A 57,671-nucleotide genomic window follows, 5' to 3' on the forward strand; every position below is an offset into this window, starting at 1 on the left:
GTTATCTGAGCTGAACAACTAAAAATATACAGTTATATTGTCCATAGACCCAGTATAAAAAAAGCCAGAATGAATCTGGCTTTTTTGTCTTATTTAAAATTAATCATCTTTAGTCGATGTATAAGCATAAGCATAATTATAGCCATAATTACCGCCAGCTGTGGCTTGAACATCGTTGAGAATAATCCCGTTCACTTTACTTCCAGCCTGTTCAAAGCGATTCACAGTCAGCTCTAACTCTTTCATCTGAGTTTTGGCATAGCGTGCAACCACCAAGTTGACACCTGCAAATTGTGAAATGATGATACCGTCTGTCACCGCCAAGATTGGTGGTGTATCAATAATAATATGATCATATTGTTGAGACAGTTGAGACAGCAATTCACTAAAACGTGGTGAACTGAGCATTTCAGCTGCATTGCCTTGATTTTTCCCACGAGGCAGAAAATCTAAGTGGTTTACACTGCTTGAATGCACAATACATTGCTCTAATGTACTTTGGTTGGTTAAATATTCAGTTAAACCTGGCGCTGTATCGTGATCAAAATATTTATGCAAATAGCCACGACGAATATCGGCATCAATCAAAAGGACTTTTTTATTACCCTGCGCAAAAATTGCAGCAAGGTTGGTTGAGATAAAGGATTTACCAATTTCTGGTGCAGGTCCTGAAATCGCAATGATATTATTTTTTGCATTGTTCAAGGCAAAATGAATTGTTGTGCGGATACTGCGTAAACTTTCAATCGCAATATCTTCGCCATTTTTAACCGCAAGAATAGGAATCGACTTTTTCTTTTTCAGTAACTGTACACGACTTTCCTGGATTGGAGAGCGCGGAACAGTTGCGTAAACAGGCAAGTCGAGCTCATTTTCAATACGGCTTGCATCTTTAATGCCCGATGAAAACATATTACGAAGTAGAGCAATCAGAACACCAATAAATCCACCAACAAAAATGGAAAGAATCAATACAATCAATTTTTTCGGTTTAATCGGTTTTACAGGTTCAACAGCAGTATCAATGATGCGCACATTACCAATTTCGCCGGCTTTTACAATTTTTAATTGCTGGTAGCTGTTTAATAATGAGGTGTAAAGCTCGGTATTGACTTTAACATCACGATACAGTTGTAAGTACAGACGTTGCGTTTCAGGTAAACGTTTAATCGCCTGATTGAGATCAGTCATTTTTTTCTGAATTGCGGCAAGTTGCGCATTGATCTCGGTCATTAGCGGATGATCAGGCGTATATTTGGCCGAATATTCCGCTTGCTTTTGCTTTAACTCGATCCGCATTTTTTCCAATTCAACATTTTGTTTTAACATCAACTCTGATTCTTGAGTGACATCAACGGTATTGTATTGTTCGCGGAATTTATTAAATTTAATTTCGGATGCTTCAAGCTGCTGCTTTAGTTCAGGCAATTGCTGATCAAGGAAACTTAAGGTCTGCTTAGATTCTAAGGTTTTACGTGCAATATTTTGTTCATGATAAACACCTAAGATATGATTCAGTACCTGAGTGATATGTTGTTGATCGTTCCCGTTGTAATTAAGCCCAATCACTCCTGTCATTTTACCTTTCTCGGCAACAGAATAGTTTTCTTGCAAAAATTTTACTGCAGTGGGAAGTGCAAGTTTAGTGATAGTAAAGTCTTGTTGAAACGGAGTGGAGCTATTGATTTGAACAGACCATAGACCTTTATTGTCTTGAGTTTGATTAAGCTGGTTAAGATTACCTTTAAATACAATTTGATCTTGATAAATTAGACTAAATTGATTCTTATCTAAAAATTTTAAAACAAGTTGTTTATCATCATAATATTGTGGAATATTAAACTTTAAAATAGAAAAACTAGATTGATTTTTCTGAAAATCAACAGTTTGAGCAGTATAAGTGAATTTTGTTTTGCCTTTAGAGATTAATCGATGTAAGAAAGTATCAGCATTGTCTTGGATTTGAATATCTAAATTTAAGTCTTTAATGACTTTTCCGAGTACCAGACGTGAATTTAAGATCTCAATTTCAGCATCGGCAGGAGATTTTTGTCCTAACCCCCCCGCAACATCTTTAAGTTCTCCCATTAAGGCTGCTGATGCGGCACTTTTACCATCTTCCACTTGCACCATTGCATCTGTGGAATAGACTGGGGAGGTGACGCGTAAATACAGTAATGCACAGATCAAACTTAAAATGACACAAAGTGCAATCACTTTCCATTGGGCGATTAAAGAGAAAAACAACTCTTTTAAATCAATCGTATCATCATTAGTTTTTGAATTTTGATTCATAGGTAAACAACTAATTAAAATTTATAGATGTGATTGCCAGTCTTTGGCATAGGCTTGGATATTTTTACATGTTTCATCAAAAAAAGCTTGATTATGTTGATAAGGATCAGGCACATTTTGACCTTGCCAGTGCCCTAAACGAAACACTTTACCTTTGGCAAAAGGCCATTTCTGTTCAATATGTTGAGACTGATTTTTACTCATCACCAAGATTAGATCTGCTTTTTTGATTAGTTCCGCATTAATTTGTCGTGCAATATGACTACGCATATCAATACTTAAAGTATCCATACAAGCAATCGCTTTATCATCTGCACTATGTCCAACCATGGCTGAAAGACCAGCAGACTCAATACTTAAATTGGGATGACTTTGTTTTAAAAAAAATTCTGCCATTGGGCTTCGACAAATATTTCCGACACAGACCACCAGTATATTTTGGATTTGCATCTTATTTACCCAGTTGGTCAAAGCTATATAAAGCACTTGAGAATGGAATAATTTGATTCATGATACGTTGCCAACGTGTTAAACCTGTAGCATCAATATAAACGATATCATTTTTTTGCATGGCAAATTGATTGGCTAAAGCCAAATTACCTAGACTACTTAAGTTCAGATGATAAATTGTCGATTGCTTGGTATTTAAATCGGTACGCATCACATAAATTCGTGCAGCACTTGCTGAATAAGGACTAATGCCTTCACTTTCACCAAGTACATCACTTAAAGTCATCCCTTGATCACGTAAAGTCAGTGCTTGGCTTCGACTGGACTCACCCATCACATAAAGTTTTTGATCTTGTTTGGTATGGACGAAAATGGTGTCATTCGGTTGAATCAATAGCTGATGTAGAGACAGTCCTTGTTTCTCTAACTGAATGGTATTTAAATTATAGGTTTGACCATTTCGAATCAGCTGAATGTTTGTGGTATCCCCTGTTTTGGTATCTATACCACCTGCTTGACCTAAAGCAGTATAAATACTGATCGGTTGATCATTTAAAGTATATTGACCACTTTTCATCACTTGACCATTGACAAAATAACGATGCCCTTCATAAGACAATACACGAACAACCACATCCGGATGTTTTAAATATTTTGCAAACTGACTGTGTAAAAAGCGATTGGTTTCAGCTAAGGTCTTCCCTGCAATACGAACTGAGCCAACCAAAGGTAATTGAACATTGCCGTTTGAATCAATTGGATAGCCTACAGCTTTGATGTTGGTCGCATCTTGAATGGGAGGTGTAATTTCAGGATATGCCCAAAGCTGGATGGAGAGCACATCACCTGAACTTAAACGATAAGTACCTTGTTGATGATGAAACAATGAAGCAAGGTCGCTAGATTGGGCTTGACTGGAAATATTTAGACTTGGAATAGTCGTTTGGGTTAATTGAACAACCGAGAGTTCTGCACCTTGATCCGTTTTATATTGCCCTTGCTCAGGTAAATCATAGGTTTGAAGTCCTGAAGTGATCGCACAACCAGAAAATGAAATTGAAATGGCTAAAATTGTCAACAGTGATGTGTACGGATACTTCACATTCAAAACCCTTATTTTATACTGCGTTGTTACTTTAGAATTTAATCTTGATGGTGGATTGTAAGCTAAAAAACATAGGTTGGGTATCTTCTTGTTGCGCTGTATTTGTATTAAAACCGAAAAAGAACTGTGTTGAGTTGTATCTTTGCAATGATTTTTGAATATAGAAAGAATAAAGTGTCCCATACTAATCTTGAATGGCATGATATAGCGGCTAAATTACTTTGGATGAAAGCTTTTCATATATGATTTTAACTTGAGTTTAGATATAATCTTTACAGTTGTAAATGTGAGTAAAAACACGCTTTGTGATCAAAGTTAGATTACATTGGTGGGTAATATTGAAATATTTTAACGATATATTTATTAAAAACGATTTGCAGGGTTTGGTATGAGAGTTTTGGTGACTGGTGGTGCGGGTTTTATTGGATCAGCAGTGGTGCGACATATTATAAAAAACACCCAAAGTGAAGTGCTTAATATAGACAAATTAACCTATGCGGGTAATCTTGAGTCATTAAAAGAAATAGATACAGAACGTCGTTATCAGTTTCAACAAATTGATATTTGCGATACAGAAAAATTAACGCAAGCTTTTGAAGCGTTTAAGCCTGATGTAGTCATGCATTTAGCGGCTGAGTCACATGTGGATCGTTCGATTGATGGACCAGCAGAGTTTATTAGTACGAATATCGTTGGTACTTATACACTTTTAGAAGTCGCACGTAAATATTGGTTAACATTGTCCCAGGAGCAAAAACAGACCTTTAGATTTCACCATATTTCAACGGATGAAGTATATGGTGATTTGGAAAATACAAGTGATCTTTTTACAGAGACAACCTCATATGCACCAAGCTCGCCGTACTCTGCAAGTAAAGCCAGTTCAGATCATTTAGTCCGAGCATGGCAAAGGACTTATGGTTTACCCACAATCGTCACCAATTGCTCTAATAATTATGGTCCTTTTCATTTTCCTGAAAAATTAATTCCTTTAGTGATTTTAAATGCTTTAGATGGCAAAGCTTTACCAATCTATGGTAAGGGTGACCAAATTCGTGATTGGTTGTTTGTTGAAGATCATGCACGCGCACTCTATAAAGTTGTGACAGAAGGTGCAGTAGGTGAGACTTATAATATTGGTGGACACAATGAAAAGCAAAATATTGAAGTGGTCAAAACCATTTGTAAAATTTTGGATGAGTTAAAACCGCAGGTCAACAATCAACCATACGAAACATTGATTACCTTTGTAAAAGATCGCCCTGGGCATGACTTACGCTATGCAATCGATGCAAGTAAAATTAAGAAAGATTTGGGCTGGGTTCCTGAGGAAAGTTTTGAAACAGGCATTCATAAAACAGTTGAATGGTATTTAAATAATTTAGAATGGTGCCGTCGAGTACAAGATGGTAGCTATCAACGTGAACGATTAGGTGTAAGCGCATAATGACAACAAAAGGTATTATTTTAGCGGGTGGCTCAGGTACTCGTTTATATCCCATTACTAAGGGCGTATCTAAGCAATTACTCCCCATTTATGATAAGCCAATGGTGTATTATCCTTTGTCTGTACTCATGCTTGCGGGAGTTCGAGAAGTATTGATCATCAGTACGCCTGACGATATTGACGGTTTTAAACGTTTGTTAGGTAATGGTTCACAGTTCGGTGTGGAGCTGAGTTATGCTGTACAAGCAAGCCCAGATGGTTTGGCACAAGCTTTTATTATTGGCGAAGATTTTATTGGTGACAGTAATATTTGTTTGGTGCTGGGTGATAATATTTTTTATGGTCAAGGTTTTACACCAATGCTACGTCAAGCAGTGGCACGCCAAAAAGGTGCAACTGTATTTGGTTATCAGGTTAAAGATCCTGAGCGTTTTGGTGTGGTTGAGTTTGATGAACAGAAACGCGCTGTCTCTTTAGAAGAAAAACCAAGGCAACCTAAATCAAATTTTGCTGTGACGGGTTTGTACTTTTATGACAATGATGTTATTCAAATTGCTAAAAATGTGAAGCCTTCTGAGCGTGGCGAGTTGGAAATTACAACAGTTAACCAGATGTATCTAGAGCGTGGTGATTTAAACGTAGAGTTATTAGGTCGCGGTTTCGCCTGGTTGGACACAGGAACGCATGCGAGTCTCTTGGAAGCGGCTCAGTTTGTTGAAACCATTGAAAAACGTCAGGGCTACAAGGTTGCCTGCTTAGAAGAAATTGCTTTAAATAACGGTTGGTTGTCTAAAGAACAAGTTTTACAAATTGGCCAAAGTATGAGTAAGAATGACTATGGTCAATATTTAATTTCTCTGGTAAATGACTAAAATGAGTCTAGTTAAATTAATCGATTTGCCAAATTTTGGCGATGAAAGAGGTGGGTTGGTTGCAATTGAATCAAATCATTCCATTCCTTTTGAAGTAAAGCGTTTATATTATATTTTTAATACCACTAATAAACCTCGTGGATTTCATGCCCATATAGATTTGAAACAGGTTGCAATTTGCCTTAAAGGAAGTTGTCGTTTCATTCTAGATAATGGTTATAAGAAAGAAGAAGTTATTTTGGACTCAGCTACTCAAGGCTTGGTAATAGAAAGTTTAATATGGCGTGAAATGCATGATTTTTCAGAAGATTGTGTTTTACTTGTTCTTGCAAGTGAGCATTTTTCAGAACAAGATTATATTCGAAGCTATGATGAGTTTCTCAAGGTGGTGAATAAACCTTATATTCATCCCTTGTCTGATGTAAAGTCTAAAAATATTGGTCAAAAAACAAAAGTTTGGCAATATAGTGTGATTTTTTCACAAGCAGTCATTGGTGAAAATTGTAATATTTGTGCACATACCATGATTGAAAATGACGTACAGATTGGTGATAACGTCACAATTAAATCGGGTGTTTATGTATGGGATGGCATTACATTAGAAGATAATGTTTTTATTGGTCCATGCGTTACTTTTACTAATGACAAAAAACCACGTTCAAAGCAATATCCTGGTGAGTTTCCAAAAACTATTGTAGAGAAAGGAGCAAGTATCGGAGCAAACGCGACAATATTACCTGGTATACGAATAGGTGAAAAGGCACTCATTGGTGCTGGCGCAGTTGTAACCAAAGATGTTCCTGCTAATGCAATCGTAGTTGGAAATCCAGCAATAATCAAAGGATATATAGAAGAATGATTCCTTTTTTAGATTTAAAAAATATTAATCAACAATATAGAACAGAGCTAATAGAGGCTTGTACACGAGTAATTGACTCTGGTTGGTATATTGGTGGGAATGAGCTGGATAAATTCGAACAAAATTTTGCTGAATATTGTGGAACAAAATTTGCAATTGGGGTTGCAAATGGTCTAGATGCGCTTATCTTAACACTGCGTGCGTGGAAAGAGCTTGGTTGGTTAAAAGATGGTGATGAGGTAATTGTTCCTTCAAATACTTATATCGCAAGTATTTTAGCAATTACAGCAAATAATTTAGAGCCAGTCTTAGTTGAGCCAGACATTAAAACATATAATCTCGATATTTCAAAAATTGAAGAAGCAATTACTTCGCGAACAAAAGTTATTTTACCTGTTCATTTATATGGTCAATTAGCTGAAATGCCTGCAATTATAAAAATTGCAAATAAGCATAATCTACTTGTTTTAGAAGATTCAGCGCAGTCGCATGGTGCTACAATAAATGGAAAAAAAGCAGGAAATTGGGGGGATGCCTCAGGCTTCAGTTTTTATCCTGGGAAAAATTTAGGTGCCCTCGGTGATGCAGGTGCTGTAACTACCAATAATGAAGAGCTTGCTCAAATGTTACGTGCGCTTCGTAATTACGGATCCCATGAAAAATATAAGAACTTGGTACCAGGAGTAAATAGTAGACTGGATGAAATTCAAGCTGCAATGTTAGATGTTAAATTAAAATTCTTGGATCAAGAGATTGAACATCGTCGTAAAATTGCCAGTTTATATCTTGAGAAGATTAATAACCCTCTAATTGAATTGCCATTAAGTAATATAAATGCTGAAAAATACCAACAGCATGTTTGGCACTTATTTGTAATTAGAACAAAAAATCGTGATGCTCTTCAGAAGTATTTGGAAAAAAAAGGGATTCAGACATTGATTCACTATCCAATCCCGCCCCATCAACAGCAAGCTTATAAAGAATGGAATAATTTGAGCTATCCTATATCTGAACATATCCATACTGAAGTATTAAGTTTGCCGATAGGTCCAACTATTACTATCGAACAAGCAAATAAGATTGCAATGGAAATCAATCAAATGGTGAAAGAGTGATACAGCTTGCAAAGGATATATTAAGTATCTTAAGTGAAGAACAAAGAAAAAAGTTTTACTCGTTGCAGCTATTGGTTGTATTTTCTGCTATAGCTGAAGTCGTCAGTGTTGCTGTGGTTGGGCCATTTATGGCTTTAGCTAGTAATATCAGTATTATTGAAACTAATAGATTAATTAATAAAGTTTATGTAATATCTAATGCTGATACGCCGACACAGTTTATAATTATAATAGGTATACTTGTATTTATTTTTTTATGTATTTCAACAATACTTTCTGTTATTACCATAAGGAGTCTATCTTTTTTTGCTGCACGAACAGGTGCTGAAATTGGTGATACTTTATATTCTTCATATTTGAAAAAAGACTATTTATTTTATACTAAAATAAATAGTTCTGAATTAGTTAAGCAAATAGCAACTGAAGTTAGCCGAGTCACTGATAATATTCTTCAGCCATTTGTTCAGATTAATGCAAGGCTTCTAGCTGTTTCTTTTATATCAATATTAATTTTTCTGTATGACCCTATAATTTCTTTATCAGGATTGTTAGTATTTGTTTTTGTGTATTGTATTCTATTTATTTTTGTTAGAAAAAAATTACTTATAAATGGTGTCAATATTTCAAAAGTTTCAAAAAAACGTTTTGTCTTAATGAATGAAGGGTTTGGGTCTATCAAGGATGTAATAATTTTAAATAGACAAGAGGACTTTGTTAAGCAGTTTAAGGAAAGTGGTGTTGTGTTTTCAGAAGCATATGGTTCAAGTAATACATTATATAATGTTCCACGCTATATAATGGAATTTATTATGTATAGTGGCATGGTTGTTTTGATAATATCACTTTTATACTTCTCTAATGGTGATATGACTAAAACGATATCAACTTTAGCTGTATTTGGTGTTGCTGCATTCAAACTACTTCCATCTTTTCAACAAATATATAGTAGTCTAGCTCAAATAAGAAGTAATTTGTCAGCATTAAGCGAAATTAAAAGAGATGTGATTGAAGCCAGAAAGCAAAATAGGCATATTGATTCCAAGAATAGTCGTGTCGAATATGGTAATAATGACTTGTTTTTAGAAAATATAAGTTTTAAATATCCAGGGAAAAAAACAAATACAATTAATGAAATAAATATAAATATACCCAGACAAGGAATAGTTGGTCTTGTTGGATCATCAGGTGCGGGTAAGTCAACTTTGCTTGATATACTATTAGGTTTATTAAAGCCGAGTAGTGGAAGCTTCATATGTGGAAATAATGAAGTTGATTTTGATAATATCAAGCAATGGCAAAAAAGAATAGGGTATGTTCCACAGAGTATTTTTCTTAAAGATGGAAATATTATTGAAAATATTGCTTTTGGTCTTCCAGAAAACCAGATTGATATGGAGAAAATAAATAGAGCAATTGATTTAGCTCAGCTCAATGATTGGATCCAAGGCCTTCCTAATGGGGTGCATACAGAAATTGGGGAAAAGGGAGTGCAAATTTCTGGTGGACAAAAACAGCGGATAGGTATTGCTAGAGCACTTTATAGTGATATTGACTATTTATTCTTTGATGAGGCGACTAGTGCATTAGATGGTAAAACTGAAGCATTGATTATGAATGCAATAGAAAAATTAAGTGAATCTAAAACTATTGTCATGATTGCACATAGATTAAATACAGTCAAAAATTGTGACATAATATATATGCTTGATCATGGAAGTGTGATTGATAGTGGTAATTTTAACTATTTGATTCAAAATAACTCAAAGTTCAGAGAAATGGCTGGAGAAGATTAATATGAACCCATTAGATAATAAAGTCACTATCTTAGTTAATAGCTGCGATGCATATAGTGATATATGGCCATTATTTTTCTCTGCAATTGAAGATTATTGGCCAAATCACCTAAATATAGTTTTAAATTCGGAAACAATTAAATGTGAAGACAGGGTAGGAGTTGATACTCATTTATTGGATATCTCCAGAAATAATGACTCATGGGGGTTTCGTTTAAGAGAAACTTTAAAAGATATTAAAACAGAATATGTTTTAGTATTGTTTGATGATTTTATAATGGAGGATTATATTGATGAGGATGAGCTGTTAAGAATAGTGAATGCTATGGAAAAAGATAGTAGTATTTCGGTGGTTTATTTAACTAAGATGGCTGTTAGTAAAAAGAATGAATGTAATCTATTTTATGAAGAGAATAAAAATAAATATGTAGAGTTGAAAAACAATGTAGACTTTCGGTTGAATTCAGCTCCAGCAATATGGAGAGTTCAAGAATTAATTAAATATACTGGTGTAATTGAAAATCCTTGGGCTTGGGAAGTCTTTGGGACATATAAGACTTTTAATATTCGGGAAAAATTTTATTGTGTAGGTGATAGTGATATTGATGTATTTAAATATAATTATAATAAAGGTGGAGCAATTTATAGAGGGAAGTGGGTTGGTGATGTTGTATTAGATAAAAATGAAAAATATCAGTTAAACATTGATTTTAATAAAAGAGGATTTTCTAATCCTAATGAATATGAGAAAAGAAGTTTTTTGTGGAAAATTGCTTTTCTGAAACTTGGATACAAAATGGTTGGTTTAAAATTTATTTATTTTATTGTTAGTGCATTAAAAAGAAAAATTATGAGAGTTGGTTGATTATTATGAAATCATTTTCGTTTTTAGTATTAGCCTTTAATCATGAAAAATATATTATTGAGCATTTGGAAAGCATAAAATTTTTAGTGGAAATGCACGCTGAAAATATTGAGGTTGATTTAATAATAAATGATGATAAGTCAACTGATGATACTGTTTTTTTAATTAATCAGTGGTTACAGTTAAATGGTATTTTATTTAGAAATGTAGTTAAATTATTTAATAATAAAAATTTAGGAACTTGTACAAGCTTGGTTAACATGATCAAGCATGTTAAAACTGAAGGTATAAAAATAACTGCTGGTGATGATGTTTATTCCTTTGAAAATATATTTATTTATGGTGATTTAGCTAGAAATGGAAATATGGTTTCTGGATTTCCTTTGGATTTGACTAATCTGATAATTAGTGAAAAAAAATCCGATAGTATGATGATTATTGCTTCTTACTATATATATAAGAATAAAAAACCTATTGAGCGTTTTAAGTGGCCATCTAACAATAATGCCCCTAATATGTTTTATGATCTTGAGTTGTTGAAAAATAATGATGTAATATCATATTTGAATAAGTTCGATGTCGTTGAAGACTTGCCTTTACAAATAGTAATGTCTAGCCTGTTTAATAGTCAGTTTATTTTGCTTGATAAGGTTTTTACATATTATAGAAGAACTCTTGGTTCAACATATATTGTTGCAGGCAGTCGTTTTTATAAAGATCAAATTAATATTTTTAATGATTTAATTTTAAATGAAGATAATAATTTTTCTACCATGTTATTAAAGAATAGAAAGTTTTGCTTTAAATTGAAAAATAAATATTTAAGAAAAATTTTGAATTTGTCCATTTATAGATTCTTTTTTTTAGCATTTCTAAAATTGTTTAATATAATTGGAATGAGGAAAAAGATTGATTTAAAAGTTGAACTTCATCGTTCTCATTATCATTTAATTAGGATCAAAGCAAACGAAACTTTATTGAAGTTAAAAGATTTAGACGCTTGATTTTTTAGATATAGGTTTAAAATGAACTTTTCAATGGCTCTAGCTGGTATTTTATTTGCATTATCGCCAGTGCTTTCGAATTATATTTTTTTAGGGCCATTAAGCATTGGTGATGTAAGTCTGCTAGCATCATTATTGTTTTTTGTCAAGCAAATAGAGCCGACTAAGTTTTTTGTTATCAGTCTTTTGATGTGCTTAGGTGTTATTCTGTTATCTATTTTTCCATTTATAGATGGAGGAATAATACCCAAAAGTTTTTCTAGAGCTTCCTTTTTTTTACTGATATTACCTTTTTTTCTTTCACTCTCAAAAAAAGGTTATTACTGTATTTTGGCTGTTTATTTAAAAGTGGCTTTATTATTATCAATTTTATTAATTATTCAGCTGTTTTTTTATTATATATTAAATATTAATTTTACAATGCAATTGCCTATACCTGTATTTGAAGTGGATACTTTGGATGTGATTGATCCGCGTTATGCAGGGTTTAGAGCGGCGGGCGTATTTAAAGAACCTAGTTATTTTGCAATTTTTATTTCACCTGCACTATTATATTATGCTAAAGTAAATGTGTTAAAGAAATATATATTTTATTTTGTTGTGTTAATTGCTTCCACCTCCTCATTTGGTATAGCATTTGCTATATTGAGCTTGTTTATTTTTGTTTCAAGAGGTGTTCATAATAAAAATAATTTAATGATAATTATGACTATGTTTCCTTTGTTTCTTATTGGGTTTGTTGGCTTCATGCTCTTTACACAAAACATTGCTATTTTAAGATTTTTTGAGTTATCGCAAGGGGGCGGGTCACTTCAAGAAAGACTTTTTAATATGTTTAATGTTGTTAGTGATTTTTCTTTTTTTGTTAATTATGATCTTTCCAGAGATGTATTAATATTTAATTCAAAAGATATTTGGTATAATTCTTTTGTTTATTTGGTAGCAAATTTTGGTTTGATTTTTTTGATACCTTTTTTGTTGTTTGGGATAAGAGTAGGTTGGTTTACTTCTTGCTGTGTAATAATTTTATTACTTTTTACACATTCATTTTCGAATTCATTCTTTACTGTGTTTCTGGTATTATGTTATTGCATAGATAATTTGGATTTTTTCAATAAAGATCCTAAAATAAATTTAATTTGAGATTTTAAGATGAGCTTTAAAGGAAAAACATTATTAATTACTGGTGGTACAGGATCATTTGGTAATGCTGTGCTGAAGCGCTTTTTAGATAGTGATTTTAAAGAGATTCGTATCTTTAGTCGTGATGAAAAAAAACAAGATGATATGCGTAAGAAGTATCAGTCATCTAAGCTAAAATTTTACATTGGCGATGTTCGTGATTTCAATTCAGTATTAAATGTAACACGTGGTGTTGATTATGTATTCCATGCAGCTGCTCTTAAACAAGTTCCTTCTTGTGAGTTTTATCCTCTAGAAGCTGTTAAAACAAATGTATTAGGTACTGAAAACTTACTTGAGGCTGCTATTCAAAATAAAGTTACTCGAGTTGTTTGTTTAAGTACTGACAAAGCTGTATATCCAATTAATGCAATGGGCATTTCCAAGGCTATGATGGAAAAAGTGATGGTTGCAAAATCACGAAATCTTGAAGGTACTAGTACCGTAATTTGCGGCACACGTTATGGCAATGTTATGGCTTCTCGTGGCTCTGTTATTCCTTTATTTGTTGACCAAATTCGAGCTAACAAACCAATTACAATTACTGATCCCCACATGACACGTTTCATGATGACACTTGAAGATGCAGTCGATCTTGTACTTTATGCATTTAATCACGGGAAAAATGGCGATATCTTTGTGCAAAAAGCACCTGCAGCAACCATTGATATACTAGCTCGTGCAATCACACAAATGTTAGAAAAAGAAGATCATCAAATCAATGTGATAGGGACTCGTCATGGTGAAAAAGCGTTTGAAGCATTGCTCAGTCGAGAGGAAAAGGCTTGCGCTGAAGATTTAGGCGATTACTTTCGGGTACCAGCAGACCAACGTGATTTGAATTATGAAAAATATATCGAAGATGGTAATACTAAAATCGTTGAATATGAAGATTATAATTCACATAATACAACACGATTAGATATTGATGGTATGAAAAAACTTTTGCTTAAGCTTGAGTTTATTCGTGATTTAACAAATGGTATTTACAAATCCCCAGAGGTTTAAGATGAAAGTTTTAATCACTGGTGCAAATGGTTTTGTTGCCAAAAATTTGATTCAATATTTGTCTGAAAAAGAAAATATTGAAATTTTGAAATTATATCGTGATTCAAATGAGCAAGACTTAGAACAATTAGTTTTAGATGCTGAATGGATCGTGCACTTAGCTGGTGTAAATCGACCTAAAAACGATGACGAATTTATAGAAGGGAACGTCTCTCTTACTGAAAAAATTTGCGACATTCTACGGGTAAACAAGAAAAAAACACCAATTATATTATCTTCGTCGATTCAAGCAGAAAAAGATAATGTCTATGGCCAAAGTAAACTTGGTGGAGAACAAGCATTAACAAAATTAAATCAAGAAAATGAGAATCCAATTTACATTTCTAGAATGGTCAATATTTTTGGTAAATGGTCAAAGCCGAACTATAACTCAGCAGTTGCAACTTTTTGTTATAACATTGCAAATGATTTACCTATACAAATCAATGATCCAAATGCATTGATTCGATTGGTATATATTGATGATGTCGTTGAAACGATTTGGGATATTTTAAACCAAAAATATCCAGCAAATAAGCCATTTGAAATTAAACCTGAATATCAAATTGCAGTAGGACGACTTGCTGAAACAATCTATGGATTCAAAGGTTCAAGAGAGTCTCTGATTACGGATCGAGTAGGTGTCGGTTTAGCTCGTGCTTTGTATTCAACATACTTAAGTTTTTTTAGTCCTAAGCAGTTTGATTATGCCGTAACGAAATATGGAGATAATCGTGGTGTATTTGTTGAAATGTTGAAAACTCCTGATGCAGGGCAGTTTTCATATTTTACAGCTCATCCAGGCATTACACGTGGAGGACACTATCACCATACAAAGACTGAAAAATTTTTAGTGATTAAAGGGAAGGCTTTATTTAAGTTTAAACATGTGATTACTGGTGAGTTTTATCAATTAGAAACTTCTGGTGAAGAGCCTAGGATAGTTGAAACAGTACCTGGTTGGACGCATGACATTACTAATATTGGTGATGATGAAATGGTGGTGATGTTATGGGCAAATGAAATATTTGACCGTTCAAAACCAGATACATATGCAATGCCATTATCTAATTAAAGAGTTATTTTTTGTGAAAAAATTAAAATTAATGACAGTCGTAGGGACTCGCCCTGAAATTATTCGTTTATCTCGTGTGATGGCAGTTTGTGATAAATATTTTGATCATATTATTGTGCATACTGGTCAAAATTATGATTATGAATTAAATGAAATTTTCTTTACGGACTTAGGTATACGCAAACCTGATCGCTTTTTAAATGCAGCAGGTACTACTGGTGCGGAAACTATTGGTAATGTAATTATTTCTGTTGATAACGTTTTAGAAGAGGTTAAACCTGATGCATTATTAGTTTTAGGTGATACCAATAGTTGTACAGCAGTAATTCCAGCCAAACGTCGAAAAATTCCAACTTTCCATATGGAAGCAGGGAACCGTTGTTTTGATATGCGAGTGCCTGAAGAGATTAATAGACGTATTGTTGATCATACAGCTGATATAAATTTGACATATAGCACGATTGCTCGTGATTATTTACTTGCAGAAGGCTTGCCCGCTGATCTTGTGATCAAAACAGGTAGTCCAATGTTCGAAGTATTAAATTATTATAAAGAGAAAATTCTAGCTTCAAATGTATTAGAACAACTAAAGTTGAAAGAGAATGAATATTTTATTGTGAGTGCACATCGTGAAGAAAATATTAACTCGGATCAAAATTTTTTAGATTTGGTTGAAATGTTAAATGCAGTGGCTGAAAAATATAATTATCCTGTGATTGTTTCAACTCATCCTAGAACACGTAAGCGTATTGAACAAATGGGTGTGTCATTTCATCCCTTAGTACAATTGTTAAAACCGCTAGGATTTAGCGACTATAATAAATTGCAACTTTCTGCCAAAGCAGCTTTATCTGATAGCGGGACGATTAATGAAGAGTCTTCTATTCTAAACTTTCCAGCTCTGAATTTACGTCAAGCACATGAGCGTCCAGAAGGAATGGAAGAAGCCTCAGTCATGATGGTTGGTCTAACAGCAGAGCGTGTTTTACAAGGTCTTGAAGTTGTCAACTTCCAGACAAGAGGCAATGATAGAATGTTCCGCTTAGTTGAAGACTATAGTATGCCAAATGTTTCAGAAAAAGTTGCACGAATAGTTTTAAGTTACACTGATTATGTTAATCGCGTGATTTGGAAAAAATATTAAGGCCCTTTAGAATGAAAAAAATATACTTAGTAACGGAATACTATCACTCAAATCAAAATACGACAGGATATTTATTTCACAAATTGTATATCCATTTGAAGAAAGTGTATGGTTCTGAACTAAGTATGATTGTCAAAGAAGATAAAAATAATGATGTTATCGATCTTGATAGCATCATTGTTAAAGATTCAAATTTAGATAAGAAGAATCTTATTCAAAGATTGTTTTTTGAGTTACTTATCTCTTTTCGTTTTTTTATAAAAATATTGAAAAACGTTAAAAAACACGATCTAGTTTTTTCGGGAACGACACCCATATTTTTGTTAATTGTTATGTATTTGGCAAAAAAAATGATAGGTTTTAAATGGATTTTACTTGTACATGATGTATTTCCTGAAAATTTGGTAGCTGCTAAGGTATTGAAAAAACAAAATTTTATTTATAAAATGCTAAAAAAGATATTTGATGTTTTTTATGCAGCTCCTGAAAAGTTGATCGTGATTGGGCAAGATATGAAAGATCTTGTTGATCGGAAAACTAAAAAGAAAAATAGTATTGTGATCCAAAACTGGATTGATGAAAATGATATACAAGTCGAATCAAAACAAGATAATGAGATTCTAAGAAAATTAAATTGGCAAAATGAAAGTCCCATATTTCAATTTTTTGGTAATATTGGTCGTGTGCAAGGTGTGGATAATCTGGTTGAAGCGATTAAACTAATAGATCCTTCTAAGAGACCTAAATTTTTATTTATGGGAGATGGGGCATATGTTAAACAACTTAATCACGCGATAGAAACATTAAATGATCCAAACTTAAAATATATTGGACCTGTGCAACAAAATAAGAAATCAAAAGGATTGAATGCTGGAGATATTGCAATTGTAACTTTAGCGGAAGAAATGCTAGGCTTAGGTGTACCAAGTAAGGCATATTTTTCAATGGCGGCTGACAAACCTTTATTGGCAATAATGGACGAAAATTCAGAAATTGCTTGTATGATAAAAGATCATAGATTGGGCTGGGTGGTTCAGCCAGGAAATCCTGAAAATTTGGCAAAAAAATTAATTGAAATAACTGATAAATTCCATACGACTGAATTAATATCATCAAGGCAAGTTCTTATAAATAATTTCTCTGAACTTGTTGCAATGAAAAAAATAGTAGGGGTCCTTCAAGATATTTCTAATATTAAATAAGAAGTTGAGGTTTGATTGTAATGAAAAGACTAGTTGATATTTTTATTGCTTCTATAGCGCTGATTTTACTTTCGCCTATTTTTTTATTTGTTGCCTACAAAGTGCGCAAAAACCTAGGCTCTCCGATCTTTTTCTATCAAGAACGCCCAGGTAAGAATGGTAAACTTTTTAAAATGATGAAGTTTCGTTCGATGAAAGATGCAAATGATGCTCATGGTAACCCATTACCTGATGAGCAACGTATCACGCCTTTTGGACAAAAACTACGCTCAACCAGTTTAGATGAAATGCCTCAACTGATTAATGTGCTCAAAGGGGATATGAGCGTCGTTGGTCCTAGACCAATGCTGAAAGAGTTTGTTGAACTTTACTCACCTGAACAAGCACGTCGTTTAGAAGTTCGTCCTGGTATGACAGGACTTGCTCAAATTAGTGGTCGTAATGAATTGGACTATGAAGAACGTTTTAAATGCGATGTTTGGTATGTCGACAACCAAAGCTTATTAGTCGATTTTAAAATTATGTTTAAAACCGTTTCTGTTATGACCAATCGTGAGGGGATTAATGCCCCTGGTCATGTTGGTCCTTCTCTTTTTAAAGGAAATGAAACAGAAGCAAAAAATGATGAAGTAAAGTCTTAAGTTAATATATTGAAGTTTTAAGTTATGATCAAAAAAGCCATTCTCCCTGTTGCTGGTTTAGGAACACGTTTTTTACCTGCAAGCAAATCTATTCCTAAAGAAATGGTGACTGTGGTTGATCGCCCTGCGATTGAATATGTAGTCAAAGAAGCGGTGGCAGCGGGTATTGAACAAATTATTTTGGTGACACATTCTTCAAAAGCATCTATAGAAAATTATTTTGATCGTAATTTTGAGCTTGAAACAACATTAGAAAACAAGAAAAAAATAGATTTACTCAAAGAAATTACTGAAATTTTACCGAGCAATGTCAGCGTGGTTAGTGTAAGACAGCCTCAACCATTGGGTTTAGGTCACGCTGTGTTATGTGCAAAATCTGTAGTGGGTGATGAAGATTTTGCTGTGTTATTACCAGATGTGTTAGTCAAAGAAAATAGCGCTGAAAATGATCTTGCACGTATGATTCAACGCTTTAACTCATCGAAAGCATCACAAATTATGGTTGAAGCTGTGCCTGATCATTTGGTAAATCAATATGGTATTGTAGATGTTGAAGCTTCACCTGAAGAAGGTGAAAGTGCTGTGATGCAAGGTATTGTAGAGAAGCCTGCAGTTGGTTCAGCACCTTCAAATCTATCTGTTGTGGGACGTTATGTACTGCCTGCTAAAATTATGCAGTTACTCGAACAAACGCCTAAAGGTGCAGGAAATGAAATCCAACTCACTGATGCGATCGCAGCATTACAAAAAATAGAAAGTGTAGAAGCCTATCGTATGAAAGGTCAGACTTTCGACTGTGGTAGTAAAATCGGTTATTTAAAAGCTGTATTGCACTATGGTATAGAACATCCAAAACTCGGTGATGAATTCAAACAACTCATCAAAGAACTGAATTTATAAAATATTGGGTATGATATGAATATTTGTGTATTTGGCACAACCCTTCAAGCTGGCGTTCTCGCTGGCTTGTTTGCTGAATATGGGCATCATGTGTATTGGTGCCCTCAAGTAGGTGTTGAAAAACAGTCCTCAGTTCATTACCAAGATGAAGATTTAAATCAGTTGATCCAAAAACAGATTAAGAATCATGCCATTGAATTGGTTGGGGTAAAACAGCTCCAATTACACAGTGAGGTTTTTTTATTCAGCTTTAATCCGTCTGAATTTGATCAAGCCAAAACATTAGCTGAAGAACTCAAGCGAAGCCCCATCATACATCCAAAGTTAATGATTAATGGTTCAACATTTGGTTTGGAAGGGACAGAAACACTGAAAGAAATTTTGATTGCCGATCATTGGGCGTATTTGCCAGATACGATTCAAGAAGGTAATGCGATTCAAAGTTTTACTGGACTAAAACAAGTGATCATTGGTGTCGATCATGTGGCGACCCAACCAATTGTTAAAGAGTTGTTAAGACCATTCTTCCAATTAAAACATCAATACCTCTTTATGCCATTTTTAGATGCTGAATTTACCAAACTGAGTATTTCAGGCATGTTGGCAACACGTATCAGCTATATGAATGATATGGCACAAGTGGCAGAAAAACTCAATATTGATATTCAAAATGTAAAACAAGGTTTAGCTGCAGATAATCGAATTGGTGCGAGCTATCTCTCTTCTGGTGTAGGTTTTGGTGGTGAGAATTTTTCTCATGATATTTTAACCCTCACAGGCACGGTTGCTGGTTCTGGGATAAAGAGCCAATTACTTGATCAGGTTTGGAATATCAATGAACAGCAAAAGGAAATTTTGTTTCGCAAGCTGTGGAATTATTATCAAGGGCAACTAACAGGTAAAATTGTTGCGATTTGGGGTGCATCATTTAAAGAAAATACATCAAGTATCGAAAACTCTCCAATTCATGCCATGCTTGCTGCACTTTGGGCGCAAGGTGCAATTGTTCAACTGCATGACCCACAAGCATTAGAGCGAGTATCTGCTCTGTATGGCGAGCGCACCGATTTGATCTTATGTCATGATCAATATCAAGCCGTCGAAAATGCACATGCTTTATGCCTATTAACCGCTTGGAAGCAATATTGGAGTCCAGATTACACTCAACTTGTGCAGAAAATGGCGCATCCATTTATTCTAGATGGACGTAATATCTGGGATCCAGAATTTGTCAAAGGACAAGGTTTTGCTTATCAAGGTGTGGGGCGCGTATGATAACGTCGATATTAGAGATGGATCAAAGTCAGCTAAGCGTTCAACAATTACGTTTAACCGATTTGTTTCAGCAAGATCCACAGCGTTTTGAAAAATTTTCGGTTCATTTTGATCAACTCAGTTTTGATTATAGTAAGCATCGTATTGATCAAGCGGCATTTGAAGCTTTAATTAAATTTGCAGATTCGAAGCAACTGAGTGCATGGATTAAGCGCTTATTTACAGAAGAGCAGATTAATTACACTGAAGGTCGGGCGGCAATGCATTGGGCATTGCGTTTACCTAAACATGATCAAGATTACCCTAAATTAGCTCAAGCTGTGCATCAACAACTTGATCGCATGTTTCAGCTTGTTGAAAAAGTGCATGCAGGGCAATGTCGTGGTTCAACGGGTGAAGTGATTCAAGATATTGTCAACATCGGTGTGGGTGGATCAGACCTTGGACCACTTATGGTCAGCCATGCCTTATCCGATTATAAAGTTACTACAGCTAAACCATTAAAAGTCCATTTCGTCTCGACGATGGATGGAAGTCAGCTTTCTGAACTGTTGCATCAACTGCGCCCTGAAACGACTTTATTTATTATTTCTTCAAAATCTTTTGGGACCATTGATACCTTATCCAATGCACAGACTGTGCGCCAATGGTTAGAAAAAGCATTAGGTCATCAAAAAAGTGTGGTGCAGCATCATTTTATTGGGGTTTCAACCAAACCTGAAAAAATGACTGAATGGGGCATTGCACCAGATAACCAATTTCTGCTTTGGGATTGGGTCGGTGGACGTTATTCATTGTGGTCATGTATCGGATTACCGATTGCTTTGCAAATCGGTGTCGAAGGTTTTAAACAGCTTTTGGCGGGTGCTTATGCGATTGACCAACATTTTCAAAAGACACCATTTCAGCACAATATTCCAGTCTTGATGGGGCTGTTGGGCGTTTGGAATAATAATTTTCTGGATATCCAAACCCATGCGGTATTGCCCTATGATGGGCGATTGAAATATTTTGCATCCTATTTACAACAGCTCGAAATGGAGTCGAATGGTAAATCCATTCAACGCAACAATCAAAAAGTTGAGCTAAAAACATGTCCGATCGTATGGGGTGAAGTTGGACCCAATGCGCAACATGCATTTTATCAATTGCTCCATCAAGGAACGCATGCGGTGAGTTGTGATTTCATCGCACCTGTACAGCGCTACAATGCTAACCAATTTACCTATGCTGAAAATGCTGAAGCATTGATTGAACAACATCATTTGGCTTTATCTAATTGTTTAGCTCAATCACGTTTATTGGCTTTTGGTAATCAGGCTTTAAATGTGGATGAGTTGGAGAGTTTACCTGAATATAAACAATATGAAGGCAATCAACCCAGCTCTACACTTTTATTACAAGAACTCAGTCCTTATAGTCTTGGAATGTTGATTGCTTTGTACGAACATAAAGTCTTTGTACAGTCGGTTATGTGGAATATTAATCCATTTGATCAGTGGGGCGTTGAAAAAGGCAAAGAAATTGCCAATCAATTGCTTCCTATTCTCAGTGGGAAAGAAAAAGATTTTTCTCAACTAGATGCTTCGACACAAGGCTTAATCAAGATATTACTAGGTAAAGAATAGAGAAAAACGGATGGCGAATATTTTAGTCACAGGTGGGGCAGGTTATATAGGCTCACATACGTGCTTGGAACTTCTAGAAGCAGGACATGATGTGGTTGTGCTTGATAATTTGTCGAATAGTTCAGAAGAATCACTCAAGCGGGTACAAGAACTTACTGGCAAACGCTTGGAGTTTATCCAAGGTGATATTCGTGATCCACATGATTTAGACCAAGCATTTGCTTCACATAAAATTGATGCGGTGATTCATTTTGCGGGCTTAAAGGCAGTGGGAGAAAGTCAACAAATTCCACTGAGTTATTTTGATCATAATATTGCAGGATCAATACAGTTGGCGCAAGCCATGGAAAGAGCAGGGGTTTTTAATCTCGTTTTTAGCTCATCAGCAACAGTTTATGATGAAGCCAATATCTCTCCTTTAGATGAAACTATGCCAACAGGTATGCCTTCAAATAACTATGGCTACACCAAACTGATTGTTGAGCAATTGTTGCAGAAATTAGCCATTGCAGACTCACGTTGGTCGATTGCTTTGTTACGTTATTTTAATCCTGTGGGTGCACATAAAAGTGGTCGTATTGGAGAAGATCCGCAAGGGATTCCAAATAATTTAATGCCTTATGTCACTCAGGTTGCTGTGGGACGTCGAGAAAAACTGTCGATCTATGGTGATGACTATGACACGATCGATGGGACAGGGGTTCGCGACTATATCCATGTGGTTGATTTAGCCAATGCTCACTTGTGTGCGCTAAATAATCGTTTAAATGCCAAAGGTTGTCGTGCTTGGAACATTGGCACAGGCAACGGTTGTTCTGTACTTGAAGTGAAGAATACTTTCGAAAAAGTGAATGGCGTTCCCGTCGCTTATGAAATTGCACCGCGCCGTTCGGGAGATGTAGCAACATCATTCGCCAACAATGCACGAGCTGTTACAGAACTCGGTTGGACAGCAAAATATACCCTCGAAGATATGTTAGCAGACAGTTGGAACTGGCAAAAACAAAATCCAACAGGTTACCAATCATAAGCTTGTAAAAGGAAAATAGGCGCATTGAGCGCCTATTTTTTATGATGAAAAAACTAAGCCTGAATTAATTGGGTTAATTCATCTACATAATCTTGCATTGGTTTAGGATTACGATCTGCACGGCTTTCAATATTTAAGCGTAATAATGGTTCAGTATTTGATGCACGTACATTTAAACGCCATGCACCAAAATCAAGACTCACCCCATCTGTTTGATCAATGGCAGGATTCAAATCAGCAAAATGATCAAAAATCTTTTGAATGGTTTCTTTAGTATCGACCACTTTAAAGTTGATTTCACCACTGCACGGGAATTTCGCAATCATATCTTCAACAAGGCTTGAAAGTGATTGCTGTGTATCAGACAGCACTGAAATCGCCAATAACCATGGAATCATTCCGCTGTCACAGTAAGCAAAGTCACGGAAATAGTGGTGCGCACTCATTTCTCCACCATAGACCGCATTATGTTCACGCATGACATCTTTAATGAATGCATGTCCAGATTTGGATTGGACAGGTGTTCCTTGATACTGATTGACGATATCTAAAGTATTCCAAACCAGACGAGGGTCGTGGACAATTTTTTCGCCTGATTGTTTTAGTAAGAACGCTTGTGCCAATAGACCCACGATATAGTAGCCTTCGATAAATTGACCTTTTTCATCAAATAAGAAGCAACGATCAAAGTCGCCATCCCATGCAATCCCCATATCCGCATGGTGAATTAAAACCGCATTACGAGTGCTGTCACGATTTTCGACCAAAATTGGATTAGGAATACCATTTGGGAATGTACCATCTGGATGATTATGGATTTTGATAAATTCAACAGGGATGTTTAATGCTTTGAATTTCTCTTCAATGGCATCAACTACATGCCCAGCAGCGCCATTGCCTGCATTCATCACCAATTTGAGTGGGCGAATTTTTGCTGGGTCAATATAGGTGAGTAAGTGTTCAATAAATTCAGGCAGAATATTGTATTTTTGCGTTGAACCTTTTTTCTCAACTTCAATGAACTGTTCGGATTCAGCCAAGGCTTGAATATCTTTTAAGCCAGTATCTGCACTAATCGGACGGGCATTTTCACGAACCAGTTTCATCCCATTATAGTCCATAGGATTATGGCTTGCTGTGACTTCAATTCCACCCTGTACATCGAGATGAAAAGCACCAAAATAAACTTCTTCAGTTCCGGTCATCCCCAAATCGAGTACATCTACACCAGCATCATTTAAACCGCGAATCGTCGCTTGTTTTAAATCTTCGCTCGTTAAGCGAACATCACAACCCACGACGACAGTTTTTGGTTGATAGATTTGCCCATAAGCACGACCGACTTTATAAGCGATTTCTTCATTGAGTTCTGTACCAAGTTTGCCTCGGATGTCATAGGCTTTAAAACAAGTCAGTTTATTCATGTCCATCTTTCTATTGTATAAGCTTGGGTTTAAGTGAAACACCATTTTAACCTCAAAGTGAGTAAAAAATGAGATGAGAAGATGTAATTTTAGGTTGATTTATAAAATTGAAATTTTTATGTTTTTCTTGTTCATTTTAAAAATATTTTAAGTATGGTTGTTTATTTTTTGATTCATGATTTTTGATGGATAAAAAATTAATATTTATTAAATTGATAATTCATGTGATAAAGATCACAATTATTGGACTTACTTTTTGAAATTTAAACGCTTTTCTTAACAAAGTTAGCCAATAAAAAGTGAAATATATATTTGCTTGAATTTTAGAATGTGTAGAATAGCAATCGAGTAAGGAAATAATTCAAAATAATTCAATGCCGATAATTACAAGCATGATTAGGTGCCATTCAGGAATGTTAATCACTCACAAACCCATAATTTTTTTAAAAAGCTTGGGTGCAATCAGTCTATGTGTTCTGATTCAGAACAATAGCCATGCACAAGACACCCGCTATTTAAAAGGCATCCAGGAAAGTGTATCGAGTTTAATCAAACCCAAAGATGACTCCTCCTTTCGTACCGTGCAACTTAAACAACTCGCTGACTTTGAATACCAACCCGAACAAAGCACTGCGAGCCCTTTGCCTGTGGTCAAACCCTATCTGAGGCAAAAGGCGTCTTTAAATAATCTTTATCTGGAAAATCCACCAACTGCCCAGCAATATGCAGTACCCACACGGACCTTAAGCCTTGAAGAAGCCGTGCAAATTGCAGTCAAACGCAACCCCAATATTGCCCAAACCATTTCTACTTTGGCTTCCCAAAACGCCAATATTGATGTCGCCAAGGCACAATACTATCCACAATTAAAAGCTGGCATGAATACCGGTGACTTCACCTCAAATGATAAAGGGCGGCAGTTATATTCTGTTGAAGCCAATCAATTGCTCTATGATTTTGGCAAAGTCAAAAGCAGTGTCACCACACAACAAAATAAATTGGCGGTTGAACAAGCCAATGTCTTGATCAGTATTGATGAAATCTCTACCCAGACGGCTCGAGATATTTTAGGTTTATTGAGATATCGTAATATTATAAAAATCGCCCAAGATCAATTTAATGGGGTCAGTCGCTTACATGAGATTGCACGTTTAAGAGCCGAAGCGGGCATCAGCAGTCATGCAGATCCTGTGCAAGCGCAAAGTTATGTTGAATATTCTCGTTCCTACCTGATTACCCAGCAGAATTTTCTTAAACAGCAAGAACAAAAGTTACGCACCTTATTGGGTTTTGATGTCAGCCAAATTGAGTTCAATATTCCTGATGAATTCGTCAAGCAATCGGGGCTATATGACGACCCCGAAGTCAATACCATCCCCAGTATGATTGCCGCAAAGGCTGAAATTGATGTGGCACAAAGCCAAAAGAAACAAACTCAACTCAGTGTCTATCCGACCATTTCTTTGGTGGGTGCGGTGACCAAAGCATTGAATGGGCAAAATCCCAATACTGGAATTGAGAATGATACCGACAGTTCGATTGGGGTACAGATGTCGAGTAATTTCTATCAAGGCGGTGCAGTGGGGTCACAGGTTAAAGCAGCAAATTATGCTGAACAAGCCGCACGTGCCAAGCTGAATGCCACCTATCTCAATATTATGGATCAAGCCCAGATTGCCCGTGAAAGCATAGAAAACACCGATAAACAGATTTGGGTGTTGATGGACCGAGAACGCTCAACCGCCAAAACCCGAGAGCTGTATGAAGAACAATACAAACTCGGCAAACGTTCGATTTTAGATTTACTCAGTTCAGAACAATCGTACCAAAGTTCAAGGATTGAAAGAGAAGCAGCACGATTTGATATCTATGACACGATTGCATTATTTATCAATGTAACCGGAAAGAGTAGACATGCTTATCATTTAAATAATATTCAAATTCAGGGGTTTGAAGTTCAGCCATGAATAATAATAGATTAAATTATCAACCCTGGTTACAAGCCATTATCGCGGTTGCACAACATTATCGTATTCAACCCTCAGAAGAACAAATTCGTCTGCAACTGGATTGGAATAAATATCACAATCTTGATGACATGCTGGCACTGATTACCCGTCAAGTTGGCTTAAATATACGTCAAGCTGACTTTAGCACGGATGTTCTCAATCCATGGCGCTTGCCAGTGGTGGTTGAGCTGAATGATGGTCAGGTGGCGGTGATTGAGAAAGTAGATGCTGCTGGAAATGTCAGCCTACAACTCAGTGGTGATCAAGGCTTGTCACAAAGCTTCAGTGTGCAGCAACTACAAGCCCATGCCAAGCGCGTCTATATATTTAGACCCGAAACCTCTGTACCGGATGCGCGTGTTGATGAATACATTAAGCCTTATGAAAAAAGCTGGTTCTGGGACATTGTTTTAAAAGACTGGAAACGCTATACCGACATCATGGTGGCTTCAATGATTGCCAATATTTTGGCATTGGCGACCATTATCTTCTCCATGCAAGTTTACGACCGTGTGGTGCCGTCTCAATCCATTCCGACCTTGTGGGTGCTTGCAGGTGGCGTACTGATTGCCGCAATCTTTGAATTTGTTCTGCGAATTGCACGGGTCTATTTATCCGATATTATCGGTAAGCGTGCCGACTTAAAGATTTCAGATCGGGTATTTGGTCATGCACTGCGCATTCGCAATAAAGACCGAGCACGTTCAACAGGCTCTTTTATTTCCCAGATTCGCGAACTAGAAGGGGTCCGTGAATTGGTCACCTCAACCACCATCAGTGCGATTGCCGACCTTCCTTTTTTCTTCCTGTTCTTGGTGATTTTTTGGATGATTGGAGGCAACATTTTCTGGGTGATGTTGCTGGTGGTGCCGTTGATGATTGTTCCGGGCTTTTTGGTACAAAAGAAATTGGCACAATTGGCAACTGAAGGCATGCGTGAATCGGCAATTCGTAATGCGATTTTGGTTGAAGCGGTGCAAGGCATTGAAGATATCAAACTACTGCGTGCTGAAGCAAGATTCCAAAATCAATGGAATCACATGAATGAAGTCTCAGCAGATGTCAGCATGCGTCAACGAAAAATTGTCGGTTGGTTAAATGCATGGACACAGAAGATCCAGGGCTTGACCTATGCGATTGTGGTGTTGGTGGGTTGTTTTGCAGTGATGAAAGGTGACATGACTACAGGTGCCTTGGTGGCGTGTTCGATTCTCTCTTCGCGGATGTTGGCACCCATTTCTCAAGTGACGGGTGTGCTTGGGCGTTGGCAACAAGCCAAAGTGGCAAAGAATGGTTTAGATGAGTTGATGCAAAAACCGGTTGACCGCCCTGAGCGTGCTCAATTGATTCAGCGTAAAGTGCTGTTAGGGGATTATGATTTTAAAGGGGTGGTGTTTAAATATACCGAAGACGATCCACGTCCGACCTTGGTCATACCGCAACTCAAAATTGCGGTCGGAGAAAAGGTCGCGATTCTGGGACGCAATGGTGCAGGAAAATCGAGCCTTTTACAATTACTTGCTGGGATGCAACTGCCTGTCCAAGGTAAAATTAGTCTGGATGGTGTCGATCAATCCTTGCTTGATCCTGATGATATTCGCCGAGATATGGCACTGCTCAATCAAAATGCCCATTTATTCTTTGGGACCATCCGAGAAAACTTAACCTTGGGTGCACCCTTGGCAACCGATGAAGAAATTGTGCGTGCCTTGCAAATCACCAATGCACTGGAAATCGTAGAGCAGAAAAAAGAAGGCTTGGACCATACCATTCTTGAGGGAGGGGTGGGCTTTTCAGGCGGACAAAAACAAGCGCTATTGCTGACAAGGTTGCTGTTGAGAAACCCGAATATTGTGTTGTTGGATGAACCCACTGCCTCGATTGATGATGTGTCTGAAAAAGTCTTGATTCAACATCTTAAACAATGGCTGGGTCATCGCACTTTGGTGGTGGCCACCCATCGCCCTGCAGTATTACAACTGGTGGATCGGATTATTGTGGTACATGAAGGTAAAATTATTAAAGATGGACCACGAGATGCCATTTTAAATCCTCAACATCAACCGAATGCGGGAGGTGCTTCAGCATGAGCCAAGAACAAAATCCGCAAAAGATTGAACTGCAAAGCACGACAGCTGTTGACTCCGATGATCGTGAGACGAGCGATCTACTCAAGCGTCCTAGTAATCCCTCAGCACTCAAGTTTTCAGAACCACCCTTGCCTAAATCCAGTTTTATTATTTGGATCGTGGCAGTGGGCTTATTGGCATTCTTGATTTGGGCATGCGTTTTTAAATTGGAAGAAGTTTCAACGGGCACAGGTAAAGTAATTCCTTCGTCCAAAGAGCAAATCATTCAATCCTTAGATGGAGGGGTGCTCACCAGTTTGGCTGTCAAAGAAGGTGATATTGTACAAAAAGGACAAACCCTTGCTCAGATTGACCCCACTCGATTTGAGTCACAAGTCGGAGAAAGCCAGACTAAATTACTGGCAACCCAAGCCACCGCTGCACGTTTAGAGGCGGAAGTGAACGGTACACCGCTACGCTTCCCTAAAGATGTATTGGCAGTACCAGCCTTGGTTCGAGAGGAAACGGCACTGTATACCTCTCGTCGTGCCAATTTGGATGAGTCCATCACGGGGTTAAAACATGCCTTGGCTTTGGTGCAAAATGAATTGCAGATGACTCAACCATTGGTGGCGAAAGGTGCGGCATCCGAGGTTGAAGTGTTACGTCTAAAACGAGATATCAATAACTTTGAAAATCAGATCAATGACAAGCGTAATGACTACTATGTAAAGTCACGCGAAGAGTTGGCGAAAGCCAATGCAGATATTCAATCGTTACAGCAAATCGTGGCAGGTCGAAATGACTCGGTCAAACGTTCCACCTTTAAAGCGCCTGTCCGTGGTGTGGTCAAAGAAATTGCTGTGACCACGATTGGTGGGGTGGTACCGCAAAATGGCAAGTTGATGACCATTGTTCCGATTGATGAGCAGTTATTGATTGAAGCACGTATTTCCCCACGAGATATTGCGTTTATTCATCCGGGGCAGCCGGCTTTAGTGAAAATCACGGCCTATGACTACTCTATTTATGGTGGTTTGGAAGGTAAAGTGACGGTGATTTCACCGGATACCATTCGTGATGAGGTGAAACAAGATCAGTTTTACTATCGCGTCTATATTCGAACCAATAAAGATAAACTGGTGAATAAAGCGGGTAAATCTTTTTCGATTACGCCGGGTATGGTGGCTACTGTTGATATTCGCACAGGTCAGAAAACCATTATTGAATACTTGTTGAAACCATTCAATAAAGCCAAAGAAGCATTAAGAGAGCGTTGAGTTTTAGATCATCAAGCATGGATTGAAATACATCAATGGAAATAAAAAACCAATCTACAGATTGGTTTTTTATTGGTGTCTATATTAGGCATTGGTGCTGAATAGCGTCGATTTCAGAAAGTTGAAACAAATAAAATTAGGTGTATTCCTTTAACACATTAAACTTTCCTTGTTGGAAAATTTAATGTGTTTGAGCCATGCTTTAAACTATTTCACATCTTTTAAATCAATGCCTTTGGATTCTTTTAGGCTTGCTACAGCAAGTACTGAAATGAATGAAACGATCGCGATATAAATTTCGATAGGCAATGTTGCATCATAAGTCTTAAATAAATATGCACAAATAATCGGTGCCATTGAACCTGCTAAGATTGATGCAAATTGATAAGAAAAAGATACACCTAAATAGCGCATTTTGGTTGGGAATAATTCCGCCAATGTTGCAGATTCAGGGGCGTATGCCATCGCTTGGAACAATAGACCAATACACATCATCACAAAAATCGTGCCATAATTGCCTGTGCTAATTGCTGAGAAATAGAAGAATACCCAGATGATTAACCCAATATTTCCAGCCATCATGGTTGGCTTACGCCCAATTTTGTCAGATAAATAGCCACTGAAAAGCATGGTGAAGAAGTGGAAAACATTGGCTGCCAGCAAAATCATCAGCACTGTTTTGTATTCAATACCGACTTTCAGGGTGAGGAAAGTGATGGTGAATACCACGATCATATAGTAAGAGGTATTTTCACCTAAACGGAGTAATAATCCAGACGCTAAACGTTTTGGATAAGTGGTGACCAATTCTTTAAAATTAGAAGAATTATCTTGTTTTTCCTCAGCTTGTTTCAGTGCTTCTTGGAAAATAGGGGCATCTTCCACACTACGACGAATCCAATAACCAATAAAGATAATAATGGTTGAAAGCCAAAACGCGACACGCCATCCCCAGCTCAAGAAATCCTCATTGGAGAGAATCATCGACAGTGCCAAAATCACCAAGCTTGCTAAAATATTTCCAGCGCTTACCGCAGACTGTGGGAAGCTTGCCCAAAATCCACGTTGATGATTTGGACTATGCTCACCCACCAATAAGATTGCACCACCCCATTCTCCACCGACTGCAAAGCCTTGGATAAAACGTAGGACAATCAATAACACAGGTGCCATATAGCCAATGCTGTTATAACCTGGTAAGCATCCCATCAAAAATGTGGAAGCACCCACTAAAAATAGACTCAGTTGTAACAGCTTTTTACGTCCATATTTATCACCAAAATGACCAAATACTAGACCACCTAAAGGGCGTGCAATAAAACCAATCGCATAGGTTGCAAAGGCTGCAATAATCCCGTCTAGCGTCGTTCCTGCATTTGGGAAAAATAAATGACCAAACACTAAAGTACTGGCAATACCATAAATATAAAATTCATACCATTCAGCGACAGTCCCTGCCATGGAGGCACCGACCACCTTTTTAATATTCGGTGGAGCGCTGTCACTTGCAAGCGGTGTAGAAGTATTTCCTGATACTTGTTCCATTCCATCATGTCCTTATTTAATTAAAGTTAAGCTTTAAAATTACCCAAGCATAAATATTTCAATTCGGTATATTCATCCAAACCATGTTTCGAGCCTTCGCGTCCAAGCCCAGAAGCTTTAACTCCTCCAAAAGGGGCTTCCGTGGTAGAAATTAAACCAGTATTAATTCCAACCATGCCATATTGCAGCGCTTCGGCAACGCTAAATGTGCGTTGAAGATTTTCAGTAAAAATATAGGCAGCCAGACCAAATTCAGTGTTATTGGCACGCTGAATTACGTCTTGTTCATTTTCAAATTTAAAAATTGGAGCGAGAGGGGCAAAAGTCTCTTCCCTAAAACACAGCATGTTGTCTTGCGCATTGGCGATAATGGTTGGCTCAAAGTATTGCGCCCCTAGTGTGGAAACTTGACCGCCATAAACCAATTCACCACCTAAGCTGATTGCATCTTCAATATGTTGCTGAATTTTTTCTACCGCTTTTTGATTGATGAGTGGTCCTAGATCTGTATCAGAATCTAACCCATTACCAAGTTTTAACTGAGAGACTTTATCTTTGAGTTTGAGAATAAATTGATCGTAAATACTGCTATGTACAAAGATGCGATTACTACAAACACACGTTTGCCCTGCATTTCGAAATTTACTGTCAATGGTTCCCTGTACGGCATTGTCTAAATCTGCATCTGCAAAGACGATGAGAGGTGCATTTCCACCTAATTCCAGTGAGAGTTTTTTAATGGTTGGTGCACATTGTTCCATCAATAAAGCGCCAACAGGCGTTGAACCTGTAAAACTTAATTTTTGTACGATTGGACTCTGTGTCAACGGGGCAACAATTTCTTTTGAATGACCTGTCACAACATTTAAAACACCTTTGGGAATACCAGCTTGCTCAGCAAGATAAGCGAGCGCAAGTGCAGTTAAAGGTGTTTCTTGAGCAGGTTTGACAATGATACTGCAACCTGCAGCCAATGCTGGTGCTACTTTACGTGTGATCATGGCAGCAGGGAAGTTCCATGGTGTAATGGCGACACATACCCCCACAGGTTCACGGAAAGTGAGTAAACGCTTGTCTTGACTCGGTGCAGGAATCGTTTCGCCATACATACGACGACCTTCTTCAGCAAACCATTCAATAAAACTCGCAGCATAAACAATCTCGCCTTCAGCTTCTTTGAGCGGCTTACCTTGCTCAAGCGTCATGATGCTGGCAAGTTCTTGTTTGTGTTCAATGATGAGCGCAAACCATTTTTTTAAGAGATCAGAACGGTATTTGACGGACTGCTTTTTCCAATCCAGATATGCTTCTTGAGCAAAAATAATCGTTTGCTCAACCTGTGCCACAGTAAGCGCAGGAATTTGTGCAATCACCTGACCTGTCGCTGGATTTTGTACATCGATATGACGTTGATCAGTTGAGTTGATCCAATCACCATTGACATAGGCCTGTTGTTTAAAGGTTGATAAAGAAGCAATATCCATATTGGTTTACTCTTGATAAAGTTGCTGATAACGCTGTCGTTTTTTAACCAATGTTGATTGGTCAATACCTAAAGCTTGGGCTGCCTTTTGTGTGGTTTTAAACACGGCAAGGGCGTGAGAAATAATCTTGAATTCAAAATCATCTACTTGTTTTTTAAGGTTTTCTTCTGAGTTCGAAAGGGGCGTATTGAACTGGGATTCACCATGTAAAGCGCACTGTATATCTTCAGGAATATCTTGGGGCAAAATGGTGGACGACTCGCTCAGTACAACAGTTTGCTCAACAAAATTAGTCAGCTCTCGAATGTTTCCTGGCCATGAATAGGCTTTTACCAATTCGATCACTTCTGCCGAGTAGCGTTTGTTGGTGTGATATTTCTTATTGAAATTTGCCAAATACAGTTCTAACAATGGTTCAATTTCAGAGATACGATTTTTTAAATCTTCTAATTTTAATGAGGTGACACAAAGGCGGTAATAAAGATCTCGTCTAAATTTGCCTTGCTCAACCAGTTTTAATAAATCGTGATGCGTTGCAGAGATAATACGAACATCAGTGTAGACATATTCAAAACCACCGACTGGAATAAAACGATTATCTTCAATAACTTTGAGTAATTTTGCTTGCAGTGCCAAAGGTAAGTCGCCAACTTCATCCAAAAATAAAGTACCGCCGTTGACGACTTCAAATAAACCTTTTTTACCTTTTTGCAAGGCACCTGTAAAAGCACCAGGCACATAGCCAAATAATTCAGATTCCAGTAAACCATCTGGCATGGTGGCACAGTTAATTTCTAAGAAGGGCTGATCTTTTCGTGGGCTGTTTTTATGAATAAAACGTGCCAGTACAGTTTTCCCTGTACCTGTGTTGCCCTGAATGAGAATTTTAATATCTGAATGTGCGATACGTTTCGCTCGATTGAAGGTCTTATTGGTACTGTCGCTTAAGTTGGTCAGATAGTTGTCATTCAGCTTGCGTGTTGAATATTTCTTTTGTGTATTGCGAATATCTTCGAGTTCTTTTTGATCTTTTTGTGCTTGAAGTAGAACAGTAATATCACGAACTGACGTGATGACTGCAATGAGTTGATTTTCCTGATCAAATACAGGATGTCCTGTGACCAGCAGTTCAGTATGATTTTGTAAGGACTGTAAAATGGTGGTTTTTTGATGAGTTTGAATCACGTCCATAGAGACTGAACGTGAAAAAACACCTTGATTGACCAAGTCTTGGATCGGATGATCGATTAAATCTTCTCGATTTAAATGCGTCAGCTTTAAATAGGCATCATTAACAAATAAAGTTGTTCCCAGATGATCGGTGATATATACACCGTCATCTAAGGCATTCATGATGGATGTTAATATTTGATAAGAAATATCTGCATCTTTAGAATTGTTTGCAAGAAGATTGACCCAAGTCATGGCAAGAAACTCATTCATTATTAATAAGCTTCATAATAAATGTTTTCGATTTCTTGCTGTGTTAAACGTCGAGGATTATTGCGGAGTAATCTTTCGACTTTAATCGCTTCCGCAGCCAGTTCTGGAATCACTGACTCAGGAATATTGAAATTTCGAAGACCTTTTGGAATATTGACCATCTCACAAATATTATGTAAACGGCTAATCACACGATCGGCAATTTGAAGATCATTCAGCCCTGTTGTCGGTTCATTAAAGCATTCAGCAATCACTTTAAATTTGTCCAAACAGGCGATGCGGTTGTATTCCATGACGAAAGGCAACAATAAGGCATTACTGACACCATGTGCCATATGGAAACGCCCACCTAAAGGATATGCGAGTGCATGCACTGCACCAACGCCAGCATTACCAAAGGACAAACCTGCCATTAAGCTGGCATTTGCCATATCTTCATGGGCTTGTAAGTCATCTGGATTGGCATAGGCTTTGGGTAAGGCATTGATAATTAATTTCATTGCCTGAATCGCTAAAGCATCTGTTAACGGTGAAGCATTGACAGAAATAAATGATTCAATTGCATGAACCAAAGCATCCACACCACTGGCAGCCGTAATATGTGCTGGACAGCTTAACGTCATTTCAGGTGCGACAATTGCAACATCTGGGAGTAAAAAGTCACTCACGATGCCTTTTTTAATTTGGTTTTTAGAGTCAGAAAGAATGGCAATATTCGTGACTTCTGAACCTGTTCCTGCGGTAGTCGGCAATACAATCAGAGGAAGACCTTTTTGACTGACTTTGTTTTCGCCAAAAAAGCTTTCCAAAGGCTCATGATTGTTGCCATAAATTGCAATACATTTTGCGGTATCAATAACACTTCCACCGCCAATTGCGATCACGCCATTATATTGATCTTGCTCAAAGAATTTTTTGGATTGCAAAACCACTTCAATTTCAGGCTCAGGCGTAATGTCAGCGTAAATCGAAAATTCAATATGCTGTTGTTGTAAAAGATTAGTAATGGGTGTTAATGAACCTGAATTTAAGATGCCATGATCAGTCAATATTAAAACTTTAGACATATTTAAATCATGGCAGTATTTGGCTAACTGTTTGGATGCATTAAAGCCAGTCACTAATTTATGTGCAGACTTGAATGTATGAATCGGCATCTTTATTCCATTAAGAAGTACAATTTTTGTGTTTTAAGCAATTGCTGTGCCAATTATTTTTAATTATATAAATCAATATCTTAAATTTTTTATAAAAGATTTTATATGATATTTTTCATTATTTATGAAAAATATCATAAATTGATCATCAATTTTTCTGTCATCGCATTTGTTGGGTAATTGCATCGCCAGATGTAGACCAGGGTCTCCATCGAATTCAGAAGAAAAAATTTACTCAAATAACGCTGAATTAGTTTGACTAAATAAGTCGACGCTTGTCATACAGTTGCTGTAATGCGCCCCTTGTTTCTTGCTGTAACTGTAACAATACATGCTCTACGAGCAAACTGCGCAATTGGCTCTCTCCTTTGAGCTAAAAGTAATTCTCGGTTTTTGTATAAAAGAAAGGACATCGTTGACTGAGTGAACTATTGTCAAGTATTTGGTGTGGCCAAAATTAGGTCGGTAAAATTGACGGCGAGACTAAAATTGATGGCGAGACTAAGATTATTTGAGTACACTTAAAACAAAAGTTTTGGCAGCAAGAGGTCTAAAACTATTAACTATCGCAGGGAGAAATATAAAAAAGATTCCAACTCACATAGAACAAAAAACAATTGCTGAGTAAAAGAGGTTTGATTGAAACAGTGAATGATCAGTTAAAAACTCGCATCAGATTGAACATTCACAGTACAACTCTATGGTAAATATGCCGAACTCAAGTGAATCGGCTTAGCCTACAATCCATCATATTTGACACCAGGAAATACACACAGCATCTCAAATGCCAAATTAGCTGCCAGTACTGCCGTTGAACCAAATGGATCATAGGGAGGAGAGACTTCCACTAAATCAGCTCCAACCAGCTGGCAACCTTTCAAACCACGAATAATTTCCAATGATTGTGGAACGGTTAGTCCTGCAATTTCAACAGTTCCTGTACCTGGGGCATATGCAGGATCAATACCATCTATATCGAAGCTTAAATACAATGGACTATCACCAATTTTGGCACGAATCTTTTCCATTACTGGTGCTAATGATTTATACCAGCATTGATCAGCTGGAATAACAGTAAAGCCTTGATCAATAGACCACTTGAATTCATCAGCGCTATAGCCAGTGCCACGTAATCCAATCTGAAATACTTTGTCGTTGATTAACAAGCCTTCTTCCACGGCGCGCCTAAATGGTGTGCCATGTGCAATTTTTTCACCAAACATTTCGTCATTCACATCAGCATGTGCATCGATATGTACAACTGCCACTGGTCCATACTTTTTGCTAATAGCACGCAAGATAGGCAATACAATGGTATGATCACCACCCAAGGTGATTGGTTTGCAGTCGTATTTTAGAATGTTTTCTTGATAAAATGACTCAATGATATCTATGCTTTTCAGCAGGTTAAACGTATTGATTGGCACATCACCAATATCTGCCACTTGTAAACTTTCAAAAGGAGCAGCAAAGGTATTAACGTTATAAGGGCGCAACATTCGTGATTCATCACGAATTTGTCGTGGTCCCAGACGGGAGCCAGGACGATTAGAGGTGCCTATATCAAACGGAATACCGACGAAAGCCACATCTAGCCCTTCACCATTCACTTGCATAGGCAAACGCATCATTGTGGCTATCCCGCCACAACGCGGCATTTCATTGCCACTTAAAGGCTGGTTAAATGGTTTATTGCTCATTTTTTTACTCCAATGATGATTTTTAATATGGTGGTAATGCTCAATGCTTTTGTTCTACTTTTATTGATTCTGTTGCATTCATTAGATCATCTGAAATAGCAATCTCTCGACCTGATAATCGGTCTTGCCATGTATTCAGCACCTCAGCAGGGGTAGGCTTGCTCATCAGGCTCACTACAACATAGGTCACCAAACTCGACAGCAGACCAAAATAGATTGGTTCATTGGCCAATATATTGGTAAAGATCATTGTCGCAAGTGTCACTACCGTACCTACAGCCATAGAAGCCAAGGCGCCAATCCCAGTCGCTCTTTGCCATATAAACCCACCAAGAATTGCAACGAGCAAACCACCCACAAGAATATCATAGGCAATGGTTAATGCAGTCACCACATCACTTACCATCATTGAAATAATAGTCGCAATCATGCCCAGTCCAATGATATATAATCGATTGGCACGTATATCATGTTCAGGATTAATCTCGCCAGACTCACTTTTTCGACCCATCAAATGACCAAAAAATGGCATCACATCAGCTCTGGACACAGTGGCACAAGCAATTAAGGCGCCAGAAGCTGTAGACATCATCGCAGCGAGAGCCGCAGCTAGTACAATTCCCGATAATCCTACAGGCAATACCTTCTCAGCAACAGCTGCAAAAACATCGCTCTTCGCGGAAATATCTGGCAACAAAACAGAAGCTGCAACCCCGATCAAAGCCCCAGCAACCCCATACAGCAAGCAATAAACCCCTGCTACAGTACCACCCCAACGAGCGACTTTAGGTGACTGGGCTGTGAACACACGCTGCCAAATATCCTGACCAATCAACATACCAAACGAATAAATCACAAAATAAGTGATGATTGTGTCGATACCTATGGTACCCATATCAAAATGTGCCGCACCAGTTGTTGGACCTAGCTTTGCCATAATGCCATCGTAACCCCCAGCCTGAGTCCAAGCAAATGGCAGCAATAAAACAAATATGCCAATCGTCTTAAGCACGAACTGCACCATGTCAGTTAATGTGATTGACCACATCCCGCCAATCGAAGAGTAAAGCATGACAATGACAGCACCAATCATCACAGAAATCCACTGTGGCGTACCGAATAGCACATTAAAGATGGTTGCATATGCAATTGTTGAGGTGACTGTCAGCATTAGTGTGTATAACACCATCACAATACCAGATGCCGCAGTCCCATTAATGCCATATCGTAATTGTAGCATCTGGGCAACCGTAAACACGCGCAATCGTTGGATTGGGCTGGCAAAAAACAGGCTGAGCAAAATTATGCCAATAGCAATGGCGACCACGAGCCACATACCAGAAATACCAAACTTGTAACCAAGACCAACTCCACCAACGGTGGATGCACCGCCAAGTACGACCGCCGCCATAGTACCTGTATATAGCCCAAAACCAAGACGACGACCTGCGACCAAAAAATCACTACTGTTCTTGGTCCTTGCTTTTCCTAAAAAGCCAAATATCAGCATTACAACAAGATAAAAAACAACAATCGCAATATCAATACCCATAGAAATTTTCCTTTTCTTTTTTTATTCAAATATTTGCTGTAGATTTTCAACAGCAAGCATGACATAAGCCAGTTCAGTTTCTTTACTAAAAAAAGCTGAATGAGGTGTTACCACAATCCTTGGTTCATGCAGTACAGGGTCATCTGCTTCAGGAGGCTCTGGATCAACGACATCAAGAAATGCGCCACGCAGTCTTCCAGACTGAACAGCTGCAATGAGTGCTTGTGTATCCACCAATTCACCACGTGCAACATTAATGATCGACGCACCTTGAGGCATTAACTCAATCGTGCGCGTATTCACAATATGATGATTCTCCAATGTAGCTGGCGCATGTAAGGTCAGCACATCTGCAATCTGAAAAAGATCATTGAGTGAATCAACACGTCCAACCGTTATAGGCCATGCCTCAGTGGGTATATATGGATCATAGGCAACAACACGTCCAAATAATGGCAGGGCAAGTGTGACCAATGCTCTAGCAATACGCCCCATACCGTAAACAGCAAGTGTGAGTTCACTGATTCGTGGAGGTGCTGGAATTTTTTTAAAATCCCAACACTTTGATGCCTCACGTGCAGCAGGAATTTCTCTTAACAACGTCAGTATGCCTGCCAATGCATGTGTTGCGACCTCCTCAGTGGCTGGACTAGGCAGTGAAAAAACAGCAATGCCCGCTGCTTTTGCAGCATGCATGTCAATCTGGTCTAGCCCTGTCGTGGTGGTCACAATTACTTTCAACAATGGGGCTGCTGCAATTACACTTGCATCAATACGGCAAAAACTGACAATCAGCCCTTCCAAATCAGCCAAGTGTGTAAGCAAACCTTCTCCTTCATGAAGCAAAATCGTGTCATGTCCAGCCGCATCCAACACAGCAATACCTGGGGTAAAGTCAAGTCCCCCTGTATCGGTAATAGCAATTCTTGCCATGTTCGATTAATCCTTATATGACGGATCTATACGATCTAGTTTACGTAACCACGCCTGCCAAACAATTTGACGCTCATGTTCTACACCTTGAAATTGCTGACTCACATGTTGACATAAAGCAGGTTCGACCTGTCGCACCTGCCCAAGTATTGCCAATTGACTTGCGGCCAATTGTATTTCACAAGCACGGTTCAGGTAGTACATGATCTGAAAAGCATCAGCAACGGTTGCTCCAACTGATAACAAACCGTGACTACGTAGAATCAAGGCACTATTATTGCCTAGTGATGTCTGGAGGCGACTACGCTCATCTAGATTAAAAGCGACGCCTTCATAATCGTGATAACCAACCCGATTGTAATATTCAAGACTGATCTGATTGAGTGGCAACAACCCCTGTTCACTGGCAGCCACTGCCATACCTGCTAATGTATGGGTATGGATAACACAATGTGCATCTTCTCTTGCCATGTGTACGGCACTATGAATAGTAAATCCTGCTGGATTATACGGAGAGTGTCCTGATATGACTTTACCTTGTAAATCAACCACAATCAGATCACTGGCACACACCTCATCAAACATTAGACCAAATGGATTAATCAGAAAGCGTGGTTCCCCTTCACTAGGGAGGCGAGCTGAAAAATGAGTATATAAAGTGTCCTCCCAACCAAACATGGCAGCCAAACGATAGGCAGCAGCCAAATCACGCCGTAACGTGGTTTCATCATCAATGATTTTCGTTGGGTCAATGATCATCTTTATTCCTTCAATTTGTCTTTATTTTTCGAACACTAGAGCGCTTTTGAAAGTAGTTTTGTGCTCATTAGGCTTTATGCAATATCTTATAAATCCAAGCTTATCCCTGCTCAAATTTTGACTAACGCAAGAGGTCTAATATAAATATCAGCTCTAATGTAATAACTACTGTGCCAGTTATATTAAATTCGGCTCGCGCTCTACACGAATTTCCTGTTTCTACTATGTCGCGTAGATGAATGACAAACGAGAGCCAATTTGATAAAACTCAAAGGAGCCAATCAAATCACTTGCTGAAAAATAATTATTGGCTTGCTTAGTCTGCATATGACAGTATTTAAAGAAAAAATAGAGCTTGAAAAATAAGATTAACATTGTTGATGCAGGTGACTGCAAAGATGTCATCTCAACATCTATCTGGTTGATTGAGACTTGGAAACCAATCAACTTTGACAATGAAATGTAGTCAAACAGATAAAATCTAAGACCTTAGATTTTATAGGTTATTCAGAACATTTTAGATGGACAGTTTTAGCCAAGTGTGATGGAAGTTTTTCTATTCGAGTCGTTGTTACTTAATTTGAAATTCATAAAAAATACTATTTTAAGCTGGAGAAAACGTATTGGAGTTAAAAGCGTATATGTCCTCGTAGACCCTCAAAAATTCATGATCGAGCTTTAATTGAAATAGTCTTGATTTAAACCAATAGAGAATCGTAGATATGGGTTAAACGTAAGTGCAGGGAATTGTTAGTAGATTCTATGGATTGATTATTTCAAATATTCTTTCATTACTGTATGAGAAATTAAACGGTTTGACGATATAACTTAATAAACTTTGAATAGAATCAATAAAAAAGCCCCGATCTTTCGATTAGGGCTTTTTGAATTTGGAGCGGGAAAGGAGACTCGAACTCCCGACCCCAACCTTGGCAAGGTTATGCTCTACCAACTGAGCTATTCCCGCGGAGTCTGTCCAATTTTTTAAATAAAAAACTGAATAAAAAAATTTTGGAGCGGGAAAGGAGACTCGAACTCCCGACCCCAACCTTGGCAAGGTTATGCTCTACCAACTGAGCTATTCCCGCGGAGTCTGTCCAATTTTTTAAATAAAAAACTGAATAAAAAAATTTTGAGCGGGAAAGGAGACTCGAACTCCCGACCCCAACCTTGGCAAGGTTATGCTCTACCAACTGAGCTATTCCCGCATGCGGTGTATAATACATCAACAAATGATAGGGTCAAGATTTTTCTGCAAGGTTCACGGTTAATTGCATAAAATAAAGACATTTTTATGAAAAAAATTCAAAATTCAATTTAAAACATTCTAATCTGGTTGTAAAAGTCGAGCTTTAGTCACGGAGAAGTATCAAGAATCCGCTATACTATGGAATCTACCCGTTGGCATCTCTAAAAGGAAAGCGCATGAGTTTAGAACAGCAATTGATTGAACAGTTAAATCAACTTGAGCCATCTCATTTAGAAGTGATCAATGAGTCTTCGGGTCATGGTGGATATTTTCCGGGTAAAGAATCACACTTTAAAGTGGTGATCGTCAGTGAGCAATTTGCTGGGTTACGTTTGGTACAGCGTCATCAAAAGGTCTATGCAGTGGCTCAAGAACTCCTTAGCCCTGGAAAAATTCATGCTTTGGCGATTCATGCCTACATCCCAAGTGAATGGCAAGGTCAAGCACCTGCAAGCCCTGAATGTGCACATGCACCTAAGTCATAAGACTTAGGACGATTTAAGATGGATATACACCTATTCGTTAAAATTATTCACATGAGCAGTGTGGTCTTACTCATACTGGTTTTTATTTTACGTGCAGTGACTTTATTTGTAGGTACGCAAGGTCAACAACCAAGTCCAAAAGGACGTGTTGCCTTGGTTGCCTTTCAGCATCTTTCATTGACAATCATTGTGCTCACAGGCATCACTTTGTTAATCATTAATGATTTCAAAGTACAACCGTGGTTTTATGCCAAAGTCATGCTGTTTATGGTCTTTCTTTCATCACAAATTAAAGCCTATAAAAAAGATGATTCGGTGCTTTTGGTTCAACGCCGTGCAGGTATGGTGATTGGAGCAGTAGCGTTGATTGCAACCTTAAGCTTGGTGATGATTAAACCAGTTTTTAGTTGATTGTCAGACATGAATTTCACACTTGGATAAGGTCTAGGTTAAACTGTATACACGTTTAAAAATAATGAGATATTGGGGATTGATATGTTGACTCGTGTGGTGTTTAACCAAAAGGGCGGTGTAGGGAAATCAAGTATTACCGTAAATCTCGCAGCCATTAGTGCCTATCAAGGTTTTAAAACACTGGTGATCGACTTAGATCCTCAAGCGAACTCAAGCCAATATTTGTTAGGCGACGATGCAACCTATTCTGCGGAAAAGACAGCTTTAGAACCCAATATTGAAAACTTCTTTAATGATGTGCTGGGGAATAATCAGCAAAAAGGTCTGATTGGTAATGCACTGGGCACACTTCTCAAAACAAAGAATAAGGGCTTTGAACAATACATTCATCGCTCACCCTTTAAAGATTTAGATGTATTGCCAGCGAGTCCGAGTTTGGGTGAATTAGAGCATGCTTTAGAATCAAAGCATAAGATTTATAAACTGCGTGATGCTATTCAAACTTTGTCTGATCAATATGAGCGTATTTATATTGATACACCTCCGGCATTTAACTTCTTTACCTTGTCTGCGTTGATTTCGGCAGATCGCGTATTGATTCCATTTGATTGTGATGTATTCTCAAAACGAGCATTACAAACTTTGATTGAAAATGTTATTGAAACACAAGATGACCATAATGATCGCCTTGAAATTGAAGGTATTGTGGTGAATCAATATCAGGCACAAGCCAAATTACCGCGTGAAGTGGTCCAGCAACTCAAAGATGAAGGCTTGCCTGTTTTAGAAAATATGTTGCCACCATCCGTGTTAATGAAAGAGTCACATCATAAAAATCTACCATTAATTCATTTGGCTACAGATCATAAATTGACTCAAGCCTATCAATCATTGTTCAATGAGATTGATAAAAAATAATTTCGAGATTGTAATGAAATCATTAAAAATGACTTCTGCTAAATTAGCTGTTGTTACCTTAACGACGGTACTTGTATCTGCATGTGCGACGACGGTGAAGCCGACCTATGTGTCACCAACGCAGTATCAATCCATGAACTGTATGCAACTGGCAACAGAATTTAACCGCATTCAACAATATATCAATAATGGCGTTCAATCAGCAAAACGCACAGGTGTTGGAGTTGGTTTAGGTGTTGGTGGTGGTTGGGGCAGCGGTGGCTGGGGTTGGGGAATTGGTCCAAGTATCTCGGTGAATCTGGGACAATCTTCAAACACCAAAAATACTGAACTATCTCGCCTCTATGGTGAGCAAGATGCGCTTTCACAAGCAGCTCAATTTAAAAACTGTCCTTATGTGCCTAAACGTCAGCAAGTAAAAAAATAAACACTTTAAACAGAAGCAACACAGCCGATTTAAAAATCGGCTGTGTTGTTATATGAATCTTTTGCGAGTCATTTATTCATTGTCTGGCAGTTTATGTTTGTTAAAAAACTTATTACGGATATAGCCAATGATGCCAGGGAGTACGCTTAAAATAATAATTAAAAAAATCAAATGAGTAAAATGGTCTTTAATAAATTGAATATTTCCAAATAAATAACCAGCAGTAACAAAAGAACCGACCCAGCAAATTCCACCAACAACATTATAAGTGAGAAAGTATTTATAATTCATACTTCCTGCACCTGCCACAAAGGGCGCAAATGTACGGGCAAAAGGAATAAAACGAGCAAAAATAATGGTTTTTCCACCATGCTTTTCGAAAAACTGTGAGGTTTTAAGCAAATGTTCTTTATTGATAAATTTTGAATCAATTTCGAAAACACGTGGACCAATATACTTGCCAATATGGTAATTTAAAGTATCACCAAGAACGGCGGCAATAAATAACAGTACAATTAAAACGGTTGGATCCATTGCACCTGTAGATGCAGCTAAAGCACCCGCTGCAAAGAGTAAGCTGTCCCCAGGTAAAAAGGGCATGACCACTAGACCTGTTTCAACGAAAATAATCAGGAATAAGATTCCATATACCCAAACACCGTAATTTTTAATAAATTCAAAAAGGTGCTCATCTATATGCAAAATAAAATCAATCAGATCCATAAGGCAAAAACTATGCGAATTGGTGCACAAATCCTAGCAGTGTGAGTTATGAAAGTCAGTATTAAAAAGTAAATATTTAAATTTATCATTGTTCTTAATTTGAAACGATAAGTTTAAAATTTAGGTATCGATCTGAAAATTTTTACTGACTAATATATATCCATCTTCAAAACGAAATACAAATTTAGGTGTTCTCATGTTTAATCCAAATGTTGTAGTTAAAAATATTGTAAATCAGCCAAGTACGAATGCATTCATTGCATTGGTTGCTCGAATCTTAATGGCTTATATTTTCCTTGTGGCAGGCTGGGGAAAAATCACAGCATATAGTGCAACAGTCGGTTATATGGAATCTATGGGTGTACCGGGTGCAATGTTGCCTTTAACAATTTTGGTTGAGTTTGGTGGTGGTTTAGCGTTGTTATTTGGTTTTCAAGCACGATTTGCTGCATTTGGTTTAGGTGTTTTTAGTTTGATTACGGCTTTCTTATTCCACGGTGGTGAAACAGATGCAATTAACTTTATGAAAAACTTTGCAATGGCGGGTGGTCTATTTTTCTTAATGCTTCATGGAGCAGGGCGTTTCAGTATTGATCATGCCATTGAAAAATAAAACTGAACATGCAAACAAGCCAGATCAATCTCTGGCTTTTTTGTGTTTTGATTTTGGTTTATTCAAACAAATGAATCGGTTTATGCTATGTCAAAGACCTTATTTAAGCTTGCACAATGAAAAAAGAAATCTTAGAAAGAATACAAGCGCTTGGTGGTAATATTGACCAGATCAAAGGAGTATCGTGGATAGATGACTTATGCGCTATTCGTTTCAATAGCGTTTTATATGAACGACCTCAAGATACGCCTTGGGCAACAGCGGATGATCAAGAACCTATTTATGGTCTAGGTGAATATATCGATCAACATCAAGCCGAACTCGATAAAAATCCTGATGCCTTTTTCACTCAACTGATTCAAGAATATTATCAACTGACTGAAGAAGGACGAGGGCAAAGCTTTTGGCAACCCATACTCTTTACTCCTTATAAAGAAGGCACGGCTGATTTTAAAGAATGGAATGATGACTTTTTAGACGATAACGTTGATCTCAACGCAATCATCCAACTGACTCAAAATCCAAAACCTGAGCTTTTACAACTATTTTACCGCTATAGTTTTCCTGATCATTTATATATTTGTGCCTCAGATCCCTGTCCTGAAAATCCCACCCTATTCGGCACAGATCATGAGGTTTTTTTTAGAGAAGTGACGAATGAAGGTTGTTTAGAAAGTTTTTTAAATCGATGTATGACACCAACCGAATTGATCGAAATCATTAAACGGAAAATGAATCTATAAGTTGATTATTTAAAATGATTTTTTAGAAAGATTGCGAACTTGCTTGAATGGAGTGCGTACAGCTTATAAAAATGATAGAATATGGCGCTTATATTCGTTTGCCTGCATAGTTGTTGACTCATGACTACCAATACTCAAATTACTGAAGATCGTATCCTTATCTTGGATTTCGGTTCTCAATATAGCCAGCTTATTGCACGCCGTGTACGTGAAGCTGGTGTATATTCTGAAATGTATGCTTTTGATATGTCTGAAGAAGACATTCGTGCCTTTAATCCAAATGGTATTATCTTGTCGGGTGGTCCAGAGAGTGTGCATGAGGAAGGTAGTCCACGTGCGCCAAAATGTGTATTCGAGTTAGGCGTACCTGTATTGGGTATTTGCTATGGTTTACAAACCATGTCTGAACAGCTTGGCGGTAAAGTAGAACCAGGTACAGTACATGAGTTTGGTTATGCTGCCGTTGATGTCTTGGTTCGTGACCAACTGCTTGGCGATTTAAACGATGGCGAAGACAAACTCAATGTCTGGATGAGCCATGGCGATAAAGTTTCAGCAATCCCTGAAGGCTTTAAAGTGACTGCAAGTACACCAAGTTGCCCGTTTGCAGCGGTGAGTGATGAAACTCGTCGTTTTTATGGTGTGCAATTCCACCCAGAAGTTACTCATACCGCTAAAGGTGCTGAGTTATTGTCTAACTTCGTACATGGAATCTGTGGTTGCCGTAATCTTTGGAACTCTGAAAATATCATCGACTTACGTGTTGAACAATTACGTGAGCAAATTGGTGATCAAAAAGTTCTTTTAGGTCTTTCTGGTGGTGTGGATTCTTCAGTTGTTGCTGCATTGCTTCATAAAGCAATTGGTGATCAATTGACATGTGTATTTGTTGACAACGGTTTACTTCGTTTAAATGAAGGTCAGCAAGTGATGGATATGTTCGCGAAAAACATGGGTATTCGTGTGATTCGTGCGGATGCTGAAAATCGCTTCTTATCTGCGCTTGCAGGTGAAGTTGATCCAGAGAAAAAACGTAAAATTATTGGTCGTGAATTCATCGAAGTATTTGCAGAAGAAGCACGTAAACTTGATGGTGTAAACTTCCTTGCGCAAGGTACGATTTATCCTGACGTGATTGAGTCTGCGGCAACTAAAAATGGTAAGGCGCATGTGATTAAATCACACCATAACGTAGGTGGTTTGCCAGAAGACTTGGCATTCGAGTTGGTTGAGCCAATTCGTGATTTGTTTAAAGATGAAGTGCGTCGTTTAGGCACAACTTTAGGCTTACCACATGAAATGCTGTATCGTCACCCATTCCCAGGTCCAGGTTTAGGTGTTCGTATTCTGGGTGAAGTGAAGAAAGAATATGCTGATATTCTTCGCCTTGCAGATGACATCTTTATGCAAGAGCTTCGTGCAAGTGGTTGGTATGACAAAACTGCGCAAGCTTTCGCTGTATTCCAACCTGTCAAATCAGTGGGTGTGGTGGGTGACGGTCGTCGTTATGCTTGGGTCATTGCGCTGCGTGCGGTTGAAACTGTTGACTTTATGACGGCTCGTTTTGCTCACTTGCCGTATGAGTTGGTGGATAAAATCTCGACACGTATCATGAATGAAATTAAAGATGTTTCTCGTGTTGTTTATGACGTATCCTCTAAGCCACCAGCAACAATTGAATGGGAGTAATTCAGGGGTTTCAAGAAGCGAAGCTTCTTGCCTGAATTACGCTAAGGGCTGTGCCCGCGGCAGCAGGGGCTTTCTAAAAGCGAAGCTTCTTGCCTGAATTACGCCAAGTGCTGTGCTCGCGGCAGCAGGAGCTTTCTAAAAGCAAAGCTTCTTGTTGATTTTATGCCAAGGGCTATGCTTTTAGTGGGTTCGAGAAATGACTTTTAAAAAGAGCGCTTAGGCGCTTTTTTTAATATAATTAAAAAAATGAAAAATGTATTAGAGTAATTATGTATACCCACTACGATTTGATGTTGCCATTACTTAAAGTTATGCAGCTAAATGATGTGACTTATAGCTTAAAAGAAGCATATGACGCACTCATTCTTGAATTACATTGTTCAGAAGAAGAAATAAATGAAACAATGGAAGATGGGCGGAATGTTATTTTTTATAGATTACAATGGGCAAAGACATATTTAAAAAAAGCAGGATTTATTGATTATCCACAAAGAGCGCATTTTAAGTTGTCTAATCTCGGTAGAGGCATAGATCTTAAAAATCTTAAAAAACTAGATCGTAAATATCTATCTCAATTTGATTCATTTAATGAGTTTAGAAAAGTAAATTTAAAAGCTCAAAAAGAACTAAGAAAAGAGAATGTTGAGGAAATAAATTTAAGTTCGGACGAGTTGACTCCGCCAGAAATAATCACTCAACAATCTAACCTATTAAAGAATGATTTAAAAATAGATCTACTTACTTTGGTTAAAAATAACTCACCTCAATTTTTTGAAAGATTAGTTGTCGATTTACTTGTTGCAATGGGATATGGCGGTTCACATCAAGATGCGGCTCAAGCAATTGGTAAAACAAGTGATGGAGGGATTGACGGGATTATAAGCGAGGACCGCTTAGGTCTAGACAAAATTTATGTTCAAGCCAAACGTTGGGAGAATACTGTTGGGCGACCAGATATTCAACAATTCAAAGGCGCTTTAGCAGATCAAGTTGCCAAAAAGGGGGTATTTATTACTACATCAAGTTTTAGCCGAGAGGCTATTGAGTCTGCAAAGAAATCCGGAATTGTTTTAATTGATGGTGATAAATTGACATCATTAATGATTGAATTCGGTTTAGGTGTTCAGATTGAAAGAAGTTTTTATATTTATAAGATAGATCAAGATCGTTTTGATGAAGACAACTTTTAAGTACTAAATATAATTAACAGTATTAAACAAACACAAAAAAGCCAGTCAAGTGACTGGCTTTTAATGTCATCTTGGATTTTAACTTAGAAACGGTATCCCGCACGAACGCCATAAGTGTTGTAGTCATCACCGAAACCAACACGACCTTCTAAGCTTACGTTTTGATTGAAGAATTTCTTCGCAGAAATACCCCATTCATCACGTTTCGTAAGATCATTGTTATAGTAATCAGCACCAACACTTAAAGTTTTATCTAAATATAAGTCACCACGTACTTTATATTCGTCTAAATCACCGAATGCGCCAAATGCTTCAAAGTTAGCATCATATTGACCCACTTTAGTTACATATTTAGCACGTACAGTTGGGTCTGCGCCGTCATCACCGTTTTTAACGTCATAACCCGTTACACCCAAAGCAAGTAATAAACCTGGTGCAGGTAAATAACCCACTTCAGCACCGTAAGTTGTTACTTTATTGTCGATGTCTGTACGATCGACTTCATGTTCGTCACGACCAATACGACCACTTACATAGAAGTCAGAGTTTGGTACGAAGTATTCAAGACCAGCACCGTATTGGCTGTCTTTTACACCGCTGTTTTTTGCATATTCTACATTGGCTTTTACATTACTTGCACGATCTAAAAATGCAGCTTCATTCAACGGTGAGTTACGTGTTTGTACTGGTTTAAAGTAATAAGTACCATCTACACCGAAGTTATGAGTAGCATCAGAGTTGTCCCAATCATTATAAGTATAAGAACCACCTACTTCTGCTTGGTAAGCATGTGCAGTGCCAGTTAAAGCGGCTACGGAAAAGATTGCAGATGCAATTGCTAATTTTTTCATGGAATTTGCCCCCTATGAAGAAGAATTGATTTATACATGTTTAGTTACAATTTTGAGTCTAGGTTAAATTCAAAAATCGTCAACCATGTGATGGTAACGAGACTGTAACAATAGTGAGTATATGTAAATAATTAATATTAAATATATGATAAATATGACTTAAATATTGTGTTTTGTTTTATTAAAACTGTGTAGATAATGTGGATATTGGTAGGCTTTGGGTAAGTGATGGACATACTTTGTAATAAAAAAGTATGTAGGCATTAACGAGCTCTTAATTAATTTATCAGTAGTATCATTTTTGAACACCATAATCGACGGTTACAAAGTGATTAAAGAGATTGTGAAGATTAATTTATTTCCCTCATGTTTGAAGAGCATTATTGAGCTTTATATGGAACTATAAAAAGCCATATCTCAACTTTTTGTACTCTGTGGTAGAATGCCTGCGAATTAAAAGACGTCAAATGTGAGATTAAAACTCGTGGAAATTAATCCTTATCTAGTTCAGCTAAAAGACTTAAATGACCGTGGTCTAACACTACGGGGGTATCTTTGACTACGATCTAAAGAAAGAGCGTTTAGAAGAGGTTCTCCGCGAGTTAGAAGATCCTGCGATCTGGAATGATCAAAGCCGTGCACAAGCTATGGCGAAAGAAAAAGGCGAGCTTGAAAACGTCATCAATGTATTAGAAGGTTTGGCAACGCAGTTAGATGATGCCCAAGCTATGCTTGATCTAGCAGTTGAAGCAGATGATGAAAGCTTATTGGCTGATGTACAAGCTGAATTGAGCTCGGCTGAAGAAGAGTTGGCAAAACTTGAATTCCGTCGTATGTTTAGTAATCCAATGGATCCGAATCCTTGCTATGTAGAAATCCAAGCAGGTTCTGGTGGTACCGAAGCGCAAGATTGGGCTTCTATGCTGTTACGTATGTATATGCGTTGGATTGAACGTCATGGCTTTAAAGCAGAGTTGATGGAAGAATCTGATGGTGATATTGCGGGTATCAAATCAGCAACAATCCGTGTAGAAGGTGAGTATGCATATGGTTGGTTACGTACCGAATCAGGTGTGCACCGTTTAGTCCGTAAGTCACCATTTGACTCTGGTAACCGACGTCACACCTCATTCTCAGCGGTATTTGTTTCACCTGAAGTTGACGATAATATTGAAATTGATATTAATCCTGCTGACGTGCGTACAGATACCTACCGTGCATCAGGTGCGGGTGGTCAGCACATTAACAAAACAGACTCAGCCGTCCGTTTAACTCATGCACCAACAGGAATTGTGGTGGCTTGTCAGAACCAACGTTCACAACATGCCAACCGTGACCATGCTTGGAAACAATTACGTGCCAAATTATACGAATTGGAAATGAGTAAACGTAATGAGGCAGCTCAAGCGCTTGAAGATTCCAAATCGGATATCGGTTGGGGAAGTCAGATTCGTTCATATGTATTGGATGACTCTCGTATTAAAGACTTACGTACAGGCGTAGAAAACTCAAATACCGGTGCAGTATTGGATGGTGATCTGGATAAATTTATTGAAGCCAGTTTAAAACAAGGTCTTTAATTTAAAATTTTAACAAAAGCAAAGCTTTATCTGTATTTTTGAAATATATCTAAAAAAATCGATATTAAAATCGAAAAAATGCGATATATTAAATGCAAAGATGCTGAATGGAGCTTTGCTCTGAATTGAATGTGTCTAAGATGGATATTGATTTAATTTCTAAAGCATTGGCGAATCCGACTCGACGTCAGATTTTGGAGTGGCTTAAAAACCCACAACAATATTTGTCAGAAGAGCAGTGCGGTGGCTTTGGGCGTGGTGTGTGTGCAGGGAATATCGAAAGACTCGGTAATGTCTCTCAATCTACCATGTCAAATCATTTGTCTGTTTTACAACAGTCAGGATTAATTCAGGCAGAAAAATATGGTCAGTGGTCATACTTTTCACGCAATGAAGCGCTCATTCAGCAATATATTGATTATCTACAAAACTCGCTTTAAGGTCTCAAATTTGGGACAGCGAGTGATGAGGCAAATATGGCTGAACTCAATTCTCCCCTTGTACTTGGCGATTTACATCTCAAAAATCGTGTGGTGATGGCTCCATTAACGCGTAGCCGTGCCACCGCTGATCGTGTACCTACAGCAATGATGGTTGAATACTATGCACAACGTGCTAGTGCAGGTTTAATCATTTCTGAAGCTACTGTCATTTCAGAAGAAGCCAATGGCTATCTCAATACCCCTGGATTATTTACTGAAGCACAGGTAGCAGGATGGAAACCTGTGACTCAAGCAGTGCATGATCGAGGTGGGTTAATTGTGGCGCAGTTATGGCATGTTGGTCGTGTTTCACATCCAGATTTACTCAATGGTGAAACCCCTGTATCTGCGAGTTCGATTCAGCAAGCAGGTCAGGTCAGTCTACTACGTCCTAAACGTGACTATGTGATTCCACGTACTTTAGAAATTTCTGAAATTCACAGCATTACGGAACAATATAAACAAGCTGCAATCAAAGCCAAACAAGCAGGTTTTGATGGTGTGGAATTACATGCAGCCAATGGTTATTTGATCGATCAATTCTTACAAAGTTCAACCAATCATCGTGAGGATGAATATGGTGGTTCGGTAGAAAATCGCGCCCGCTTTTTACTCGAAGTAGTAGACGCTTTAATCGAAGTATGGGGCGCAGGTCGTGTTGGTGTGCATCTCGCACCGCGTGGCGATGAACATGATATGGGTGATGCTGATCCACGTGAAACTTTTGGTTATGCACTTGAGCAACTTGGTCAGCGTAAAATTGCATTTTTCTTTACCCGTGAGTATTTGGCTGAAGACAGTATCAGTCAATATATGAAGCAGCGTTCAGGTGGCGTACCGTATATTGCCAATATGCGTTTAAGTCGTGAAGATGCGATTCAATTACTAGCATCTGGTCAGGCAGATGCTGTGTCATTTGGTAAGGCGTATATTGCCAACCCTGATTTGTTTGAGCGCCTGGTTCAGGATGCACCTTTGAATGAATTGGTGTTTGAAAATATGATTGGTTCGCAAACAGCAGAAGGCTATATTGATTATCCAGCTTTAGCTTAATCGCATTGTTGTTTTATGTGCTAAAACGATTTTTTTACTAGAGCGTATGTAGCTGACTTCATGTAGCTAAAATATGCAAAGCTTTGCATCATAGGATCTCGTTCATATCGCAATCGCAAAAGATCAGATTGGGTTGTAGTATAAATATCTATGCTTCAACCCATAAAATTTCGATCAGATTTCATTTCTGATTAGCTAAACAAAGCATGCTTTTGTACTAATGGATTACATCTCTTGGCTTTAGCAAAAAGTTTTCCAGTGCCGTGACAACAAATCGTTAAATATTATTCATTAACAACTGAATAATGCTCTGTTATATTTGCCCATTGATTTGTATAGAGGCATTCTGTTTGGCTACTCCTTTCTGGTATAACGCAGCACTTGCAATCGTCAAACCTTTGTATCGTTGGCGAATTAAAAAGCGTGCACAAAATATGGCGGAATACCAACAAGAATGTCTCGAACGTTTTGGTCCATTTCAATCAGTAAAAAATCAACATGCAATTTGGTTTCACTGTGTCTCTGTAGGTGAAACCAATGCAGCACAACCGTTAATTGAGCATTATCTAAAAGCAGGTCACGCTGTTTTAGTGACCAATACAACAAAAACAGGACAAGCGCGCTCAAAATCATTATTTTTAAAAGCACCGTATCAGTCGCTTTTTCAAGCGGTATATTTACCTGCGGATCAGAAGCATCTGATTACTGATTTTTATCAAAAATACCAGCCAAAACTGCTGATTTTAGTTGAAACAGAACTTTGGCCTAATCTGATTGATCAAAGCCAACAATTTAAAGTACCGTGCATTTTGGTCAATGCCAGACTTTCAGAAAAGTCAGCCAAAGGTTATGCCAAAGCACCAAGTCTGACTTTACCGATGCTACAAAAAATGGATTATTTATTGGCACAGGATCGGGCAACTCAACAGCGTTTTGTTGATTTAGGTATTCAGCAAGTTAAAACAGAAGTGGTTGGAAGTATTAAATTCGATATTTCTGCACCAGTGCAATTTTTACAACAGGCTGAGCAGCTTCAACATGATTGGCATTTGAGTGATCGAAAAATTATAACCATCGCCAGCACGCATGCACCTGAAGAAGAAAAACTACTGATGGCATTTAAGCCATACTTAGAACGTTATCCAGACTGGGTATTGATCGTTGTACCCCGTCATCCCGAACGCTTTGATGATGTTTTTTCGACAGCGCAAAACTTAGATTTAATCACTCACCGTCGTAGTTTAGAACAGACAATCCAAACGGATACGCAAGTTTATTTAGCCGATAGCATGGGCGAAATGTGGTTGTGGTATGCCTTGAGCCAAGCGTGTTTTGTTGGTGGCTCATTAAATGAACCGGGGGGTGGTCATAATATTTTGGAACCAATGGTTTTAGATGTTCCTACTGTGATTGGACCACGTTATTTTAATTTTCAGGCGATCGTGGATGAGTTTTTACAAGCGAATGCTGTAAAGGTTGGACAAACAGTCGATGAGGTTGTTGCGCTATTGGTTCGCTGCTTGGAAGATCAGGATTTTGCCCAACTGTTGAGTCAGCATGCGGTTGAAGTATTGAACCGTAATAAAGGTTCTTTACAGAAACATATTGCCGTGATTGATCGCTATCTATAATTCGGTATTGTTGTGAAATCCGCTGTTGTAAAAGCTGCAATGCATCAAGCCAAATGAACCAGACTTTATTATGAACATTGTTCTTCTCGACCCTCGTCAAACGCAGTCCGATATTTGGAAAATCAGTTCCAATCGACAACTTGAACATTTACATCGCCATCTCGCAGTCAAGGTTGGGGATACATTGAAAGTAGGTGTTCGAGATGGAGATCGCTATTTAACGGAAATCATTGCTATTTCTGAACAAGAGATTTTAATTAGACCGATTCAAAAAGAAGTCATTCCTGCAAAATTACCCATGACTTTGATTGTCGCTCTACCACGTCCGAAAGTATTGCGGCGTTTGATTATGGATGCAGTCACAATGGGCGTGCAGCAAATTATACTTATACATAGTTATCGCGTCGATAAAAGCTATTGGCAAACGCCTTTTTTACAACAACTTGAACACTACATAACGTTGGGGTTGGAGCAAGCTGGGGATACCATTGCCCCAAAAATAGAATTATATAAACGCTTTAAGCCCTTTGTGGAAGATGTTTTACCACAGTTGATTCACGGACACAGCCCAGCTTATGTGGCACATCCTTATATCGAACAGCAGATGCCTTTTGCGATTGAACATGCATGTACTGTAATTATTGGTCCAGAGGGCGGTTTTATTCCCTATGAAATTGATTTACTCATTAAAAACGGTTGCCAAGCTGTTAGCTTAGGCAACCGCATTCTTCGTACTGAAACTGCGATTCCTTATGTCATTGGACGCTTATTTAGCACGAGCTGATTCGAGATCATCGCTAGATGGATCGCCACGATATACTTTGACTTCCTGAACTGGGTAAGGGATAGAAATATTATTTTCTGCAAAGGCTTCAAGTACATTTTCTTGAATTTGACTGATCGATGCAGCAGTGACAACCTGAGTGGTGTCTACCCACCAACGAACTGTTAAATTGACTGAGAAATCAGCTAAAGCAGATACATTAACTGTAAAGCCCGGTTGGCTCAGGATACGCTGATCTTTATCCAGTAATTTAAGGATAATATCCTTCGCCTTTTGTACATCATCTTCATAGCCAATACCGACTACAAATTCACAGCGACGACGCTGATAAGCCGTATTGACCGTGACTGCGCTGGTATAAACCGTTGCGTTTGGAATCACAATACGGCGACCATCTGGTGAACGTAAGAAGGTCGCACGGATTTGAATATCTTCAACTGTACCTTCCATGTTATTTACGATAATGTCATCGCCAATTTTAAACGGTTCACCTAAAAGAATTAAAATACCTGAAAGTAGATTTTGGAAAATATCTTTAAAGGCGAAACCAATCGCAACCGAACCAATCCCCAAGGCACTCATCAATTGACCGGGCGTAAAACCAGGAATTGCGATGACCATGGCAATTAAAAAACCAAAAAATATAATCGCTGTACTGCCTACACGGTTCAATACTAAAACTAAATTTTGGCGTGTATAGGTACGATTTTCGAGTGTTCGACGAACAAAGAATTTAAACAGCTTAGACAATAACCAAAAAATGGTGATGACAATCAACGCAATACATAAATAAGGCATACGCTCCCAAAAACCATCTACAAATTTATCAATGGTTGTGTATGCATCTTTATATTTTTCGGTATGTTGAATTACCGTTTGCGCAGTTTTTTCACCTGCAGAACTAATCAATTGAGTCGTGTCTTGCGCAACGGTACTCAATGCATTTGCATCTTCAGCCACAATGATGTCCAATAAAATAATTGGCATATTTTGCCTGAAATTTTAAAGAAGTTAAGCCTTGATTACAGTTTTTCGTATAACCGAAAAATAAAATAATATTGATGAGAATTTTACCAGCATTGATAAAGTTGATTGCAAAGTCAATCCGCTTTAAAAATATTCAGTACTCTTTTGAATGATCGTAGGGGGACTGCCAATTTCTCCTGTACCTACCATAAAAGACACGATACTGGTGGATGCAAATAATCCAATCACAAAACTAATGATCATCAACCAAGCGAGTAATTTTTCAATGAATGCAGATGGGCGGGGATGACCGAAACGGTTGGCTTTGATGCAACCACGTGCAAAGAGCAAATAAAATGCCATAAAAAACTGTATGATTGGAATCAAACACAGCACTATCCACCAACCTGATTTATTGCGATCATGAAGTCGACGAATCACCACCACGAACATGAAATATAAATATGTGCAGCTCAATAAGATATAACTCATTTGACTGAGTGTAGAAAGAGAATGGATGGCATGTTGGCTGAAATGCATTGAATCCAAATTCAAAATTCCCAGCATCACACTTAGACTCAACAGTGCAAAAGTAAAAAACAGCTGTAAGATCCCGAACCAAGCAATATAACTCAAACGATTAAAACGACCGTGTATCGATAGTGGATGATCAGTTTGTGGTATGACCTGTTTTGAGAAAAATGAAGAGGATTCTTGTGTTTGCATGATGATTGTGTCCAGTTGAAGAAATTCAGTAAGGAAATGTTTTTTTCTGAAAAAAACCATATGCACTTATCACCACAAATTATAAGATCAAAAAAGCGACATAGATATTGAAAATTCGAATGTTTTGGCAAATGACTTAACATTTTCCGATGGTTAAAGTGACCCCTGTGTCTACGACCAAAGCACAATTGTTAATCAAAATGCGCTATCGTAATACTGAACACATGCAGCAAATAAAATCAATAACGTAGGCATACATCTCGTGATGAGATGACAGATCAAGGAAGCAGAATATGAACGAAATATATCCAGTTCCAGAACAATTTGTAAAAACCGCAAGAACCAATGAACAAGAGTATTTTGACCGTTATCAACAGTCAGTGGAGCATCCAGACGAGTTTTGGGCAGAAGCAGCAAAAAAACTGGATTGGATCAAACCATTTACTCAAGTTAAAAATACCAGTTTTGACAAAGATCATTTTAAGATTGAATGGTTTGCGGATGGTGAATTGAATGTCAGTGCCAACTGTTTAGATCGTCACCTCAAAGAGCATCCACTTAAACCTGCAATCATCTGGGAAGGTGACCATCCATCACGACATAAAATTATTTCTTTTGAAGAGCTGCATGATGAAGTCTGTCGTTTTGCCAATGTATTGAAAAAAAATGGGATAACCAAAGGTGATCGGGTCATTTTGTATATGCCGATGATTCCCGAAGCTGCAATCGCGATGTTGGCATGTGCACGTATAGGAGCGGTGCATTGTGTGGTTTTTGGAGGATTCTCTCCTGACTCTCTTGCCAGCCGAATTGATGACAGTCAAGCCAAATTAGTCATTACCGCTGATCAGGGAATGCGTGGC

Annotated in this window: 50 protein-coding genes and 3 tRNA genes (1 of these 53 only partly in view); 34 read left to right on the forward strand and 19 right to left on the reverse strand. The window is 37.8% G+C overall.

Translation table 11 applies throughout. The features are described from left to right. Window positions 1-99: 99 nt before the first annotated feature. The 3 genes from AAV97_RS10070 to AAV97_RS10080 are packed head-to-tail and all read right to left on the reverse strand — an operon-like array spanning window position 100 to window position 3,847. The gene (locus AAV97_RS10070) at window positions 100-2,295 is read right to left on the reverse strand and encodes a polysaccharide biosynthesis tyrosine autokinase (RefSeq protein ID WP_046760471.1); all 2,196 of its coding nucleotides are present in this window, start codon (window positions 2,293-2,295) and stop codon (window positions 100-102) included. Between the two features lie 21 nt (window positions 2,296-2,316). Further along, complete coding sequence (locus AAV97_RS10075) at window positions 2,317-2,745, reverse strand: low molecular weight protein-tyrosine-phosphatase (RefSeq protein ID WP_046760472.1); 429 nt, start codon at window positions 2,743-2,745, stop codon at window positions 2,317-2,319. A 1-nt stretch (window position 2,746) separates the two neighbouring features. Then, window positions 2,747-3,847, reverse strand: coding sequence for a polysaccharide biosynthesis/export family protein (locus AAV97_RS10080; RefSeq protein WP_046760473.1), 1,101 nt, complete (start codon window positions 3,845-3,847; stop codon window positions 2,747-2,749). A gap of 391 nt (window positions 3,848-4,238) precedes the next feature. Between AAV97_RS10080 and rfbB the strand changes: the two genes are divergently transcribed. Genes rfbB through galE form a run of 17 tightly spaced genes read left to right on the forward strand, consistent with a single transcriptional unit; the run spans window position 4,239 to window position 22,929 of the window. Continuing rightward, window positions 4,239-5,297, forward strand: coding sequence for a dTDP-glucose 4,6-dehydratase (gene rfbB, locus AAV97_RS10085; protein ID WP_046760474.1), 1,059 nt, complete (start codon window positions 4,239-4,241; stop codon window positions 5,295-5,297). Then, entirely contained in the window at window positions 5,297-6,169 is an 873-nt protein-coding gene (gene rfbA / locus AAV97_RS10090) for a glucose-1-phosphate thymidylyltransferase RfbA (protein ID WP_046760475.1), read from the forward strand. The genes rfbB and rfbA overlap by 1 nt, the downstream gene beginning before the upstream one ends. Window position 6,170: 1 nt before the next feature. After that, window positions 6,171-7,028: a WxcM-like domain-containing protein gene (locus tag AAV97_RS20880; RefSeq protein ID WP_081409734.1), complete on the forward strand. Its 858-nt coding sequence runs from the start codon at window positions 6,171-6,173 to the stop codon at window positions 7,026-7,028. After that, window positions 7,025-8,143, forward strand: a complete 1,119-nt coding sequence (locus AAV97_RS10105; RefSeq protein WP_046760476.1) for a DegT/DnrJ/EryC1/StrS family aminotransferase — start codon at window positions 7,025-7,027, stop codon at window positions 8,141-8,143. The genes AAV97_RS20880 and AAV97_RS10105 overlap by 4 nt, the downstream gene beginning before the upstream one ends. Beyond that, window positions 8,140-9,936, forward strand: a complete 1,797-nt coding sequence (locus tag AAV97_RS10110; protein WP_046760477.1) for an ABC transporter ATP-binding protein — start codon at window positions 8,140-8,142, stop codon at window positions 9,934-9,936. The genes AAV97_RS10105 and AAV97_RS10110 overlap by 4 nt, the downstream gene beginning before the upstream one ends. Window position 9,937: 1 nt before the next feature. Further along, the gene (locus AAV97_RS10115; RefSeq protein ID WP_046760478.1) at window positions 9,938-10,801 is read left to right on the forward strand and encodes a hypothetical protein; all 864 of its coding nucleotides are present in this window, start codon (window positions 9,938-9,940) and stop codon (window positions 10,799-10,801) included. A 5-nt stretch (window positions 10,802-10,806) separates the two neighbouring features. Beyond that, a complete protein-coding gene (locus tag AAV97_RS10120) occupies window positions 10,807-11,805 on the forward strand; it encodes a glycosyltransferase family A protein (protein ID WP_155769251.1) in 999 nt (332 codons plus the stop codon). A gap of 33 nt (window positions 11,806-11,838) precedes the next feature. Beyond that, a complete protein-coding gene (locus AAV97_RS10125; RefSeq protein ID WP_046760480.1) occupies window positions 11,839-12,948 on the forward strand; it encodes a hypothetical protein in 1,110 nt (369 codons plus the stop codon). Window positions 12,949-12,957: 9 nt separating this feature from the next. Beyond that, entirely contained in the window at window positions 12,958-13,995 is a 1,038-nt protein-coding gene (locus tag AAV97_RS10130; protein WP_046760481.1) for a polysaccharide biosynthesis protein, read from the forward strand. A gap of 1 nt (window position 13,996) precedes the next feature. Then, window positions 13,997-15,109, forward strand: a complete 1,113-nt coding sequence (wbjC, locus tag AAV97_RS10135; protein ID WP_046760482.1) for a UDP-2-acetamido-2,6-beta-L-arabino-hexul-4-ose reductase — start codon at window positions 13,997-13,999, stop codon at window positions 15,107-15,109. Between the two features lie 13 nt (window positions 15,110-15,122). Continuing rightward, window positions 15,123-16,253: a non-hydrolyzing UDP-N-acetylglucosamine 2-epimerase gene (gene wecB / locus AAV97_RS10140; protein WP_046760511.1), complete on the forward strand. Its 1,131-nt coding sequence runs from the start codon at window positions 15,123-15,125 to the stop codon at window positions 16,251-16,253. Between the two features lie 11 nt (window positions 16,254-16,264). After that, entirely contained in the window at window positions 16,265-17,455 is a 1,191-nt protein-coding gene (locus AAV97_RS10145; protein WP_046760483.1) for a glycosyltransferase family 4 protein, read from the forward strand. A 20-nt stretch (window positions 17,456-17,475) separates the two neighbouring features. Next, window positions 17,476-18,096 (forward strand): sugar transferase, encoded by a 621-nt coding sequence (locus AAV97_RS10150; RefSeq protein WP_046760484.1) that lies wholly within the window; start codon window positions 17,476-17,478, stop codon window positions 18,094-18,096. A gap of 24 nt (window positions 18,097-18,120) precedes the next feature. Further along, a complete protein-coding gene (gene galU / locus AAV97_RS10155; RefSeq protein WP_046760485.1) occupies window positions 18,121-18,996 on the forward strand; it encodes a UTP--glucose-1-phosphate uridylyltransferase GalU in 876 nt (291 codons plus the stop codon). Window positions 18,997-19,011: 15 nt separating this feature from the next. Continuing rightward, window positions 19,012-20,271: a UDP binding domain-containing protein gene (locus AAV97_RS10160; protein WP_046760486.1), complete on the forward strand. Its 1,260-nt coding sequence runs from the start codon at window positions 19,012-19,014 to the stop codon at window positions 20,269-20,271. A 17-nt stretch (window positions 20,272-20,288) separates the two neighbouring features. Beyond that, a complete protein-coding gene (gene pgi, locus AAV97_RS10165; RefSeq protein WP_416202223.1) occupies window positions 20,289-21,899 on the forward strand; it encodes a glucose-6-phosphate isomerase in 1,611 nt (536 codons plus the stop codon). 10 nt (window positions 21,900-21,909) lie between these two features. Beyond that, entirely contained in the window at window positions 21,910-22,929 is a 1,020-nt protein-coding gene (galE, locus tag AAV97_RS10170) for a UDP-glucose 4-epimerase GalE (protein ID WP_005034682.1), read from the forward strand. A 53-nt stretch (window positions 22,930-22,982) separates the two neighbouring features. Here galE and AAV97_RS10175 read toward each other — a convergent pair whose 3' ends face one another. Then, window positions 22,983-24,353 carry a phosphomannomutase/phosphoglucomutase gene (locus AAV97_RS10175; protein WP_035300127.1) on the reverse strand — a complete coding sequence of 457 codons (1,371 nt, stop codon included), beginning with the start codon at window positions 24,351-24,353 and terminating at the stop codon, window positions 22,983-22,985. 413 nt (window positions 24,354-24,766) lie between these two features. Between AAV97_RS10175 and AAV97_RS10180 the strand changes: the two genes are divergently transcribed. From AAV97_RS10180 to AAV97_RS10190, 3 genes are read left to right on the forward strand one after another with little or no spacing between them, the layout of a single operon-like run. Beyond that, window positions 24,767-26,320 carry a TolC family protein gene (locus AAV97_RS10180; RefSeq protein WP_046760488.1) on the forward strand — a complete coding sequence of 518 codons (1,554 nt, stop codon included), beginning with the start codon at window positions 24,767-24,769 and terminating at the stop codon, window positions 26,318-26,320. Then, a complete protein-coding gene (locus AAV97_RS10185; protein ID WP_005033558.1) occupies window positions 26,317-28,452 on the forward strand; it encodes a type I secretion system permease/ATPase in 2,136 nt (711 codons plus the stop codon). The genes AAV97_RS10180 and AAV97_RS10185 overlap by 4 nt, the downstream gene beginning before the upstream one ends. Then, window positions 28,449-29,711, forward strand: coding sequence for an HlyD family type I secretion periplasmic adaptor subunit (locus tag AAV97_RS10190; protein ID WP_227560944.1), 1,263 nt, complete (start codon window positions 28,449-28,451; stop codon window positions 29,709-29,711). The genes AAV97_RS10185 and AAV97_RS10190 overlap by 4 nt, the downstream gene beginning before the upstream one ends. 207 nt (window positions 29,712-29,918) lie before the next feature. Here the strand turns inward: AAV97_RS10190 and AAV97_RS10195 are convergent, their stop codons facing one another. The 11 genes from AAV97_RS10195 to AAV97_RS10250 form a co-directional block, all read right to left on the reverse strand. Continuing rightward, complete coding sequence (locus tag AAV97_RS10195) at window positions 29,919-31,256, reverse strand: MFS transporter (RefSeq protein ID WP_005034674.1); 1,338 nt, start codon at window positions 31,254-31,256, stop codon at window positions 29,919-29,921. 26 nt (window positions 31,257-31,282) lie between these two features. Continuing rightward, the gene (locus AAV97_RS10200; RefSeq protein ID WP_046760489.1) at window positions 31,283-32,740 is read right to left on the reverse strand and encodes an NAD-dependent succinate-semialdehyde dehydrogenase; all 1,458 of its coding nucleotides are present in this window, start codon (window positions 32,738-32,740) and stop codon (window positions 31,283-31,285) included. Between the two features lie 6 nt (window positions 32,741-32,746). Next, window positions 32,747-34,183 carry a sigma-54 interaction domain-containing protein gene (locus tag AAV97_RS10205; protein WP_228136535.1) on the reverse strand — a complete coding sequence of 479 codons (1,437 nt, stop codon included), beginning with the start codon at window positions 34,181-34,183 and terminating at the stop codon, window positions 32,747-32,749. Between the two features lie 2 nt (window positions 34,184-34,185). Beyond that, the gene (locus tag AAV97_RS10210) at window positions 34,186-35,340 is read right to left on the reverse strand and encodes an iron-containing alcohol dehydrogenase (protein WP_046760490.1); all 1,155 of its coding nucleotides are present in this window, start codon (window positions 35,338-35,340) and stop codon (window positions 34,186-34,188) included. 737 nt (window positions 35,341-36,077) lie between these two features. Then, window positions 36,078-37,040 (reverse strand): agmatinase, encoded by a 963-nt coding sequence (gene speB, locus AAV97_RS10215; protein ID WP_005034667.1) that lies wholly within the window; start codon window positions 37,038-37,040, stop codon window positions 36,078-36,080. 40 nt (window positions 37,041-37,080) lie between these two features. After that, the gene (locus tag AAV97_RS10220; protein ID WP_046760491.1) at window positions 37,081-38,592 is read right to left on the reverse strand and encodes a sodium:solute symporter; all 1,512 of its coding nucleotides are present in this window, start codon (window positions 38,590-38,592) and stop codon (window positions 37,081-37,083) included. 21 nt (window positions 38,593-38,613) lie between these two features. Continuing rightward, window positions 38,614-39,525 carry a C-terminal binding protein gene (locus AAV97_RS10225; RefSeq protein WP_046760492.1) on the reverse strand — a complete coding sequence of 304 codons (912 nt, stop codon included), beginning with the start codon at window positions 39,523-39,525 and terminating at the stop codon, window positions 38,614-38,616. A 6-nt stretch (window positions 39,526-39,531) separates the two neighbouring features. Further along, window positions 39,532-40,284 (reverse strand): class II aldolase/adducin family protein, encoded by a 753-nt coding sequence (locus AAV97_RS10230; protein ID WP_046760493.1) that lies wholly within the window; start codon window positions 40,282-40,284, stop codon window positions 39,532-39,534. 891 nt (window positions 40,285-41,175) lie between these two features. Continuing rightward, a tRNA-Gly gene (locus AAV97_RS10240) sits at window positions 41,176-41,251 on the reverse strand. A gap of 45 nt (window positions 41,252-41,296) precedes the next feature. Further along, window positions 41,297-41,372 (reverse strand) — tRNA-Gly (locus AAV97_RS10245). 47 nt (window positions 41,373-41,419) lie between these two features. After that, window positions 41,420-41,492: transfer RNA gene (locus AAV97_RS10250), tRNA-Gly, on the reverse strand. A 217-nt stretch (window positions 41,493-41,709) separates the two neighbouring features. Between AAV97_RS10250 and AAV97_RS10255 the strand changes: the two genes are divergently transcribed. The 4 genes from AAV97_RS10255 (at window position 41,710) to AAV97_RS10270 (ending at window position 43,777) form a co-directional block, all read left to right on the forward strand. Then, the gene (locus AAV97_RS10255) at window positions 41,710-42,018 is read left to right on the forward strand and encodes a BolA family protein (RefSeq protein ID WP_004832071.1); all 309 of its coding nucleotides are present in this window, start codon (window positions 41,710-41,712) and stop codon (window positions 42,016-42,018) included. 18 nt (window positions 42,019-42,036) lie between these two features. After that, window positions 42,037-42,429, forward strand: a complete 393-nt coding sequence (locus AAV97_RS10260; RefSeq protein WP_046760495.1) for a SirB2 family protein — start codon at window positions 42,037-42,039, stop codon at window positions 42,427-42,429. Window positions 42,430-42,513: 84 nt separating this feature from the next. After that, window positions 42,514-43,350 (forward strand): ParA family protein, encoded by an 837-nt coding sequence (locus AAV97_RS10265; protein ID WP_005034655.1) that lies wholly within the window; start codon window positions 42,514-42,516, stop codon window positions 43,348-43,350. Window positions 43,351-43,363: 13 nt separating this feature from the next. After that, on the forward strand, window positions 43,364-43,777 hold the full coding sequence (locus AAV97_RS10270) for a hypothetical protein (RefSeq protein ID WP_046760496.1): 414 nt from the start codon (window positions 43,364-43,366) through the stop codon (window positions 43,775-43,777). A gap of 72 nt (window positions 43,778-43,849) precedes the next feature. Here the strand turns inward: AAV97_RS10270 and AAV97_RS10275 are convergent, their stop codons facing one another. Further along, window positions 43,850-44,500 carry a DedA family protein gene (locus tag AAV97_RS10275; RefSeq protein ID WP_046760497.1) on the reverse strand — a complete coding sequence of 217 codons (651 nt, stop codon included), beginning with the start codon at window positions 44,498-44,500 and terminating at the stop codon, window positions 43,850-43,852. 196 nt (window positions 44,501-44,696) lie between these two features. Between AAV97_RS10275 and AAV97_RS10280 the strand changes: the two genes are divergently transcribed. The 4 genes from AAV97_RS10280 to AAV97_RS10295 all read left to right on the forward strand — a co-directional run bounded on the left by AAV97_RS10280 (window position 44,697) and on the right by AAV97_RS10295 (window position 48,735). After that, window positions 44,697-45,113: a DoxX family protein gene (locus AAV97_RS10280; protein ID WP_009585111.1), complete on the forward strand. Its 417-nt coding sequence runs from the start codon at window positions 44,697-44,699 to the stop codon at window positions 45,111-45,113. 116 nt (window positions 45,114-45,229) lie between these two features. Beyond that, window positions 45,230-45,856, forward strand: coding sequence for a hypothetical protein (locus tag AAV97_RS10285; RefSeq protein ID WP_046760498.1), 627 nt, complete (start codon window positions 45,230-45,232; stop codon window positions 45,854-45,856). A gap of 120 nt (window positions 45,857-45,976) precedes the next feature. Then, entirely contained in the window at window positions 45,977-47,545 is a 1,569-nt protein-coding gene (guaA, locus tag AAV97_RS10290) for a glutamine-hydrolyzing GMP synthase (RefSeq protein ID WP_004832057.1), read from the forward strand. A 269-nt stretch (window positions 47,546-47,814) separates the two neighbouring features. Then, window positions 47,815-48,735, forward strand: coding sequence for a restriction endonuclease (locus tag AAV97_RS10295; protein WP_046760499.1), 921 nt, complete (start codon window positions 47,815-47,817; stop codon window positions 48,733-48,735). A gap of 83 nt (window positions 48,736-48,818) precedes the next feature. Here the strand turns inward: AAV97_RS10295 and AAV97_RS10300 are convergent, their stop codons facing one another. After that, window positions 48,819-49,586, reverse strand: a complete 768-nt coding sequence (locus AAV97_RS10300; RefSeq protein ID WP_009585116.1) for a putative porin — start codon at window positions 49,584-49,586, stop codon at window positions 48,819-48,821. A 484-nt stretch (window positions 49,587-50,070) separates the two neighbouring features. Between AAV97_RS10300 and prfB the strand changes: the two genes are divergently transcribed. From prfB to AAV97_RS10325, 5 genes are all read left to right on the forward strand, one after another. Further along, window positions 50,071-51,166, forward strand: a protein-coding gene (prfB, locus tag AAV97_RS10305) for a peptide chain release factor 2 (RefSeq protein WP_155769253.1) whose coding sequence is annotated in 2 segments (ribosomal slippage) — window positions 50,071-50,142 and window positions 50,144-51,166 — 1,095 coding nt in all. Because the reading frame shifts where the segments join, the coding sequence is not laid out codon by codon here. Between the two features lie 140 nt (window positions 51,167-51,306). Next, window positions 51,307-51,606 carry an ArsR/SmtB family transcription factor gene (locus AAV97_RS10310; RefSeq protein ID WP_009585144.1) on the forward strand — a complete coding sequence of 100 codons (300 nt, stop codon included), beginning with the start codon at window positions 51,307-51,309 and terminating at the stop codon, window positions 51,604-51,606. A gap of 36 nt (window positions 51,607-51,642) precedes the next feature. Next, window positions 51,643-52,701: an alkene reductase gene (locus AAV97_RS10315; RefSeq protein ID WP_005034642.1), complete on the forward strand. Its 1,059-nt coding sequence runs from the start codon at window positions 51,643-51,645 to the stop codon at window positions 52,699-52,701. A gap of 350 nt (window positions 52,702-53,051) precedes the next feature. Further along, window positions 53,052-54,332, forward strand: coding sequence for a 3-deoxy-D-manno-octulosonic acid transferase (locus AAV97_RS10320; RefSeq protein WP_046760501.1), 1,281 nt, complete (start codon window positions 53,052-53,054; stop codon window positions 54,330-54,332). Window positions 54,333-54,402: 70 nt separating this feature from the next. Next, on the forward strand, window positions 54,403-55,116 hold the full coding sequence (locus tag AAV97_RS10325; protein WP_046760502.1) for a 16S rRNA (uracil(1498)-N(3))-methyltransferase: 714 nt from the start codon (window positions 54,403-54,405) through the stop codon (window positions 55,114-55,116). Here AAV97_RS10325 and AAV97_RS10330 read toward each other — a convergent pair. Both AAV97_RS10330 and AAV97_RS10335 read right to left on the reverse strand, forming a co-directional pair. Next, the gene (locus tag AAV97_RS10330) at window positions 55,099-56,103 is read right to left on the reverse strand and encodes a mechanosensitive ion channel family protein (protein ID WP_005034636.1); all 1,005 of its coding nucleotides are present in this window, start codon (window positions 56,101-56,103) and stop codon (window positions 55,099-55,101) included. The two genes, AAV97_RS10325 and AAV97_RS10330, sit on opposite strands and share 18 nt — an antisense overlap. Before the next feature lie 123 nt (window positions 56,104-56,226). Beyond that, window positions 56,227-56,808 (reverse strand): DUF805 domain-containing protein, encoded by a 582-nt coding sequence (locus AAV97_RS10335; RefSeq protein WP_046760514.1) that lies wholly within the window; start codon window positions 56,806-56,808, stop codon window positions 56,227-56,229. Window positions 56,809-57,101: 293 nt separating this feature from the next. Between AAV97_RS10335 and acs the strand changes: the two genes are divergently transcribed. Further along, window positions 57,102-57,671, forward strand: the 5' portion of a protein-coding gene (gene acs / locus AAV97_RS10340) for an acetate--CoA ligase (RefSeq protein WP_046760503.1). It continues 1,374 nt past the right edge of the window; the window shows 570 of its 1,944 coding nt (coding positions 1-570); the start codon lies at window positions 57,102-57,104; its stop codon lies beyond the right edge, outside the window.

This window comes from Acinetobacter sp. Ag2 (assembly GCF_001005515.1).
Lineage (GTDB): Bacteria > Pseudomonadota > Gammaproteobacteria > Pseudomonadales > Moraxellaceae > Acinetobacter > Acinetobacter bereziniae.

Bases quoted from the DNA above. Each gene is read 5' to 3' on its own strand.
- AAV97_RS10070 (WP_046760471.1), bottom strand. From the start codon at position 2,295: ATGAATCAAAATTCAAAAACTAATGATGATACGATTGATTTAAAAGAG.
- AAV97_RS10075 (WP_046760472.1), bottom strand. From the start codon at position 2,745: ATGCAAATCCAAAATATACTGGTGGTCTGTGTCGGAAATATTTGTCGA.
- rfbB (WP_046760474.1), top strand. From the start codon at position 4,239: ATGAGAGTTTTGGTGACTGGTGGTGCGGGTTTTATTGGATCAGCAGTG.
- rfbA (WP_046760475.1), top strand. From the start codon at position 5,297: ATGACAACAAAAGGTATTATTTTAGCGGGTGGCTCAGGTACTCGTTTA.
- AAV97_RS20880 (WP_081409734.1), top strand. From the start codon at position 6,171: ATGAGTCTAGTTAAATTAATCGATTTGCCAAATTTTGGCGATGAAAGA.
- AAV97_RS10105 (WP_046760476.1), top strand. From the start codon at position 7,025: ATGATTCCTTTTTTAGATTTAAAAAATATTAATCAACAATATAGAACA.
- AAV97_RS10115 (WP_046760478.1), top strand. From the start codon at position 9,938: ATGAACCCATTAGATAATAAAGTCACTATCTTAGTTAATAGCTGCGAT.
- AAV97_RS10120 (WP_155769251.1), top strand. From the start codon at position 10,807: ATGAAATCATTTTCGTTTTTAGTATTAGCCTTTAATCATGAAAAATAT.
- AAV97_RS10125 (WP_046760480.1), top strand. From the start codon at position 11,839: ATGGCTCTAGCTGGTATTTTATTTGCATTATCGCCAGTGCTTTCGAAT.
- AAV97_RS10130 (WP_046760481.1), top strand. From the start codon at position 12,958: ATGAGCTTTAAAGGAAAAACATTATTAATTACTGGTGGTACAGGATCA.
- wbjC (WP_046760482.1), top strand. From the start codon at position 13,997: ATGAAAGTTTTAATCACTGGTGCAAATGGTTTTGTTGCCAAAAATTTG.
- AAV97_RS10145 (WP_046760483.1), top strand. From the start codon at position 16,265: ATGAAAAAAATATACTTAGTAACGGAATACTATCACTCAAATCAAAAT.
- AAV97_RS10150 (WP_046760484.1), top strand. From the start codon at position 17,476: ATGAAAAGACTAGTTGATATTTTTATTGCTTCTATAGCGCTGATTTTA.
- galU (WP_046760485.1), top strand. From the start codon at position 18,121: ATGATCAAAAAAGCCATTCTCCCTGTTGCTGGTTTAGGAACACGTTTT.
- AAV97_RS10160 (WP_046760486.1), top strand. From the start codon at position 19,012: ATGAATATTTGTGTATTTGGCACAACCCTTCAAGCTGGCGTTCTCGCT.
- pgi (WP_416202223.1), top strand. From the start codon at position 20,289: ATGGATCAAAGTCAGCTAAGCGTTCAACAATTACGTTTAACCGATTTG.
- galE (WP_005034682.1), top strand. From the start codon at position 21,910: ATGGCGAATATTTTAGTCACAGGTGGGGCAGGTTATATAGGCTCACAT.
- AAV97_RS10175 (WP_035300127.1), bottom strand. From the start codon at position 24,353: ATGAATAAACTGACTTGTTTTAAAGCCTATGACATCCGAGGCAAACTT.
- AAV97_RS10180 (WP_046760488.1), top strand. From the start codon at position 24,767: ATGTTAATCACTCACAAACCCATAATTTTTTTAAAAAGCTTGGGTGCA.
- AAV97_RS10185 (WP_005033558.1), top strand. From the start codon at position 26,317: ATGAATAATAATAGATTAAATTATCAACCCTGGTTACAAGCCATTATC.
- AAV97_RS10190 (WP_227560944.1), top strand. From the start codon at position 28,449: ATGAGCCAAGAACAAAATCCGCAAAAGATTGAACTGCAAAGCACGACA.
- AAV97_RS10195 (WP_005034674.1), bottom strand. From the start codon at position 31,256: ATGGAACAAGTATCAGGAAATACTTCTACACCGCTTGCAAGTGACAGC.
- AAV97_RS10200 (WP_046760489.1), bottom strand. From the start codon at position 32,740: ATGGATATTGCTTCTTTATCAACCTTTAAACAACAGGCCTATGTCAAT.
- AAV97_RS10205 (WP_228136535.1), bottom strand. From the start codon at position 34,183: ATGAATGAGTTTCTTGCCATGACTTGGGTCAATCTTCTTGCAAACAAT.
- AAV97_RS10210 (WP_046760490.1), bottom strand. From the start codon at position 35,340: ATGCCGATTCATACATTCAAGTCTGCACATAAATTAGTGACTGGCTTT.
- speB (WP_005034667.1), bottom strand. From the start codon at position 37,040: ATGAGCAATAAACCATTTAACCAGCCTTTAAGTGGCAATGAAATGCCG.
- AAV97_RS10220 (WP_046760491.1), bottom strand. From the start codon at position 38,592: ATGGGTATTGATATTGCGATTGTTGTTTTTTATCTTGTTGTAATGCTG.
- AAV97_RS10225 (WP_046760492.1), bottom strand. From the start codon at position 39,525: ATGGCAAGAATTGCTATTACCGATACAGGGGGACTTGACTTTACCCCA.
- AAV97_RS10230 (WP_046760493.1), bottom strand. From the start codon at position 40,284: ATGATCATTGACCCAACGAAAATCATTGATGATGAAACCACGTTACGG.
- AAV97_RS10255 (WP_004832071.1), top strand. From the start codon at position 41,710: ATGAGTTTAGAACAGCAATTGATTGAACAGTTAAATCAACTTGAGCCA.
- AAV97_RS10260 (WP_046760495.1), top strand. From the start codon at position 42,037: ATGGATATACACCTATTCGTTAAAATTATTCACATGAGCAGTGTGGTC.
- AAV97_RS10265 (WP_005034655.1), top strand. From the start codon at position 42,514: ATGTTGACTCGTGTGGTGTTTAACCAAAAGGGCGGTGTAGGGAAATCA.
- AAV97_RS10270 (WP_046760496.1), top strand. From the start codon at position 43,364: ATGAAATCATTAAAAATGACTTCTGCTAAATTAGCTGTTGTTACCTTA.
- AAV97_RS10275 (WP_046760497.1), bottom strand. From the start codon at position 44,500: ATGGATCTGATTGATTTTATTTTGCATATAGATGAGCACCTTTTTGAA.
- AAV97_RS10280 (WP_009585111.1), top strand. From the start codon at position 44,697: ATGTTTAATCCAAATGTTGTAGTTAAAAATATTGTAAATCAGCCAAGT.
- AAV97_RS10285 (WP_046760498.1), top strand. From the start codon at position 45,230: ATGAAAAAAGAAATCTTAGAAAGAATACAAGCGCTTGGTGGTAATATT.
- guaA (WP_004832057.1), top strand. From the start codon at position 45,977: ATGACTACCAATACTCAAATTACTGAAGATCGTATCCTTATCTTGGAT.
- AAV97_RS10295 (WP_046760499.1), top strand. From the start codon at position 47,815: ATGTATACCCACTACGATTTGATGTTGCCATTACTTAAAGTTATGCAG.
- AAV97_RS10300 (WP_009585116.1), bottom strand. From the start codon at position 49,586: ATGAAAAAATTAGCAATTGCATCTGCAATCTTTTCCGTAGCCGCTTTA.
- AAV97_RS10310 (WP_009585144.1), top strand. From the start codon at position 51,307: ATGGATATTGATTTAATTTCTAAAGCATTGGCGAATCCGACTCGACGT.
- AAV97_RS10315 (WP_005034642.1), top strand. From the start codon at position 51,643: ATGGCTGAACTCAATTCTCCCCTTGTACTTGGCGATTTACATCTCAAA.
- AAV97_RS10325 (WP_046760502.1), top strand. From the start codon at position 54,403: ATGAACATTGTTCTTCTCGACCCTCGTCAAACGCAGTCCGATATTTGG.
- AAV97_RS10330 (WP_005034636.1), bottom strand. From the start codon at position 56,103: ATGCCAATTATTTTATTGGACATCATTGTGGCTGAAGATGCAAATGCA.
- AAV97_RS10335 (WP_046760514.1), bottom strand. From the start codon at position 56,808: ATGCAAACACAAGAATCCTCTTCATTTTTCTCAAAACAGGTCATACCA.